Annotated in this window: 63 protein-coding genes and 1 pseudogene (1 of these 64 running past the window's edge); 18 read left to right on the top strand and 46 right to left on the bottom strand. The window is 68.1% G+C overall.

Annotated features, from left to right (window positions below; translation table 11 throughout):
* Positions 1-267, top strand: partial view of a dTDP-glucose 4,6-dehydratase gene (gene rfbB, locus ACXMYJ_RS12895; RefSeq protein ID WP_460356634.1) — the 3' end only. Its footprint begins 741 nt before the window's first position; 267 of the gene's 1,008 nt are visible here — the last part of the coding sequence; its start codon lies beyond the left edge, outside the window; it ends in the stop codon at positions 265-267.
* Positions 264-890, top strand: a complete 627-nt coding sequence (locus tag ACXMYJ_RS12890; protein ID WP_460356632.1) for a dTDP-4-dehydrorhamnose 3,5-epimerase family protein — start codon at positions 264-266, stop codon at positions 888-890. Before rfbB ends, ACXMYJ_RS12890 begins: the two co-directional genes overlap by 4 nt.
* Here the strand turns inward: ACXMYJ_RS12890 and ACXMYJ_RS12885 are convergent.
* A complete protein-coding gene (locus ACXMYJ_RS12885; protein ID WP_460356629.1) occupies positions 875-1,615 on the bottom strand; it encodes a hypothetical protein in 741 nt (246 codons plus the stop codon). The genes ACXMYJ_RS12890 and ACXMYJ_RS12885 overlap by 16 nt on opposite strands.
* Positions 1,616-1,691: 76 nt before the next feature.
* On the opposite strand from ACXMYJ_RS12885, the gene ACXMYJ_RS12880 reads away from it, so the two are divergent.
* The 3 genes from ACXMYJ_RS12880 to mmsB are packed head-to-tail and all read left to right on the top strand — an operon-like array spanning position 1,692 to position 5,290.
* Positions 1,692-3,227, top strand: a complete 1,536-nt coding sequence (locus tag ACXMYJ_RS12880; protein WP_460356627.1) for a CoA-acylating methylmalonate-semialdehyde dehydrogenase — start codon at positions 1,692-1,694, stop codon at positions 3,225-3,227.
* 8 nt (positions 3,228-3,235) lie between these two features.
* Complete coding sequence (locus ACXMYJ_RS12875) at positions 3,236-4,399, top strand: acyl-CoA dehydrogenase family protein (RefSeq protein ID WP_460356625.1); 1,164 nt, start codon at positions 3,236-3,238, stop codon at positions 4,397-4,399.
* 18 nt (positions 4,400-4,417) lie between these two features.
* A complete protein-coding gene (mmsB, locus tag ACXMYJ_RS12870; RefSeq protein ID WP_460356622.1) occupies positions 4,418-5,290 on the top strand; it encodes a 3-hydroxyisobutyrate dehydrogenase in 873 nt (290 codons plus the stop codon).
* 13 nt (positions 5,291-5,303) lie between these two features.
* Here the strand turns inward: mmsB and ACXMYJ_RS12865 are convergent, their stop codons facing one another.
* Positions 5,304-6,062 carry an HAD family hydrolase gene (locus tag ACXMYJ_RS12865; protein WP_460356619.1) on the bottom strand — a complete coding sequence of 253 codons (759 nt, stop codon included), beginning with the start codon at positions 6,060-6,062 and terminating at the stop codon, positions 5,304-5,306.
* A 105-nt stretch (positions 6,063-6,167) separates the two neighbouring features.
* Between ACXMYJ_RS12865 and ACXMYJ_RS12860 the strand changes: the two genes are divergently transcribed.
* Positions 6,168-6,827 carry a response regulator gene (locus tag ACXMYJ_RS12860; protein WP_260757340.1) on the top strand — a complete coding sequence of 220 codons (660 nt, stop codon included), beginning with the start codon at positions 6,168-6,170 and terminating at the stop codon, positions 6,825-6,827.
* Positions 6,824-8,047, top strand: a complete 1,224-nt coding sequence (locus ACXMYJ_RS12855) for a GAF domain-containing sensor histidine kinase (RefSeq protein ID WP_443188092.1) — start codon at positions 6,824-6,826, stop codon at positions 8,045-8,047. The genes ACXMYJ_RS12860 and ACXMYJ_RS12855 overlap by 4 nt, the downstream gene beginning before the upstream one ends.
* A gap of 9 nt (positions 8,048-8,056) precedes the next feature.
* Here the strand turns inward: ACXMYJ_RS12855 and ACXMYJ_RS12850 are convergent, their stop codons facing one another.
* Genes ACXMYJ_RS12850 through secY form a run of 6 tightly spaced genes read right to left on the bottom strand, consistent with a single transcriptional unit; the run spans position 8,057 to position 12,444 of the window.
* Positions 8,057-8,554 (bottom strand): MarR family winged helix-turn-helix transcriptional regulator, encoded by a 498-nt coding sequence (locus ACXMYJ_RS12850; RefSeq protein ID WP_443188093.1) that lies wholly within the window; start codon positions 8,552-8,554, stop codon positions 8,057-8,059.
* 30 nt (positions 8,555-8,584) lie between these two features.
* Positions 8,585-9,205 carry a zf-HC2 domain-containing protein gene (locus ACXMYJ_RS12845; RefSeq protein ID WP_460356615.1) on the bottom strand — a complete coding sequence of 207 codons (621 nt, stop codon included), beginning with the start codon at positions 9,203-9,205 and terminating at the stop codon, positions 8,585-8,587.
* Positions 9,205-9,714 (bottom strand): sigma-70 family RNA polymerase sigma factor, encoded by a 510-nt coding sequence (locus ACXMYJ_RS12840; RefSeq protein ID WP_460356612.1) that lies wholly within the window; start codon positions 9,712-9,714, stop codon positions 9,205-9,207. Before ACXMYJ_RS12840 ends, ACXMYJ_RS12845 begins: the two co-directional genes overlap by 1 nt.
* A gap of 52 nt (positions 9,715-9,766) precedes the next feature.
* Positions 9,767-10,564 carry a type I methionyl aminopeptidase gene (gene map / locus ACXMYJ_RS12835; protein ID WP_260757334.1) on the bottom strand — a complete coding sequence of 266 codons (798 nt, stop codon included), beginning with the start codon at positions 10,562-10,564 and terminating at the stop codon, positions 9,767-9,769.
* Positions 10,565-11,110 (bottom strand): adenylate kinase, encoded by a 546-nt coding sequence (locus tag ACXMYJ_RS12830; RefSeq protein ID WP_260757333.1) that lies wholly within the window; start codon positions 11,108-11,110, stop codon positions 10,565-10,567. It abuts the gene before it with no gap.
* Positions 11,107-12,444: a preprotein translocase subunit SecY gene (gene secY / locus ACXMYJ_RS12825; protein WP_260757332.1), complete on the bottom strand. Its 1,338-nt coding sequence runs from the start codon at positions 12,442-12,444 to the stop codon at positions 11,107-11,109. The genes ACXMYJ_RS12830 and secY overlap by 4 nt, the downstream gene beginning before the upstream one ends.
* Positions 12,445-12,687: 243 nt before the next feature.
* Here secY and ACXMYJ_RS12820 point away from each other — a divergent pair, with 243 nt between their 5' ends.
* From ACXMYJ_RS12820 to ACXMYJ_RS12810, 3 genes are read left to right on the top strand one after another with little or no spacing between them, the layout of a single operon-like run.
* Positions 12,688-13,614: an SAM-dependent methyltransferase gene (locus ACXMYJ_RS12820; RefSeq protein WP_460356609.1), complete on the top strand. Its 927-nt coding sequence runs from the start codon at positions 12,688-12,690 to the stop codon at positions 13,612-13,614.
* A gap of 12 nt (positions 13,615-13,626) precedes the next feature.
* Positions 13,627-14,550, top strand: a complete 924-nt coding sequence (locus tag ACXMYJ_RS12815; RefSeq protein ID WP_460356606.1) for an SAM-dependent methyltransferase — start codon at positions 13,627-13,629, stop codon at positions 14,548-14,550.
* Between the two features lie 4 nt (positions 14,551-14,554).
* On the top strand, positions 14,555-15,466 hold the full coding sequence (locus tag ACXMYJ_RS12810; protein WP_460356604.1) for a class I SAM-dependent methyltransferase: 912 nt from the start codon (positions 14,555-14,557) through the stop codon (positions 15,464-15,466).
* Here the strand turns inward: ACXMYJ_RS12810 and sppA are convergent.
* The 12 genes from sppA to rplN all read right to left on the bottom strand — a co-directional run bounded on the left by sppA (position 15,460) and on the right by rplN (position 21,975).
* Positions 15,460-17,235, bottom strand: a complete 1,776-nt coding sequence (gene sppA / locus ACXMYJ_RS12805; protein WP_460356602.1) for a signal peptide peptidase SppA — start codon at positions 17,233-17,235, stop codon at positions 15,460-15,462. The two genes, ACXMYJ_RS12810 and sppA, sit on opposite strands and share 7 nt — an antisense overlap.
* Before the next feature lie 30 nt (positions 17,236-17,265).
* Complete coding sequence (locus ACXMYJ_RS12800; RefSeq protein WP_260757316.1) at positions 17,266-17,613, bottom strand: DUF732 domain-containing protein; 348 nt, start codon at positions 17,611-17,613, stop codon at positions 17,266-17,268.
* Positions 17,614-17,722: 109 nt separating this feature from the next.
* Positions 17,723-18,166, bottom strand: a complete 444-nt coding sequence (gene rplO / locus ACXMYJ_RS12795) for a 50S ribosomal protein L15 (protein ID WP_260757315.1) — start codon at positions 18,164-18,166, stop codon at positions 17,723-17,725.
* Positions 18,167-18,171: 5 nt separating this feature from the next.
* Positions 18,172-18,351, bottom strand: coding sequence for a 50S ribosomal protein L30 (rpmD, locus tag ACXMYJ_RS12790; protein ID WP_003929541.1), 180 nt, complete (start codon positions 18,349-18,351; stop codon positions 18,172-18,174).
* Between the two features lie 3 nt (positions 18,352-18,354).
* Positions 18,355-19,029, bottom strand: coding sequence for a 30S ribosomal protein S5 (rpsE, locus tag ACXMYJ_RS12785; protein WP_260757314.1), 675 nt, complete (start codon positions 19,027-19,029; stop codon positions 18,355-18,357).
* 34 nt (positions 19,030-19,063) lie between these two features.
* Positions 19,064-19,477, bottom strand: coding sequence for a 50S ribosomal protein L18 (rplR, locus tag ACXMYJ_RS12780; RefSeq protein ID WP_260757312.1), 414 nt, complete (start codon positions 19,475-19,477; stop codon positions 19,064-19,066).
* A gap of 3 nt (positions 19,478-19,480) precedes the next feature.
* Positions 19,481-20,020, bottom strand: a complete 540-nt coding sequence (gene rplF, locus ACXMYJ_RS12775; protein ID WP_260757311.1) for a 50S ribosomal protein L6 — start codon at positions 20,018-20,020, stop codon at positions 19,481-19,483.
* 15 nt (positions 20,021-20,035) lie between these two features.
* A complete protein-coding gene (gene rpsH / locus ACXMYJ_RS12770; RefSeq protein WP_067961986.1) occupies positions 20,036-20,434 on the bottom strand; it encodes a 30S ribosomal protein S8 in 399 nt (132 codons plus the stop codon).
* A 74-nt stretch (positions 20,435-20,508) separates the two neighbouring features.
* Complete coding sequence (locus ACXMYJ_RS12765) at positions 20,509-20,694, bottom strand: type Z 30S ribosomal protein S14 (RefSeq protein WP_260757310.1); 186 nt, start codon at positions 20,692-20,694, stop codon at positions 20,509-20,511.
* Between the two features lie 4 nt (positions 20,695-20,698).
* Positions 20,699-21,289 (bottom strand): 50S ribosomal protein L5, encoded by a 591-nt coding sequence (rplE, locus tag ACXMYJ_RS12760; RefSeq protein WP_260757308.1) that lies wholly within the window; start codon positions 21,287-21,289, stop codon positions 20,699-20,701.
* Positions 21,289-21,606 (bottom strand): 50S ribosomal protein L24, encoded by a 318-nt coding sequence (gene rplX / locus ACXMYJ_RS12755; protein ID WP_260757307.1) that lies wholly within the window; start codon positions 21,604-21,606, stop codon positions 21,289-21,291. Before rplX ends, rplE begins: the two co-directional genes overlap by 1 nt.
* Complete coding sequence (gene rplN / locus ACXMYJ_RS12750; protein WP_014814254.1) at positions 21,607-21,975, bottom strand: 50S ribosomal protein L14; 369 nt, start codon at positions 21,973-21,975, stop codon at positions 21,607-21,609.
* Positions 21,976-22,238: 263 nt separating this feature from the next.
* Here rplN and ACXMYJ_RS12745 point away from each other — a divergent pair, with 263 nt between their 5' ends.
* Positions 22,239-22,832 carry a sigma-70 family RNA polymerase sigma factor gene (locus tag ACXMYJ_RS12745; protein ID WP_460356596.1) on the top strand — a complete coding sequence of 198 codons (594 nt, stop codon included), beginning with the start codon at positions 22,239-22,241 and terminating at the stop codon, positions 22,830-22,832.
* A gap of 143 nt (positions 22,833-22,975) precedes the next feature.
* Here the strand turns inward: ACXMYJ_RS12745 and ACXMYJ_RS12740 are convergent, their stop codons facing one another.
* The 15 genes and pseudogenes from ACXMYJ_RS12740 to ACXMYJ_RS12670 form a co-directional block, all read right to left on the bottom strand.
* A complete protein-coding gene (locus tag ACXMYJ_RS12740) occupies positions 22,976-25,327 on the bottom strand; it encodes an arylsulfatase (protein ID WP_460356593.1) in 2,352 nt (783 codons plus the stop codon).
* 102 nt (positions 25,328-25,429) lie between these two features.
* Positions 25,430-26,491, bottom strand: a complete 1,062-nt coding sequence (locus ACXMYJ_RS12735) for an IS630 family transposase (protein ID WP_260751873.1) — start codon at positions 26,489-26,491, stop codon at positions 25,430-25,432.
* A 186-nt stretch (positions 26,492-26,677) separates the two neighbouring features.
* Positions 26,678-28,390, bottom strand: coding sequence for a hypothetical protein (locus tag ACXMYJ_RS12730; RefSeq protein WP_460356590.1), 1,713 nt, complete (start codon positions 28,388-28,390; stop codon positions 26,678-26,680).
* Positions 28,391-28,748: 358 nt separating this feature from the next.
* Positions 28,749-29,057: a 30S ribosomal protein S17 gene (gene rpsQ / locus ACXMYJ_RS12725; protein WP_260757302.1), complete on the bottom strand. Its 309-nt coding sequence runs from the start codon at positions 29,055-29,057 to the stop codon at positions 28,749-28,751.
* Positions 29,057-29,290, bottom strand: a complete 234-nt coding sequence (rpmC, locus tag ACXMYJ_RS12720; protein WP_067962002.1) for a 50S ribosomal protein L29 — start codon at positions 29,288-29,290, stop codon at positions 29,057-29,059. The genes rpsQ and rpmC overlap by 1 nt, the downstream gene beginning before the upstream one ends.
* Positions 29,290-29,706, bottom strand: coding sequence for a 50S ribosomal protein L16 (gene rplP, locus ACXMYJ_RS12715; protein WP_067962004.1), 417 nt, complete (start codon positions 29,704-29,706; stop codon positions 29,290-29,292). Before rplP ends, rpmC begins: the two co-directional genes overlap by 1 nt.
* A gap of 2 nt (positions 29,707-29,708) precedes the next feature.
* Positions 29,709-30,536 carry a 30S ribosomal protein S3 gene (gene rpsC, locus ACXMYJ_RS12710; RefSeq protein WP_260757300.1) on the bottom strand — a complete coding sequence of 276 codons (828 nt, stop codon included), beginning with the start codon at positions 30,534-30,536 and terminating at the stop codon, positions 29,709-29,711.
* Positions 30,537-30,567: 31 nt separating this feature from the next.
* Positions 30,568-31,012, bottom strand: a pseudogene (rplV, locus tag ACXMYJ_RS12705) (50S ribosomal protein L22); the annotation flags it as partial.
* Positions 31,013-31,014: 2 nt separating this feature from the next.
* Positions 31,015-31,296 (bottom strand): 30S ribosomal protein S19, encoded by a 282-nt coding sequence (rpsS, locus tag ACXMYJ_RS12700; RefSeq protein ID WP_003892827.1) that lies wholly within the window; start codon positions 31,294-31,296, stop codon positions 31,015-31,017.
* Between the two features lie 11 nt (positions 31,297-31,307).
* Positions 31,308-32,144: a 50S ribosomal protein L2 gene (gene rplB, locus ACXMYJ_RS12695; RefSeq protein ID WP_460356584.1), complete on the bottom strand. Its 837-nt coding sequence runs from the start codon at positions 32,142-32,144 to the stop codon at positions 31,308-31,310.
* Between the two features lie 23 nt (positions 32,145-32,167).
* Positions 32,168-32,470: a 50S ribosomal protein L23 gene (rplW, locus tag ACXMYJ_RS12690; protein ID WP_443188102.1), complete on the bottom strand. Its 303-nt coding sequence runs from the start codon at positions 32,468-32,470 to the stop codon at positions 32,168-32,170.
* Entirely contained in the window at positions 32,470-33,135 is a 666-nt protein-coding gene (gene rplD, locus ACXMYJ_RS12685; protein WP_443188103.1) for a 50S ribosomal protein L4, read from the bottom strand. Before rplD ends, rplW begins: the two co-directional genes overlap by 1 nt.
* The gene (gene rplC, locus ACXMYJ_RS12680) at positions 33,132-33,812 is read right to left on the bottom strand and encodes a 50S ribosomal protein L3 (RefSeq protein ID WP_460356579.1); all 681 of its coding nucleotides are present in this window, start codon (positions 33,810-33,812) and stop codon (positions 33,132-33,134) included. The genes rplD and rplC overlap by 4 nt, the downstream gene beginning before the upstream one ends.
* A gap of 15 nt (positions 33,813-33,827) precedes the next feature.
* Positions 33,828-34,133, bottom strand: coding sequence for a 30S ribosomal protein S10 (rpsJ, locus tag ACXMYJ_RS12675; protein ID WP_003883485.1), 306 nt, complete (start codon positions 34,131-34,133; stop codon positions 33,828-33,830).
* A 286-nt stretch (positions 34,134-34,419) separates the two neighbouring features.
* Complete coding sequence (locus ACXMYJ_RS12670) at positions 34,420-36,006, bottom strand: carboxylesterase/lipase family protein (protein WP_460356571.1); 1,587 nt, start codon at positions 36,004-36,006, stop codon at positions 34,420-34,422.
* A 137-nt stretch (positions 36,007-36,143) separates the two neighbouring features.
* Here ACXMYJ_RS12670 and ACXMYJ_RS12665 point away from each other — a divergent pair, with 137 nt between their 5' ends.
* Positions 36,144-37,406 carry a cytochrome P450 gene (locus ACXMYJ_RS12665; protein ID WP_260757260.1) on the top strand — a complete coding sequence of 421 codons (1,263 nt, stop codon included), beginning with the start codon at positions 36,144-36,146 and terminating at the stop codon, positions 37,404-37,406.
* Here ACXMYJ_RS12665 and ACXMYJ_RS12660 read toward each other — a convergent pair.
* The gene (locus tag ACXMYJ_RS12660) at positions 37,372-38,004 is read right to left on the bottom strand and encodes a TetR/AcrR family transcriptional regulator (protein ID WP_260757259.1); all 633 of its coding nucleotides are present in this window, start codon (positions 38,002-38,004) and stop codon (positions 37,372-37,374) included. The two genes, ACXMYJ_RS12665 and ACXMYJ_RS12660, sit on opposite strands and share 35 nt — an antisense overlap.
* A gap of 113 nt (positions 38,005-38,117) precedes the next feature.
* Between ACXMYJ_RS12660 and ACXMYJ_RS12655 the strand changes: the two genes are divergently transcribed.
* Entirely contained in the window at positions 38,118-39,710 is a 1,593-nt protein-coding gene (locus ACXMYJ_RS12655) for an MFS transporter (RefSeq protein WP_260757258.1), read from the top strand.
* On the opposite strand, the gene mftG is transcribed toward ACXMYJ_RS12655, so the two are convergent.
* The 7 genes from mftG to mftA form a co-directional block, all read right to left on the bottom strand.
* Positions 39,707-41,116: a mycofactocin dehydrogenase MftG gene (gene mftG / locus ACXMYJ_RS12650; RefSeq protein ID WP_460356568.1), complete on the bottom strand. Its 1,410-nt coding sequence runs from the start codon at positions 41,114-41,116 to the stop codon at positions 39,707-39,709. The two genes, ACXMYJ_RS12655 and mftG, sit on opposite strands and share 4 nt — an antisense overlap.
* Positions 41,116-42,528, bottom strand: a complete 1,413-nt coding sequence (gene mftF / locus ACXMYJ_RS12645) for a mycofactocin biosynthesis glycosyltransferase MftF (protein ID WP_460356566.1) — start codon at positions 42,526-42,528, stop codon at positions 41,116-41,118. Before mftF ends, mftG begins: the two co-directional genes overlap by 1 nt.
* Positions 42,525-43,289 (bottom strand): mycofactocin biosynthesis peptidyl-dipeptidase MftE, encoded by a 765-nt coding sequence (mftE, locus tag ACXMYJ_RS12640; RefSeq protein ID WP_460356564.1) that lies wholly within the window; start codon positions 43,287-43,289, stop codon positions 42,525-42,527. The genes mftF and mftE overlap by 4 nt, the downstream gene beginning before the upstream one ends.
* A gap of 101 nt (positions 43,290-43,390) precedes the next feature.
* On the bottom strand, positions 43,391-44,566 hold the full coding sequence (gene mftD, locus ACXMYJ_RS12635) for a pre-mycofactocin synthase MftD (protein ID WP_460356561.1): 1,176 nt from the start codon (positions 44,564-44,566) through the stop codon (positions 43,391-43,393).
* Positions 44,567-44,572: 6 nt separating this feature from the next.
* Positions 44,573-45,760: a mycofactocin radical SAM maturase gene (gene mftC, locus ACXMYJ_RS12630; protein ID WP_260757252.1), complete on the bottom strand. Its 1,188-nt coding sequence runs from the start codon at positions 45,758-45,760 to the stop codon at positions 44,573-44,575.
* The gene (gene mftB, locus ACXMYJ_RS12625) at positions 45,757-46,047 is read right to left on the bottom strand and encodes a mycofactocin biosynthesis chaperone MftB (RefSeq protein WP_260757251.1); all 291 of its coding nucleotides are present in this window, start codon (positions 46,045-46,047) and stop codon (positions 45,757-45,759) included. Before mftB ends, mftC begins: the two co-directional genes overlap by 4 nt.
* Before the next feature lie 2 nt (positions 46,048-46,049).
* A complete protein-coding gene (mftA, locus tag ACXMYJ_RS12620) occupies positions 46,050-46,142 on the bottom strand; it encodes a mycofactocin precursor MftA (RefSeq protein ID WP_222880338.1) in 93 nt (30 codons plus the stop codon).
* Between the two features lie 104 nt (positions 46,143-46,246).
* Between mftA and mftR the strand changes: the two genes are divergently transcribed.
* The 3 genes from mftR (at position 46,247) to ACXMYJ_RS12605 (ending at position 48,679) form a co-directional block, all read left to right on the top strand.
* Positions 46,247-46,861: a mycofactocin system transcriptional regulator gene (gene mftR / locus ACXMYJ_RS12615; RefSeq protein WP_260757250.1), complete on the top strand. Its 615-nt coding sequence runs from the start codon at positions 46,247-46,249 to the stop codon at positions 46,859-46,861.
* A gap of 16 nt (positions 46,862-46,877) precedes the next feature.
* Entirely contained in the window at positions 46,878-47,402 is a 525-nt protein-coding gene (locus ACXMYJ_RS12610) for an RNA polymerase sigma factor (RefSeq protein ID WP_460356556.1), read from the top strand.
* A 143-nt stretch (positions 47,403-47,545) separates the two neighbouring features.
* The gene (locus ACXMYJ_RS12605; RefSeq protein WP_460356553.1) at positions 47,546-48,679 is read left to right on the top strand and encodes a VOC family protein; all 1,134 of its coding nucleotides are present in this window, start codon (positions 47,546-47,548) and stop codon (positions 48,677-48,679) included.
* Here the strand turns inward: ACXMYJ_RS12605 and ACXMYJ_RS12600 are convergent.
* The 3 genes from ACXMYJ_RS12600 to ACXMYJ_RS12590 all read right to left on the bottom strand — a co-directional run bounded on the left by ACXMYJ_RS12600 (position 48,676) and on the right by ACXMYJ_RS12590 (position 51,976).
* Positions 48,676-50,166, bottom strand: a complete 1,491-nt coding sequence (locus tag ACXMYJ_RS12600) for an HNH endonuclease signature motif containing protein (RefSeq protein ID WP_460356551.1) — start codon at positions 50,164-50,166, stop codon at positions 48,676-48,678. The two genes, ACXMYJ_RS12605 and ACXMYJ_RS12600, sit on opposite strands and share 4 nt — an antisense overlap.
* A 122-nt stretch (positions 50,167-50,288) precedes the next feature.
* Positions 50,289-51,488: an NAD(P)/FAD-dependent oxidoreductase gene (locus tag ACXMYJ_RS12595; RefSeq protein ID WP_460356548.1), complete on the bottom strand. Its 1,200-nt coding sequence runs from the start codon at positions 51,486-51,488 to the stop codon at positions 50,289-50,291.
* 41 nt (positions 51,489-51,529) lie between these two features.
* A complete protein-coding gene (locus ACXMYJ_RS12590) occupies positions 51,530-51,976 on the bottom strand; it encodes an Lrp/AsnC family transcriptional regulator (protein ID WP_260757245.1) in 447 nt (148 codons plus the stop codon).
* A 116-nt stretch (positions 51,977-52,092) separates the two neighbouring features.
* Between ACXMYJ_RS12590 and ddaH the strand changes: the two genes are divergently transcribed.
* On the top strand, positions 52,093-52,938 hold the full coding sequence (gene ddaH, locus ACXMYJ_RS12585; protein WP_460356546.1) for a dimethylargininase: 846 nt from the start codon (positions 52,093-52,095) through the stop codon (positions 52,936-52,938).
* Positions 52,935-54,143 carry an ornithine--oxo-acid transaminase gene (gene rocD, locus ACXMYJ_RS12580; RefSeq protein ID WP_460356543.1) on the top strand — a complete coding sequence of 403 codons (1,209 nt, stop codon included), beginning with the start codon at positions 52,935-52,937 and terminating at the stop codon, positions 54,141-54,143. The genes ddaH and rocD overlap by 4 nt, the downstream gene beginning before the upstream one ends.
* The last annotated feature ends 123 nt before the right edge of the window (positions 54,144-54,266 follow it).

Genomic DNA, 54,266 nt, shown 5'->3' with positions numbered 1-54,266 from the left:
CGCGACAACCTGACGGTGATGCGGACCATCCTGCGCCTGATGGGCCGCTCCCCCGACGACTTCGACCACGTGACCGACCGGGCCGGCCACGACCTGCGCTATGCCATCGACCCAACCCCTCTTCGGGACGAACTCGGCTGGCGACCGGAGCACACCGACTTCGAATGCGGGCTGCGCGACACCATCGAGTGGTACCGCGACAACGAATCCTGGTGGGGCCCACTCAAAGACGCTGTGGAGGCAACGTACGAGGAGCGACGGCAGTGAACGTGCGCGAGCTCGACGTCCCCGGCGCGTGGGAGATCACGCCCGTGGTGCACAGCGACGCGCGGGGGGCGTTCTTCGAGTGGTTCACCGACCCCGGGTTCAGCGCGATCACCGGGCACCGGTTCGACCTTCGGCAGGCCAACTGCTCGGTGTCGCGGGCCGGGGTGCTGCGCGGGGTGCATTTCGCGCAGTTGCCGCCGGGTCAGGCCAAGTACGTGTCGTGCATGCGGGGCGCCGTCGTCGACGTCGTGGTCGACATCCGGGTCGGCTCGCCCACCTTCGGCCGGTGGGACGCGGTCGTGCTGGACGACACCGCGCACCGGTCGGTGTATCTCTCCGAGGGACTCGGACACGCTTTCCTTGCACTGCAGGATGATTCGATGGTGAGCTACCTGTGCTCGGCCGGCTACGACCCCGTCCGCGAGCACACCGTCGACCCGCTGGACCCGACCCTGGGAATCGACTGGCGGTCCTGGCTGACGGGCCGCTGGGCCGGCGAGCTGATCCTGTCCGACCGCGACCGGGACGCCCCTTCGCTCGAGCAGGCGCGCGCGGCCGGGCTGCTCCCGACATGGGAGCAGGCGCAGGCATTCGTCGCGGAACTGCGTCAGGAGCGGAGTTGACGGCGGCGGCTCGCCAGCCGTAGCAGCCACGCCGCGTCCCACAGACCCACTTCGATCCGGCGCCACCCAGTCCGCCTGGGGATTCGCCGCCCAAGTCCCTCGTCGATGGTGTAGCGGCACGGGTTGCAGTAGCCGCACGGCGTGCCGCGCACGGGCGTGTGGCAGAACCACGTCAGCTCCATCAGGTCGGAGAATCCGCTGCGGCGCGCCGCGTCGTCCATCTGCACCTTGGTGGTGTCGAACAACGGGAACCGGAAGCGGCGGAACATCTCCAGTGCAGGATCGCCCGGATGGCGCACCAGCTGGTAGGAGCCCCCGGCCTCCGTGACGTCCGCGGCCAGGAAATCGTGGGCACGGTCGTCGCGGTGGATGCTCAACTCCAGCGTGAGCTGCTGATGCTCGGCCAGGCGTGCCAGCCATTCGTACTGTTCACCGAGGAACCGCTGCTCGCGCAACTGCCGGAACGCGGCGGTGATGGCCCGAGCCGGGGGGATCTCCTCGACCTCGACCACCCTGACCGGGAGCAGCCGTCGCGCCGCCGCGGGATCGCGCTCGGCGAGCCGGGCGCGGATGACGTCCTGCGTGGCGAGTTCGGTTCCGGTGGAGCGCCGGTAGCGGTCGACGGCATACCAGGGCTGCACCACCGCATTCCCGTTCACGAGCAGATCGGCGACTCGAAACGTGGAGTCCCAGCCCGCCGTCCACAGCACGTTCACCGCCCCCACAGTCGCACTGTAAGCCTCTTGCCAAGCGCGGTCACGATTACTAGGATATCCAAGTATCTACGCGGAAGGCTTCACCATGACCACACAGACAGCGGATACCCGTATCCCTCATTTCATCGACGGGAAGCGCAGCGAGCTCTCGTCCACTCGTACGGCCGGCGTGCTGAACCCGAGCACCGGCGAGGTTCAGGCGCAGGTCCTGCTGGCCAGCAAGGCCGACGTCGACACCGCCGTCGCCTCGGCCGTGGAGGCCCAGAAGGAATGGGCCGCCTGGAACCCGCAGCGCCGCGCCCGCGTGATGATGAAGTTCATCGAGCTGGTCCACGCCAACATCGAGGAATTGGCAGAACTGCTCTCCATCGAGCACGGCAAGACGGTCGCCGACTCCAAGGGCGACATCCAGCGCGGTATCGAGGTCATCGAGTTCGCGATCGGCATCCCGCACCTGCTCAAGGGTGAGTTCACCGAGAACGCCGGCAGCGGCATCGACGTCTACTCCATCCGACAGCCGCTCGGGGTCGTCGCCGGAATCACGCCGTTCAACTTCCCCGCCATGATCCCGCTGTGGAAGGCCGGCCCGGCGCTCGCATGCGGAAACGCGTTCATCCTCAAGCCTTCCGAGCGGGACCCCTCGGTGCCGGTGCGCCTGGCCGAGCTGTTCGGAGAGGCCGGGCTGCCCGCCGGTGTCTTCCAGGTGGTCCAGGGCGACAAGGAAGCGGTCGACGCGATCCTGACCCACCCCGACATCCAGGCCGTCGGCTTCGTCGGCAGCTCCGACATCGCGCACTACATCTACTCGACCGCCGCAGCGCACGGAAAGCGTTCCCAGTGCTTCGGCGGCGCGAAGAACCACATGATCATCATGCCCGACGCCGATCTCGACCAGGCCGTCGACGCGCTGATCGGCGCCGGCTACGGCAGCGCCGGCGAGCGCTGCATGGCGATCAGCGTCGCGGTCCCCGTCGGCGAAGAGACCGCGAACCGTCTGCGTAATCGCTTGGTGGAGCGCGTCAATCAGCTCCGGGTCGGCCACAGCCTCGATCCGAAGGCCGACTACGGACCGCTGGTCACCGGTGCTGCGCTCGAGCGCGTACGTGACTACATCCGTCAGGGTGTCGAGGCCGGCGCCGAGCTGGTGGTCGACGGGCGCGAGCGCGCCACCGACGAGCTGACCTTTGACGATCAGAGCCTGGAGAAGGGCTTCTTCATCGGCCCCACCCTGTTCGACCACGTCACCACCGACATGTCGATCTACACCGACGAGATCTTCGGGCCGGTGCTGTGCATCGTGCGCGCCAAGGACTACGAAGAAGCGCTGAGCCTGCCGACCAAGCACGAGTACGGCAACGGCGTGGCGATCTTCACCCGCGACGGTGACGCCGCCCGTGACTTCGTGTCCAAGGTCCAGGTCGGCATGGTCGGGGTGAACGTGCCGATCCCGGTCCCGGTGGCCTACCACACCTTCGGCGGCTGGAAGCGGTCCGGCTTCGGCGACCTCAACCAGCACGGGCCGGCGTCGATCCAGTTCTACACCAAGGTCAAGACCGTCACCGAGCGGTGGCCGTCGGGCATCAAGGATGGCGCCGAATTCGTCATCCCCACCATGAAATAGATTCGGAAATGGACTATTTCGGCATGGACGAGGACGAACGCGTCATCGTCGAGACGGCGGCCGCGTTCGCGGAGAAGCGGCTGGCACCGCACGCGCTGGAGTGGGACGAAACGCACCACTTCCCCACCGACGTGCTGCGCGAGGCCGCCGAACTCGGCATGGCGGCGATCTACTGCCGCGACGACGTGGGCGGCAGCGAGCTGCGGCGTATCGACGCGGTACGCATCTTCGAGAAGCTGGCGACCGCCGATCCGACCGTCGCGGCGTTCCTGTCGATCCACAACATGTGCGCGTGGATGGTCGACAGCTTCGGCACCGAGGAGCAGCGCAAGGAATGGGTGCCACGGATGGCGTCCATGGAGACGATCGCCAGTTACTGCCTGACCGAACCGGGCGCCGGATCGGATGCAAGCGCCTTGCGCACCAGGGCGGTTCGCTCTGGGTCGGATTTCGTCCTGGACGGGGTGAAGCAGTTCATCTCGGGTGCGGGCACCTCCGAGGTCTACGTGGTGATGGCCCGCACCGGCGATGACGGACCGCGTGGCATCTCGACGTTCGTGGTTCCGAAGGACACCCCGGGCCTGAGCTTCGGCACCGACGAGGTGAAGATGGGCTGGAACGCCCAGCCCACCAAGCAGGTCATCTTCGAAGGCGCCCGGGTGCCCGCCGACGCTCTGCTCGGCGGAACCGAGGGTGAGGGCACCGGGTTCGGCATCGCGATGAAGGGTCTCAACGGCGGACGCATCAACATTGCGGCCTGCTCGCTGGGCGGCGCGCAGGCGGCCTACGACAAGTCGGTGGCGTACCTGGCCGACCGGCAGGCGTTCGGCGGGTCCCTGCTCGACGAGCCGACCATCCGGTTCACGCTCGCCGACATGGCCACCGCGCTGGAGACGTCACGGGCGTTGTTGTGGCGCGCGGCAACGGCTTTGGACAACGAGCACCCGGAGCGCGTCGAGTTGTGCGCGATGGCCAAACGCTATGTCACCGACGCCTGCTTCGATGTCGCCGACCAGGCCCTGCAACTGCACGGCGGCTACGGCTACCTGCGCGAATACGGGCTGGAGAAGATCGTGCGCGATCTGCGGGTGCATCGCATCCTGGAGGGCACCAACGAAATCATGCGCGTGGTGATCGGGCGGTCCGCCGCTGCCCGTGCCCGCGCTTCCTGACAAGAGAGGTCAGACTCTATGACGACGATCGCGTTCCTGGGCCTGGGCAACATGGGCGGCCCGATGGCGGCGAACCTTGTGGCGGCCGGGCACGCCGTGCACGCCTTCGACCTGGTCGACGAGCTGAAGGCGGCGGCAAAAGCCAAGGGCGCGAGCGTTTTCGACAGCGCCGCGGCCGCGGTCGCCGACGCCGACGTGGTGATCACGTCGCTGCCCAACGGCACCATCGTCAAGACCGTGTATGACGAGGTGGTGCCGGCGGCCAAGGCGGGCGCCCTGCTGATCGACACGTCCACGATCTCGGTCGACGACGCCCGCGCCATCCATACCCAGGCGACCGGCAGTGGACTGTCCCAGATCGACGCGCCGGTCTCCGGCGGCATCAAGGGCGCCACGGCGGGCACGCTGGCGTTCATGGTCGGCGGCGAGAACGACGCGTTCGAGCGCGCCAAGCCGGTGCTGGAGCCCATGGCGGGCAAGATCATCCACTGCGGCGCCTCGGGCGCCGGGCAGGCCGCGAAGCTGTGCAACAACATGGTCCTCGCCGTGCAGCAGATCGCGATCGGCGAGGCGTTCGTGCTCGCCGAGAAGCTCGGTCTGCCCGCCCAGTCGCTGTTCGACGTGATCACCGGCGCCACCGGCAACTGCTGGGCCGTGCACACCAACTGCCCGGTGCCGGGACCGGTTCCGACTTCACCGGCGAACAACGACTTCAAGCCGGGCTTCGCGACGGCGCTGATGAACAAGGACCTCGGACTGGCGATGGCCGCGGTGAACTCGACCGGGGCGTCGGCGCCGCTGGGCACCCACGCCGCCGAGATCTACGAGCAGTTCAACACCGACCACGCCGACAAGGACTTCAGCGCGGTCATCGAGATGCTGCGCGGCTGAGCCCGCGCGAAATCTAGGCGGCCGTCGGGCTGCGGTGCGTGTCGTTCCACGAGTCGTGCAGGCGCTGACAGTCGCCGACGCACCGCGGCGCCGCGGCGTCGCTGTCGATCAGAACCGTCGCGATGCCGGTGGCCGCGGCTGCCCGTCGGCTCTCCGGCGAACCCGCGAACGCAAGGCAGTCCTGCGCCGGGGCGCCGAGTTCGGCCAGTGCGACCGCGTACAGCTCACCTCGCGGCGCGTCGTCGGTGGTGACGACCGTGGTTACCACGCCGTCGCCGACGAGTTGCCGCACCAGTGGCTCGACCCAGGTGTGACTGCCGGTGCCGATCAGCCCGACACCGATGCCGGCGCCGTAGGCCTCGGCGATGAGCTCCGCCATCCCGGGCCGCACCGCGATGTCGGCGTCGAGCACCGTCTCGTCGAGAATCATCGCCTTCGTCGCGCAGATCTCGTCGACCAGCAGCTCGGCGAGCACGTCGCTTTCGGTCATCACGCCCCGCTTGCGCAGTTCGGCGGCCACGCGGCGACGTTCGTCGGGCAGCGCCTGCAGTTGCCGGTAGCGCGCGGAGGTCCACTCGATGTCCAATCCGAGCTCGGCGAACGCCTTGTTGAAGGCGGGCCGGTGACCGGCGTCCTCGATGTCGGCGAGCGCGTCGAGATCGAAGATCACCGCGCGCAGCATCTTCATCGGCTGGGCCGGGGCGCCGCTGGGCTGGGGCCAGTCCCACCAGAATCGGCCGGCCCGCCATGCTCTCTGCTCTGTCGATTGCACGATCAGATCGTGGCGCACGTCACACCTGATCCGCCTCCCCCGCGCGGGGGATTGTCCGGGCCAAGTTGGGCAGCGACCCGCCGGCGCGCCTCTAAGGTGGGGGCCATGGCTGCCGATCCGGTGCGCATCGTGCTGGTCGACGACCACGAGATGGTCATCGAGGGCCTCAAGGCCATGCTCGCCGCGTTCAGCGACCGGGTCACCGTGGTCGGCCAGGCGGTGGGCGCAGACCACGTGCTGGGCGTGGTCGCCGGCCTGGACCCCGACATCGTGCTCTGCGATGTGCGCATGCAGGGCTCCAGCGGGCTGGACGTGTGCCAGCAGCTGCGCGAGCGCGACCCCGGCCGCAAGGTGGTGATGCTGTCGGTCTACGACGACGAGCAGTACCTGTACCAGGCGCTGCGGGTCGGCGCATCGGGCTACCTGCTCAAGAGCATCAGCAGCGAGGAGCTGGTCAAACAGCTCGAGTACGTGCACGGCGGCCAGACCGCGATCGACCCGAGCATGGCGGCCCGGGCCGCCGACACCGCGGCCCGGATGCAGCGCGACGAATTCTGGCCCGGCGCCCGGCACGGTCTGACCCAGCGGGAGAGCGAGATCCTGGCACTGGTGGTCAACGGACTGTCCAACCGCGCCATCGCCGCCAGGCTCATCATCGGCGACGAAACCGTCAAGACCCACCTGAGCTCCATCTACCGCAAGCTCGGCGTGTCCGACCGCACCGGCGCCGTGGCCACCGCGCTGCGGGAAGGCATCTACCAATGACCCGGCCACTGCTGACCGCCGACCGCGAGCTCGCGCTGCTGCGCGAACTCATCAGGGCCGCATCCAGCGGTCCCGGCGTCGAGCCGCTGGCCGCCGCGGCGGCCAGGATGATCACCGCGGCCACCGACTCCGACGTGTGTTTCGTGCACGTGCTCGACGACACCGAGCGCTCGCTGACGCTGGCCGGCGCCACCCCGCCGTTCGACTCGGAGGTCGGCAAGATCAGATTGCCACTGGGACAGGGTATTTCGGGTTGGGTAGCCGGCAACCGGCAGCCGGTGGTGATCAAGAAGGACAAGGAGTCCGACCCTCGCTACCTGCCGTTCCAGTCGCTGCGCGGCCGCGATTTCACCTCGATGGTGTCGGTGCCGATGGAGACCGACCCGGGCGGACTGGTCGGCGTGCTCAACGTGCACACCGTGGCCGAGCGCGACTTCGGCGACCGCGATGTGGAACTGCTGCTGGTCATCGGTCGCCTGATCGCGGGTGCGATGCACCAGGCCCGGCTGCACCGGCAGCTGGTGGCGCGCGAGCGTGCGCACGAGAACTTCGTCGAGCAGGTGATCGAGGCGCAGGAACTGGAGCGCCGCAGGCTCGCCGGCGACATCCACGACGGCATCTCCCAGCGCCTGGTCACGCTGTCCTACCGCCTCGACGCCGCCGCTCAGGCCGCGAGATCACCGGGCGATCGGGACGCCCTGCACGAGCAGCTGGACCGGGCCCGGGAGCTCGCCGAGCTGACGCTGCAGGAAGCCCGCGCCGCGATCAGCGGGTTGCGGCCGCCGGTGCTCGACGACCTCGGGCTCTCCGGCGGGCTGGCCAGCCTGGCCCGCTCGATCCCGCAGATCACGATCGACGTCGACCTCGACGACACCCGCCTCCCCGACCACATCGAGCTGGCCCTGTACCGCATCGCGCAGGAATGCCTGCAGAATGTCGTCAAGCACGCCGACGCCTCGCTGGCACGGCTGGTGTTCCGGGTCGACGACAACACAGCCAGGCTCGAGATCGCCGACGACGGAGTCGGTTTCGACACCTTCGAACATCCGTTGGGCAGTGACGAGATGGGTGGTTACGGGCTGTTGTCGATGGCCGAGCGCGCGGAGATCGTCGGCGGCCGGCTCAACATCCGCTCCCGGCCCGGCTCGGGCACCACCGTCACCGCGACGATCCCGCTGCCGCCGGTCACCCACCCGGCCGCGGACACCGACCGGACGTGAGCTGACGCGTCAGAAGTCGCCGGCGCTGTGGCGCAGTGTCTGGATCGCCTCGGCCAGCGTCCGGGACTGTTCAGCCGAGATACCGATGTCGGCGAACACGTCGTTGTTCAGCGTCACCGTCGCATCCTCGACCGTCGAGCGGCCCAGCTCGGTGATCCGCACCAGCGTGGTGCGGCCGTCGGTCGGGTGCGGCACGCGTTCGACCAGACCGTCGGCCTCCAGCCGGCGGATCGCGTGCGTGACGCTGGTGACGTGCACCTGCAGCCGGTCGGAGGCCTTGGTGATCGGCAGCGCGCCGGTGCGGCTGAAGGCCAGCAGGCGCAGCAGCTCGAACCGCGAGAAACTCAGGTCGTAGGGCCGCAGCGCGGTCTCCACCCGGGCCAGCAGGATCTGATGGGCCCGCATCACTGAGGTGACCGCAACCATGCCGTCGGCGACGTCCCCCCACCCGGAGCGTTCCCAGTTCGCGCGCGCGGTGGCGATCGGGTCGCGCCGTTCGGATGCCACGCCTCTTCTTACCGCACGGCCCGCACCGGTTCACAGCCGCCGTTCCAGCAGCACCTTTCCGTCCGGCGCCGACACCAGCTGCACGGCCGCGATCTGCGTCATGGGCATCGGGGTGGTGGCGCTGGGCAGCGCGGTGGCGCCCGAGACGCCCAGCCACGTGGCGATCTCGCTGCGGCTGCCGTCGTGGCCGATCACCACCATGCCGAGGTTCTGCGGGGGCGCGTCCCGGCGTCCCCAGTCCCCGTACGAACAGGCCATGTCGATGCGCGTACCCCAGCCGTAGCCTTCGAGCGCGATGCTGGCGTTGATCGGCGTCTCGGCGAGCTTGGTCATCTCCTGCATCTGCGCGACGGGCTGATCAGACGGCGGCCGGATCACGAGCACCAGGGCCACGGCCAGCGCCGCGGCGGCCACCCCGACCGCGGCCGTGGTGAGCCACCGGGCGCGGCGGCGCCGCGCACCGGCGCGCTCGATCGTGTCGACGTCGTCGGCCGCCAGCACGGCCAGCATCTGCGGCATGTCGGTGATCTCGGTGACCGCCGAGCGGCAGTGCCGGCAGCCGGCCAGGTGATGTTCGTACTCGCGGCGTTCGTCACCGTCGAGCGCGCCGAGCACATACGCGGCGTCCCACGTCAGGTAGCGGTCCTGCATCACGGCGTCACCCCCATCTCCTGCAGTCCGAGCCGCAGCGCGCGGACCGCGTAGTGCAGCCGGGACTTCACGGTGCCCTCCGGGATCCTCAGGTCCGCGGCGATCTGTCCCGTGGTCCAGCCCTGGTAGTAGGCCCGCCGCACGACGGCCCGGTGTTCGTCGGACAGACTGCCCAGAGCGGTGCGCAGCAGCATCCGGTTCAGCGTGGTGTCCGACTCGTCGGGTGAGGCCCGGTCGGCGACATACTCGACGTCGGGCATCCCGGTCTCGTGACGGGACCGGGCGCTGCGGTGTTCGTCGATGATCATGTTGCGCGCGACGGTGAACAGCCAGGCCCGCGCCGAGCGGTCGGCGTCGGCGGTGACCTCGGGGTGGCGCCACGCCCTCAGCAGCGTCTCCTGCACGATGTCCTCGGCCCTGGCCCGATCACCGGTCAGCCGCAGCGCGTAACTCCAGAGCGCGGCCGCATGCTCGTCGTAGAGCGCCCGCATCGTCGCCGGATCGTCCATCACGTCCTCCGTCTACGACACGACGGCGGAGGACGATCGGTTCAGACCGGTCTCAGGCGGTCAGAATCCTCGGTCCGTCGTCGGTGACCGCGACAGTGTGCTCCCAGTGTGCCGCGCGGGAGCCGTCGGCGGTGACGACGGTCCAGCCGTCGTCGAGCACGATCGTCTTGCTCGTCCCGAGGGTGAGCATCGGCTCGATGGCCAGCACCGAGCCCGGGGCCAGGTACGGACCGCGGCCCGGTGACCCCTCATTGGGCAAAAACGGGTCCATGTGCATCTCGCGGCCGATGCCGTGGCCGCCGTAACCGGCGACGATGCCGAACGTGCGGCCGTGCCGCTTCGCCGCGGCCCGGGTGCCCTGCTCGATCGCGTGCGAAACGTCGGTCAGCCGGTTGCCCGGCACCATGGCGGCGATGCCGGCCTCCATGGATTCCCGGGTGGCGGCCGACAGCGCATCGTCGACGGCGATGACGTCGCCGACGCCGAACGTGACCGCCGAGTCGCCGTGCCAGCCGTCGAGGATGGCGCCGCAGTCGATCGACACCAGATCCCCGGCCGCCAGCTTCTCGTCAGCGGTCGGGATGCCATGCACCACGCGGTCGTTCACCGACGCGCAGATCGACGCCGGGAAGCCGTGGTAGCCGAGAAAGGACGGAACACCTCCGCCGTCCCGGATCACCGATTCGGCGACGGCGTCGAGCTCGAGCGTGGACACGCCCGGCGCGGCCGCGGCCCGCACCGCGCGCAGGGCGGCGGCGACCAGCGCGCCGGCGGCGGCCATCGCGTCCAGCTCACCGGCGGTGCGCTGGGGAACGACCTTGCGGCTGCGGAGCCCGGGAATGGAGACCATTCAGCGGCCGAGCGCGGTGAGCGCCCGCTCGAAGACCTTGTCGAGCTCGCCGACGGCGTCGACGGTCTTGAGGTCGGCGGAGTAGTAGTCCAGCAGCGGCGCGGTCTCGTCCCGGTAGACCTTGAACCGGTTGCGGATCACGTCCTCGGTGTCGTCGGCGCGACCGCGGCCCTTCAGACGGGAGACCAGTTCCTCCTCCGGGACCCGGAACTCGACCACCGCGTCGAGCGCCTGGCCGCGCTTCTCCAGCATCTCGGCGAGGGCCTTGGCCTGCTCCACCGAGCGCGGGAAGCCGTCGAGGATGAAGCCTTGCTTGGCGTCCTCGTCGTCGAGGCGGTCGTCGACCAGCGCGTTGGTGAGCGTGGCGGGGACCAGATCGCCGGCGTCGAGATACTTCTTGGCCTCGATGCCCAGCTCGGTGTTGTTGCTGATGTTGTGACGGAACAGATCGCCGGTCGAGATGTGCGGGATGCCGAGCTTCTCCGCCAGCTTCGCGGCCTGCGTACCCTTGCCCGCGCCGGGCGGTCCCAACAACACGATTCTCACTTGAGGAACCCTTCATAGTTGCGCTGCATGAGCTGGCTTTCGATTTGCTTGACGGTGTCGAGCGCGACGCCCACGGCGATGAGGACGGCGGTACCGCCGAACGGCAGGTTCTGCACCGAACCGGTGTTGCCGATCTCAAGGAACAGGTTCGGCAGCACGGCGATGATGCCGAGGTAAATCGAGCCCGGCAGCGTGATGCGAGACAGCACGAACCGCAGGTAGTCGGCGGTCGGCTTGCCCGGGCGGATGCCGGGGATGAAGCCGCCGTACTTCTTCATCTCGTCGGCGCGTTCCTCGGGGTTGAACGTGATCGAGACGTAGAAGTAGGTGAAGAACACGATCAGGCCGAAGTAGATCGCTATGTAGACCGGGCTGCTCGGGTCGGTCAGGTATTCGGCGACGAAGGTCTGCCACCACCCGGTGCTCGGGGTGTCGCTGGCGCTGGTGATCAGCTGGGTGATCAGGTGCGGGATGTAGATCAGCGACGACGCGAAGATGACCGGGATGACGCCGGCCTGGTTGACCTTCAACGGCAGGTAGGTCGACGTGCCGCCGTACATCTTGCGGCCCACCATGCGCTTGGCGTACTGGACCGGGATACGGCGTTGACCCTGCTCGACGAAGACCACGCCGACGACGATCGCGACGGCCGCGAGACACACCAGCGTGAAGACCATGCCACCGCGGCTGTCCAAGATGTTCTTGCCCTCACCCGGGATCGACGCCGCGATGCTGGCGAAGATGATCAGCGACATGCCGTTGCCGACGCCGCGCTCGGTGACGAGCTCGCCCATCCACATGACCAGCGCCGCGCCGGCGGTCATCACGATGACGATGACGGCCAGGGTGCCGATGTTGAGGCCCTCGCTCTGCCCCTCGATGATGTCGAGCGCACAACCCTGCAGCAGCCCGCCGTTGGCGGCCAGCGCCACGATGCTGGTCGCCTGCAGGATCGCCAGCGCGATCGCGAGGTAGCGGGTGTACTGAGTGAGCTTCGTCTGGCCTGCCTGCCCCTCTTTGCGCAGCTGCTCGAAGCGCGGGATCACCACGCCGAGCAGCTGCACGATGATGCTCGCGGTGATGTAGGGCATGATGCCCACCGCGAACACCGACAGCTGCAGCAGCGCGCCGCCGGAGAACAGGTTGATCAGCGAGTAGATCTGTCCGGACTCGCCGCCGCTGACCTGGGCGATGCACTGCTGCACGTTCGGGTAGTTCACCCCCGGCGACGGCACCGAGGCGCCGACCCGGTAGAGGATCACGATGCCGAGCGTGAACAGGATCTTTCGCCTCAGATCGACTGTCCGCAGTGATGAGATGAAAGCCGAGAGCACTCTTTCCTCCTGCACGGCCGGTCGATCTCGGCGTGCTCATGTGGCTGGCGGAACCAGCGTCGTGGTTAAGGCGTGGGCGCGACGGCACGAGCAGGCAGAACAGCCTGCGCAAGTCACGCGTTCAAACAGTCTACGAGACTAACAGTTGCAGGTTGGTTGCCCCGAATCCGGCGGCCCCGGAATCGGCGTACATTCGAAGGCAGTTATTAACCTGGCTAATTAATAGGAACAGGATTTCCGCGCATGCCACGTACCGACAACGACACCTGGGACCTCGCCTCGAGCGTGGGTGCGACCGCGACGATGGTCGCCGCCGCACGCGCGGTGGCCACCCGTGCCGAGCAGCCCGTGATCGACGATCCATTCGCCGAACCGCTGGTGCGCGCGGTCGGGGTCGACTTCTTCACCCGTCTGGCCACCGGTGAGCTGACGACGGCCGAACTGGACGCCCGTGACGGCGGCGAGTCCCCCGTCGGGATGCGCCGGTTCGCCGACGGCATGGCCGCCCGCACCCGGTTCTTCGACGACTTCTTCGCCGCCGCGATCGCCGCCGGTGTCCGGCAGGGCGTCATCCTGGCCTCCGGCCTGGACGCCCGCGCCTACCGGCTGACGTGGCCGCAGGACATGACGCTGTTCGAGATCGACCAGCCCGAGGTGCTGGAGTTCAAGGCCCGGACGCTGGCCGACCTCGGCGCGCGCCCGGCGGTGAGGCTCGCCACGGTGCCCGTGGATCTGCGTGAGGACTGGCCCGCCGCGCTGACCGCGGCCGGCTTCGCCCCAGCCGCGCCGACGGCCTGGATCGCCGAGGGCCTGCTCGGATATCTGCCGCCGGAGGCACAGGACCGGCTGCTGGACACGATCACCGCGCTGAGCGCGGCGGGCAGCAGGCTGGCCGTCGAGGCGGTGCCCGCCCATCAGGACCTTGACGACGACGAGCTGCGCGAGCGGATGAAGGAATCCACCGACCGCTGGCGGGCCCACGGGTTCGACATCGACTTCTCCGAGCTCGTGTTCACCGGGGATCGCGCGGAGGTCGACGTGTACCTGCGCGACCGCGGCTGGACCGTGGACGCGACACCCACCAACGACCTGCTGACCCGGTACGGCCTGACCCCGCTGGGCCCCGACGAGCGCTTCGGCGACGTGCGGTACGTCAACGCGAGCAAGTAGGGAGGACCGCAGATGGCACGCACCGAGGGCGACACCTGGGACCTGGCCTCCAGCGTCGGCGCGACCGCGACGTCGGTGGCCGCCAACCGCGCGTTCGCCAGCCGGTCGACTGCCGGCGGCCCCGCCCCGCTGCTCGACGACCCGTACGCCGACCTCCTCGTGGAGGCCGTCGGCCTGCCGCACTTCATCCGCGTGGCCCGGGGCGAGATCGACTTCGACGGCGACCCGCTGTTCGGCGCCCGGCAGATGCTCGAACAGATCACGGTCCGCACCCGCTACTTCGACGACTTCTTCGCCGACGCTGTGGGCGGCGCGGGGCCGCCGAAGATCCGGCAGGCGGTGATCCTGGCGTCCGGGCTCGACACCCGCGCCTACCGGCTGGACTGGCCGGACGGCGCCGTGGTCTACGAGATCGACCAACCCCCGGTGATCGCGTTCAAGACCCGGGTGCTGGCCGAGGCCGGCGTCGCGCCTGCCGTCGAGCGCAGGACCGTCGGGATCGATCTGCGCGAGGACTGGCCGGCGGCGCTGCGGGCGGCCGGCTTCGACCCGGGCCGGCCGACCGCGTGGATCGCCGAGGGGCTGCTGATCTATCTGCCGCCGGACGCCCAGGACCGGCTGCTCGACAACATCACCGCGCTCAGCGCGCCGGGCAGCCGACTGGCCACCGAGCACATGGACGCCAAGGCGCTCACCGGTGAGTGGGCCAAGGCGATGACCGAGCGGGCCCGCAGGCACGGCAGCGACGTCGACCTCAGCGAGCTGTTCTACAGCGGGCCGCGCGCCTCGGCGACCGAGTACCTCGGCGCCCGGGGCTGGCAGACCGAGCTGGTGTCCAGCAACGACGCCTACCAGGCGCAGGGGTTCCCGGCACTGGCCGACCATCTGGTCGCGATGATCGGCGATTCCGGCTACCTGACCGCACGCCTGGGTTAGCGCCATGGCACGCACCTCAGACGACTCCTGGGATCCGGCCTCCAGCGTCGGAGCCACGGCGACGATGGTGGCCGCCGGCCGCGCTGCGGCCAGCGCCGCGCCCGACCCGCTGATCGACGACCCGTTCGCCGCTCCGCTGGTCCGTGCCGTCGGCCTGGACTTCTTCACCAAGATGCTCGACGGCGAACTGGACATGTCGCAGTTCCCGGACGCGTCGCCCGAGCGGGTGCAGGCGATGATCGACGGGATGGCGGTACGCACCCGGTTCTTCGACGACTGCTGCGCCGCCGCCGCCGCGGCCGGTGTCACCCAGGTGGTCATCCTGGCGTCGGGACTCGACGCGCGGGCCTACCGGCTGCGCTGGCCCGCCGGCACCGTCGTCTACGAGCTCGACCAGCCGAAGGTGATCGAGTTCAAGACCCGGACGCTGGCCGGTCTGGGTGCCGCGCCTACGGCGATCCACCGCCCGGTCGCGGTCGACCTCCGCCACGACTGGCCCGCAGCGCTGCGGGCCGCCGGATTCGACGCCGCAGAACCCACCGCGTGGCTGGCCGAGGGGCTGCTGATCTACCTGCCACCGGAGGCCCAGGACCGGCTGTTCGATCAGATCACCGCGCTGTCGGCGCCGGAAAGCCGCATCGCCACCGAGTACGCGCCGGGCATCGTCGCATTCGACGAGAGCAAGGCTCGCGCCATGTCGGAGCCGCTGCGGGAGCACGGCCTCGACCTCGACATGCCCTCGCTGGTGTACCCGGGGCCACGCAACAGCGCCCTGGACTATCTGAGCTCACACGGCTGGACCGTGACCGGGGCGCCGCAGCGGGAACTGTTCACCCGCTACGGCCGCCCGGCGCCGCCCGACGTCGCCGATCCGCTCGGCGAGATCGTCTACGTCAGCGCCCGCCTCGATCAGTAACGGGTCTCCCCCAGCCACAGCACCTTCACCCCGGACAGCGACCGCTGCGTCCGGTCGGCCAGACCGAGCACCGAGCGCAACGCCAGCGCGCCGAACGCATCCTGCAATGAGGCGGCCGCCGGTTGCGAGGACGGCTTGGGCCGCAGCACGTCCCGCAGCGACGAGCCGGGCAGGTTCTCGATCTGCACCTTGGCGTCCACGTCAAGGCCGGCCAGCGCCTTGGCGCGCCGGATCGCGGTGCGCAGCCCGCCGAGCTCGTCGACCAGACCCCGCTGTAGTGCGTCGGCTCCGGTCCACACCCGACCCCGGGCGACCCGCTCGACGTCTTCGACGCTCATGCCGCGGCCGTCGGCGACCCGCGCGACGAAGTCGGTGTAGAACAGGTCGGCCTCGGCCTCGACGTGGGCCTGCTGCTCGTCGGTGAACGGCGCGTTGATCGACCAGGCGTCGGCGTTGGCGTTGGTACGCACCGTGTCCGACCCGACACCGAGACGGTCCTTGAGTTCGCGCGCGACGAACTTGCCCGTCACCACGCCGATCGATCCGGTGATGGTGCCGGGGTTGGCCACGATGGCGTCGGCGGCCATCGACACGTAGTAGCCGCCCGACGCCGCGACGGCGCCCATCGACGCGACCACCGGCTTGCCGCGCTCGCGGGTGCGCACCACCTCGCGCCAGATCGTCTCCGAACCGGTGACCGAGCCGCCCGGGCTGTCGACACGCAGCACGATCGCGGCGACGTCGTCGTCGGCGGCGGCCTGCCGCAGCGCCGCCGCGATGGTGTCGCCGCCGGAACTGGAGCTGCCCATCGGGGACATCTGCCGTCCGCCGCGGCCGCTGACGATCGGCCCGGCGACGGTGACGACCGCGACCTTGGGATGGCTCTTGATCGCCGGCACGGCCGGCTTCTTGGCGCGCGCGTAGCGCGCCAGGTACAGCCGGGGCGGGGCGTCGTCGCCGTCGGGATCGCCGGACTCCGCGGAGACACCCTCGGCGCCGACCAACTCCGCGATGCGGCCGTAGGCCTCGTCGCGGAAGCCGATGCGGTCCACGAGGCCGGCGGCCACGGCATCGTCGCGCAGCAGCGGCGCGCGGTCGGCCAGCGTGTCCAGGGCAGCACGATCCACCTTGCGTGAAGCGCTCACCGCATCCCACACCTGTGCGCGCAGCCCGTCCACCAGCGCGGTGTCGGCCTCGCGGTGCGCGTCGGTGTAGCGGTCCTGGGTGAAAAGGTTTGCCGCCGACTTGTATTCGCCGCGGGCGACGAACTGCGCTTCCACGCCGAGCTGGTCGAGCGCGTCCCGCAGGAACAGCGCGCTGGTGGCGAATCCGACCAGGCCCACGGTGCCCGACGGCTGCATCCACACCTCGCCGAACGCCGAGGCCAGATAGTAGGACAGCGTGCCAGGGTAGGTCTCGGCCCACGCCAGCGACGGCTTCTTGGCGGTGAACGCGACGATCGCCTCGCGCAGTTCCTGCACGGGTCCCGGTGGGGCGGCGTCGATCTGGACGCGGGCTATCAGACCGGCGACGCGGGGATCGTCGGCGGCACGGTGGATCGCGGCCACCGCCTCGCGTAGCAGCAGCGGTCTCCCGGCGCCGTTGATCAAGGCCATCGGGTCGAAGCCGGCCGATTCCGGCGGTGCGGTCTGCAGGTCCAGCTCGAGGACGCATCCGTCGGGCACGCCTTGGTGGCGGGCGGTGTCGAGCTTACGGGCGAAATCACGGACGTCGTCGAACCCGGGCACCCCGGACAGCAGAGAGAACATGGTTCGAGCGTACCGACGCCGAACGGGCGGTCAGCGCCCCAAGTACCGGCTGTACTGCGGGCAGTAGACGGCCACCGAGAGCCTGGTCAGGCCGACGGCCTGCTCGCGTTCGAGGCCGTTGCCCGCCAGCGTGTTGACCACCCCTCGCACCACCGGCACCGGGTTCGGGTTGCCGGTCAGCCCGGTGGTGAGCATCTCGCAGATCCGCTTGCCGACGGTCGGCGCGTCATCGTCGGCGCCCAGCGGAATCCCCATCGTGTTCACCGCATTGGTGAACTTCTCGTCTTGGGTCTCGGCGTGCGCGGTCGCGACACCGGAGAACATGGCGAGGCCGGCGGCGACCATCGCGGCGGCGAGGGTCCGACGGTGGCGAATCATGGCGTGCTCCTTGGCTGTATCCCCGGGCGAAGTGTAGTTCGTGATCGCCAACCGTGCCGTTACAGCAAAAACCCCTGCCGAAGCAGGGGTTTTTGTCGGACAGCCGAAATTACAGCTCGGTGACGGTGCCGCCGGCGGCGGTGATCGCCTCGCGGGCGTGAGCGCTGAACTTGTGCGCGGTCACGTCGACCTTGACGGTCAGCTTGCCGTCGCCGAGCACCTTGACCAGCACGTTCTTGCGAACCAGGCCCTTGGCCACCAGCTCGTCGACACCGACGGTGCCCCCTTCGGGGAACGCTTTGTTGATGTCGCCGACGTTGACCGGGGCGTACTCGGTGCGGAAGCGGTTGCGGAAGCCCTTGAGCTTGGGCAGCCGCATGTGGATCGGCATCTGGCCGCCCTCGAACGTCACCGGGACGTTCTTGCGGGCCTTGGTGCCCTTGGTGCCGCGGCCGGCGGTCTTACCCTTGGAGCCTTCACCGCGACCGACGCGGGTCTTGGCCTTCTTCTCGCCCGGGGCCGGGCGCAGATCGTGAAGCTTGATCGGAGCCATGGGTTCTAAACCTCCTCGACCGTCACCAGGTGGTGCACGGTCTTGATGAGTCCACGCGTCTGGGCGTTGTCCTCACGGACCACGGACTGGCGGATCTTGCGCAGCCCGAGCGTCCGCAGGGACTCCCGCTGCTTCCAGCGCGCACCGATGGTGCTGCGCACCTGGGTGATCTTGAGCTCTGCCATGATTTACGCCGTTCCCTCACGCGCGGCGGTGGCAGCCAGGGCCTCGGCCTCACGGCGGGCCTTGAGCATGCCAGCGGGCGCTACATCCTCAATGGGCAGGCCACGGCGCGCCGCGACCTCTTCGGGACGCTGCAGCAGCTTGAGCGCGGCAACGGTGGCATGCACCACGTTGATCGCGTTGTCGCTGCCCAACGACTTGGCCAGCACGTCGTGCACACCGGCGCATTCCAGCACCGCGCGGCACGCGCCACCGGCGATGACACCGGTACCGGGGCTGGCCGGACGCAGCATGACCACACCGGCCGCGGCCTCACCCTGGACCGGGTGGGTCACGGTGCCGCCGATCAGCGGAACCCGGAAGAAGTTCTTGCGCGCCTCTTCGACACCCTTGGCGATCGCGGCGGGGACCTCTTTGGCCTTGCCGTAGCCGACACCGACCATGCCCTTGCCGTCGCCGACGATCACCAGCGCGGTGAAGCTGAACCGGCGACCGCCCTTGACCACCTTGGAGACGCGGTTGATCGTGACCACGCGCTCCAGGTAGTTGCTCTTCTCGCGGTCGTCACGGCCGCCGCGGCCGCCACGATCGTCACGGCGTCCACGTCCGCCGCGGTCGCCCCTGCCACCGTCGCGGCCGTCGCTCGACGGCCCGCCGGCTCCTACAGCCTGCTCGGCCATCATGCATTCCTTCCGTTAATGGTCAGTCGGGACATCAGAACTTCAACCCGCCCTCGCGCGCGGCGTCGGCCAGAGCCGCGATCCGTCCGCCGTAGGTGTACCCACCACGGTCGAACACGACCTCGTCGATGCCCGCGGCCTTGGCACGCTCGGCGATCAGCTGACCGACCCGGGTGCTGGCGGCCTTCTTGTCGCCCTCGGTTGCCCGCACGTCGGCCTCGATCGAGGACGCCGCGGCCAGCGTGACGCCCGCAAGATCGTCGACCAGCTGCACGTGGATGTGCCGCGAGGACCGGTTGACCACCAGGCGCGGACGCTCGGCGGTGCCGGAGACCTTCTTGCGTAGACGCGCATGCCGGCGCAGCCGCGACGTGCGCCGCGTCTCGGAGATGCTCTTGCCGACCGGCGTGTGGCCGGCGGCCTCTTTGGCTTTGGTGTTGGTAGCCATCTACTACTTACCCGTCTTTCCGACCTTGCGACGGATCTGCTCGCCCTCGTAGCGGATCCCCTTGCCCTTGTAGGGATCGCTCTTACGCAGGCGGCGGATGTTCGCCGCGATCTGGCCGACCTTCTGCTTGTCGATACCGGAGATCGAGAACTTCGTCGGCGTCTCCACCGTGAAGGTGACGCCCTCGGGAGCGGTGATCAGCACCGGGTGGCTGTAGCCCAGGGCGAACTCGAGGTCGCTGCCCTTGGCCACCACGCGGTAGCCGACGCCGAAGATCTCCATCCTGGTGGTGTAGCCCTGCGTCACACCGGTCACCAGGTTGGCGATCAGCGTGCGGGACAGGCCGTGCAACGAACGGTTGCGCCGCTCGTCGTTGGGGCGGGTGACCACGATCGCGCCGCCCTCGTCACGGGAGACCGCGATCGGCTCGGCGACGTCGAGGGTCAGCGTGCCCTTGGGGCCCTTGACGGACACATTCTGTCCGTCGATCGTCACATCGACCCCGGTGGGAACCGGGACCGGCTGCTTTCCAATGCGAGACATGTATCTAGCCCTCCCTCACCACACGTAGGCGAGGACTTCGCCGCCGACGCCCTCGCGGGCGGCCTGGCGGTCGGTCCTCAGACCGGACGACGTGGAAATGATCGCCACACCGAGCCCGCCGAGCACGCGCGGCAGGTTGGTGGACTTCGCGTACACCCGCAGACCCGGCTTGGACACCCGGCGCAGGCCCGCGATGCTGCGTTCGCGGCTCGGGCCGTACTTCAGTTGCACCACCAGGGACTTGCCCACCCGGGCGTCCTCGGTGCGGTAGTCACTGATGTAGCCCTCGGACTTCAGGATCTCGGCGATGTTCGCCTTGATCTTGCTGTGCGGCAGGGTCACTTCGTCGTGATACGCCGAATTGGCGTTGCGCAGACGCGTCAAGAAGTCTGCGATCGGATCCGTCATGGTCATGACAGCCGGTTCACCTTTCTCGCGGCGGTTCCCGGTCGGGGCCTACCGCAACTGTCTTGTAGTGGTTGGCTGGCTTACCAGCTGGACTTCTGCACGCCGGGCAGCTCACCCGCGTGCGCCATCTCGCGCAGGCAGATGCGGCAGAGGCCGAACTTGCGGAACACCGAGTGCGGACGACCGCAACGGTTGCAGCGGGTGTAGGCCCGCACCTTGAACTTGGGCTTCTTGTTGGCCTTGATGACCAGAGCCTTCTTTGCCATGTGCTCAGTTCTCCTTGAACGGGAAGCCGAGCGCCCGCAGCAGCGCACGCCCCTCGTCGTCGTTCGTCGCCGAGGTGACGACGGTGATGTCCATGCCACGCGGGCGGTCGATGCTGTCCACGTCGATCTCGTGGAACACCGACTGCTCGTTGAGCCCGAAGGTGTAGTTGCCGGTGCCGTCGAACTGCTTGGGCGAGAGGCCGCGGAAGTCGCGGATACGCGGCAGCGAGATCGAGATCAGGCGGTCCAGGAACTCCCACATCCGGTCGCCGCGCAGCGTGACGCGCGCACCGATCGGCATGCCCTCGCGCAGCTTGAACTGGGCGATGGACTTGCGGGCCCGGCGGATCTCCGGCTTCTGACCGGTGATCAGCGTGAGGTCGTTGACCGCGCCGTTGATCAGCTTGGCGTCGCGGGCGGCGTCACCGACGCCCATGTTGACGACGACCTTGGTGACGCCCGGGATCTGCATCACGTTGGCGTAGCCGAATTCCTTCTGCAGGGCGTCGCGGATCTCTTCGCGGTAGCGCTGCTTCAGGCGCGGCTGCGGCCGTTGATTCGACTCCGTCGAATGTGTCTTTTCAGTGGTGGTCATCAGATGTCCTTGCCGTTGGACTTGGCGATGCGGACCTTTTTGCCGGTCTCGTCGTCCTTGCGGAACCCGACGCGCGTCGGCTTGCCGTCGGAATCGAGCAGCATCACGTTGGACACCGAGATCGGCGCCTCCTGCGTGACGATGCCGCCCGAGGACGCGCCACGCTCGGTGCGCGACTCGGGGGTGTGCTTCTTGATCCGGTTCACGCCCTCGACCAGAACCTTGTTGCGGTCGGGGTAGGCCACCAGGACCTTGCCCTTGGCGCCCTTGTCCTTGCCCGAGATGACGAGCACGGTGTCGCCCTTACGGACCTTCATCTACAACACCTCCGGGGCGAGCGAGACGATCTTCATGAAGCGCTTCTCGCGCAGTTCGCGACCGACCGGCCCGAAGATGCGGGTGCCGCGGGGGTCGTTGTCGTTCTTGATGATGACGGCGGCGTTCTCGTCGAACTTGATGTAGCTGCCGTCGGCGCGGCGGCGCTCCTTGACCGTGCGCACCACGACCGCTTTGACGACGTCGCCGCGCTTGACGTTGCCACCGGGGATGGCGTCCTTGACGGTCGCCACGATGACATCACCGATGCCGGCATAGCGCCGCGACGAGCCGCCGAGCACGCGGATGCACAAGATCTCCTTGGCGCCCGTGTTGTCGGCGACCTTGAGCCGCGATTCTTGCTGAATCACTAGATCTCCTCGACCTGGTTACTGTGTGCACGCAGGATTACCGACCCTGACGTGCGCGGTCTTTGTTCCCCAAGAGCACGCGGGGCTCTCTCCGCACGGAGACAACCGAGGTCTGCCCTAGGCAACCGTTACATACTAGGTGAGCTCGGGGAATGCTCCAAATCCCCGCGGAGCGGACCGACACGGTGACCGGCACGAACTCTCCACGTATTCTCCACACAGCCTTCAAGCAACGCCCGCCGGTCCGGCGCAGCATCATTGTCGTGACGACCACACCGACCGCCAGATCCGAAGCGGCACAACGACTGCAGCACCCGTCCGGCACCGAGTTCGAGCGCGGGGTGCTGACTCTGGTCCCGAGGCTGCACCGGCGTGCGCACGGCTACGCCGGCAACACCGCCGACGCCGAGGACCTGGTGCAGGAGACCCTGCTCAAGGCCTATCGCGCGTTCCACACGCTGGGACCGGACCCCTACCTGAAGGCCTGGCTGCTGTGCATCCTGCGCAACACCTGGATCGCGAAGTACCGGGCCGCCCAGTGCCGGCCCGCCGAGGCGTTGACCGGGGAGTTCGACGACGACGCCGGGCAGAGCACCTCCGCCGAGCAGCTGGCGCTGCGTGACGTCGCCGAACCCGGCCTGGTCGCGGCCATGGCCGAGCTGTCGGAGCCGATGCGGCTGACCCTCTACTACACCGCGGTCGAGGGCATGTCGTGCCGCGAGGTCGCCGAGCTGATGGGGGTGCCCGAGGGAACGGTGATGTCGAGGATGCACCGCAGCCGGGCGCAGCTGCGCCGCCGACTCGGCCGGCGTCCCACCACGCATCGCAAGCCGATGTGCGTGGCCGCGCTGTCCTGAGATTGCGGTGCGTGCGCGGAGGGCCGGTAGCGGGGCTGCATGACGTGGCCGCGCCGTCGCTGCGGTACGGGAACCGGCCGTGCCAGGTGCCGGCCAGCGAGCAGCCGCCGTCGAGGTCGACGAGATCGGTCGGCAGGGCCCGGCTAGTCCTTGGCGAAGGCGCGGGCGAAGTCCCGTTCGAGGTCGGTGTACGGGGCGCCCGACACGTCCACGTTGACCCGCGAGATCGTCCCGCCGGTGAACGGGTTGGGCGGACGGTAGGCCGCCGATACCGGCGATCCGGTGTTGCGCCCGACGCTCAGCGAGGCCCCGGCGAGCCCGAAAGTCCCGGGGTGGACCCGCATCTCGGCCAACGCCGCGACCTGCGTGGTGTCGACGAACAGTGCCGCGTCGCCGATCGGAGTGTGGCTGCCCTCGGCGGTGCCGGTGCGGGTGAAGGTGAACCCGAGGGTGTGCGCACCAGGGGGCACCGGATCGGCCGCCGCGACGGTCTGCTCGTACTCGCCGAGGAAGTTGTAGCAGAAGTGCAACCGGCCGCCCTGCAGATACATGACGTAACCCCCGTGTGCCGCACCGTGTTTGACCACCACGCCGTCGGCACCGTCCGGACCGATGGTGACCTCGGCGAGCACCGCGAACGAGCGGCCGCGAAGTTCTACCACGGCGCCCATGCCGACGTCGGCGGTGCCGGGGTAGTACACGTAGGCGTTCCGCTCGCCGGCGAGGTAGGGACGCCACCGTGACATGGTCTCCAGGAGATTCAGGTCGCCCAACGGCAGTCCGTTGTACTTCTGAGCCTCGGCGAACCACAACGCCTTGAGTTCTTCGAGTCGTTCCGGATGTTCGGCGGCGAGGTCGCGGCACTGGCTGCGGTCGGCCTCGATGTGGAACAGCTCCCAGCGGTCGTCGTCGAAGTGCGACCAGCCGGCGGGCGAGGCCGCGTGAATGGTGTTGGCGAACCAGCCCCGGTGCCAGATGCCTCGCGTGCCGAGCATGGTGTAGAACTGCGTCTCCTTGCCGGTGGGTGCGGTCGGGTTATCCAGCGCCACTTTGAAACTGACACCGTCGAGGGGCTTCTGTGCGACTCCCCGCACCGTGGCCGGTGCGGTGATGTCGAGAAGGTCGTACACGGTCGGGGTGATGTCGCAGACGTTGACGTAGTTGTCCCGCACCTCGCCGTGCGCGGCAATACCATTGGGCCAGGAGATGATCGCCGGGTCGGCGATGCCGCCCTCATGTGAGGCGTAGCGCTTGAACAGCTTGTACGGGGTGTTGAACGCCATGGCCCACCCGGTCGGGTAGTGGTTGTACGTCGCGGTGCCGCCGAGTTCGTCATAGGCCTTCAGGCTCTCCGCCACCGAGTCGATGTAGCCGTTGAAGAACTTGACCTCGTTGACCGACCCGTTGGGCCCGCCCTCACCGCTGGCGCCGTTGTCCGAGATCACCACGATGATGGTGTTGTCCAACTGGCCGGACTCCTCCAGATAGTCCAGGATCCGCCCGATCTGGGCGTCGGTGTAGGACAAGAAGCCGGCGAACACCTCGGCCATCCGCTCGAACAATCGCTTTTCATCGGCGCTCAACGAGTCCCAGGGACGCACGGTGTCCTGGACCGGCCAGGGTTCTCCGTTGGGGCCCTTGACATCTGAGTACGGATTCATCGGCGAGAGTTCGGTGTCCGCCGGGACGATGCCGAGCCGCTTCTGGTTCTCCAGCACGATCTCGCGGTAGCGCTCGTAGCCCATGTCGAACACACCGGAATAGCGGTCGGCCCACTCCTTGAAGACATGGTGGGGAGCGTGGCCGGCACCCGGGCACACGTAGGAGAACCACGGCTTGTCCGGTGCGATGACCTTTGAGTCGCGGATGAACTCGATGGTCCGGTCGGCGAGATCAGCCGAAAGGTGGTAGCCCTGCTCGGGTGTCGCGGGCGGGGCCACGGGGTGGTTGTCGTACATCAGGTCCGGATACCACTGGTCGGTCTCACCGCCCATGAATCCGTAGAACCTCTCGAAGCCCCGCGACAGCGGCCAGTGCCGCTTGGTGGCGGCAAGGTTGGATTCCTCCAGCGGAGTCAGATGCCATTTGCCGATGCAATAAGTGTTGTAACCGTTCTCGGCGAGTACCTCCGAGAGCAGTGCGGTGTCGAACGGGATGCGGCCGTTGCAGTTCGGAAAACCGTCGGTGAACTCCTCGATGGTCGCCATCCCGACCGTGGTCGGGTTGCGTCCCGTCAGCAGCGAGGCCCGCGTCGGTGAGCACAGCGCGGCAGTGTGGAACTGCGAAAGCCGCACCCCACGTTCGGCGATGCGGCTCATGGTGGGCATCTTCACCAGCCCACCGAAGCAGTCCCAGGTGGCGATGCCGATGTCGTCCCAGACCAGGTACAGGACGTTGGGTGCGTCCGGTTGCGCCGTCGGCGCGGCGAACGGGCCCCAGTCCGGTTCAGAATCCCGGATGTCGACTTCGATCCTGCCCTTGAATTCCGACGTCACCTTCGGAGATTACACCGCTCGCCCGCTGGTCAGCCCGGGAACGGGAGACGATTGCGTCGGCGTACGTGCGAACCACAGGCCCACGGCGGCCAGCGGAACCGTCTAGTGTCTCGCGTCTGAATTTGGTTTACGGGTATGGGGCAGGATGTCGTCTGCGGATTTGGTCCACACGAATGGGTGGCAGCGCTGATTCCAGCCTTGGATGAACGCGGCGATGGCGGCCATCAGTTCTTTGACGCTGTTGAACGAGCCACGGCGGATGGCTTGGCGGGTGATGATCGAGAAGAACACCTCGACCATGTTCAGCCAGGATCCTGAGGTCGGCGTGAAATGCAGTGTCACGCGGGGGTTCTTGTCCAGCCAGGCGTTGATGTCGGCATGCTTGTGGGTGTGGTAGTTGTCGCACACCACGTGCAGTTTCCGTCGGGGGTAAGCGCGGGCGACCGCTTTGAGGAAGTCGAGGAACTCCGCTTTGCCATGCCGCTCATAGCAGCGGTCGGTCACCTTGCCGGTGGCGATCTCGAGTGCGGCAAACAAGGTGGCGGTGCCGTTGCGCTGGTAGTCATGGGTCGCTTTTTCGGGCAACCCGGGACGCAGCGGCAGGATCGGCTGGGTCCGGTTGAGGGCTTGAATCTGGGACTTTTCATCTACGCACAACACGATCGCGTTGGTCGGCGGGTTCAAGTAGAGGCCGATTACGTCGCGGACCTTGGCCTCCAGCTCCGGGTCGGTGGAGAACTTAAAGGTCTCCCGGCGCCAGGGTTTGACCCCGTAACGGCGCCAGGCCCGGGCGACCGTGGCGTCCCCCACGCCGAGGTGTTTACCGAGCAGTCGACTCGACCAGTGGGTGACCGCCAAAACCTCCGGCGGCGGCTCCAGGGTGGCTGCCAGGATCGCCGCGTCGTCGACAGTCTTGGGTCGACCGCTGCGAGGCTCGTCGGCAAGTCCATCAATCCCGTACGCGGCGAATCGATCCCGCCATTTGATCACCGTCGGTCGCGAGACTCCCACCTGCCGGGCTGCACCAGAGGTGCCGGCACCATTAGCCACCGCCAGCACGATCCGGGCCCGCTCGACATGACCGGCAGATGCCGTCGTCGACCGCGTCCACGACTCCAACGTCACGCGATCCTCAGAACTGATCACCAGCGCAGATGACGGCATACACCATCATCCCACACTGTAAACTAATTAATGACGCATGACACTAGCCCAACCACCAGCAGATGCCTGCGACGGCGTGTAACTAGCTGCCCTCACTACCTCGTAACCTGTTGCCCCACAACGGTTCAGTGCGATTATAGACACCGGGCTCAGGCATCACCGGGTGCGCAGATACCGCGCTCGTCGTCACGGACGTTCAGGACGCCGCCGCCTGCCACGCAACAGGATCGACACGACGGCCACGATGATCAGGATCGCCACACCGGCTACCGCGACCCAGACCCACGACGGCGTCCCCGGGGCAGCGACCTGCGTGACGCTCTGTTCAGCCTCGATGACGGGTTCGGGCATGGTGTCGAGCATCACGGGTGGGGTGCCGGGCGCGCCGATGAGCGCCGTACCGGACAGCGACTGCCAGCGCCTGACATCGCTGCCCAGCCAGTCGAGCAACAAATCCAGTTGCTCGGGCGCGTTGTGGGACGTGGCAACCAGGACACTGCGCCTTCCGTCGTGGACCGTCTGCAGCGAACCGAAACCGAGCGCAGGATCGAGAGTCAGGGTGGTGGTCTCACCCGGCGCGTCGGCGCGCTTGACGGTGAGCTCGCCACCGTCCCCAGCCGCGACCGGGAGGGCGATTCCCGGATCTGTCCATTCATCAGGGCTGATAAGCACCGCCGGGGCACCGTCTGAGACGGCGTCGGCGAGCGACATCACCGCGGTGTCGATCGGTACCCCGCTGAGTCGCTGCAGGCCCACCATGATCGCGACGGCCCGGCGAACGTTGTCGAACCCTTCGCCGACACCGACCGCGGTCCGCGGCATGAGCGTCTGCGGCAGTGACTGAAACCCGCCCGGCACCGGCGAGGCAGCTGCTGTGCTCACGACCGGGCTGTCACCGTCGATGGTCAACGTTGCCGGCTCGAAGTCCTGGCAGTATCCGGTACCGCCGCTGATGTCGAGGGCGACCGTCATGTTCGTGAAGCGTTGCAGGAGGTGATCGGGGACATCGACCCACCGATCGATCTCGCCGCTCGAATCAGTGGGCCAGCGGTCGATGTTCTCGTCACCGATGCTGATCACCACCTGTCCGCCGACGGATTGAGGCAGCGGAGTGTAGGACCCGCGCAGGTGCACCCGTATCCCGTGCACGGCGCGGCCGAGCCTGGTTTGATCCAGGCCGAGGCTGAGCTGAGGCTCCACAGCAGTGACAGAGCTACCAGGCTGACCGAGACCACGCAATGTCGTCTTGTCCCCCGGCAACTGAATATTCGAATCCGCCTGCCCGGCAACAGCCTTCGCTGAAAGCGCGAGCGGGGCCAGGTCGCCGGTCAGCAGTCGGGCCTGATTGGTCAACTCGTCGCCGGGGCCGCCGACACGCAGGGCGGGGACCCCGCCGGTGTCCAGCAACGAGAGACCGACGTCGTCGCCCTCCGCTACGACGACGTGGCGTGCGAGCGGACCGGATGGTTCCGTCGGGCCGGTTTGCCCGTTTGCCAGCGGAGCGACCGTCACGGTCGGATTCTGGGCGCCGTAGCGGGACGCGACGGCGGTCGCCAGCTGGACGACGGCATCGGACTCCGAGGGCGATGGTTGTTCGTCGACAAAGATCGTCAGCTGGCGCAGCACCGGGGGAAGGAAGTCGGCCACCGTCGAGGGCGTCTGCTCTGCCCCGGCGAAGGTGACGCTGGGGTCGCTGAGTTCGAGCGCGTTGGTCGGGTCCAGACAATATCCCTCCATCGGGAGCAGATATGTCCGCAGCGTGACCGTGACCGCATTATCGACGACATCGGCGCGGTCGAGCGGAATCGCGATAGGCGCCGGCGCACCTGGTGCGACATCGACTCGGCCGATCGTCCGTCCGTCCTGGACCGCGGTGACGGTCGCGGTCCGCACATTCACCGGCAGTCGCGTAAAAGCATTCAGTGCAACGGGTTCGAGTCCTTGCGATACGGGGAAAGTCACGGTCTGCGTGCCTTGGATTCCGTAAAACGCGAGGTTGGGCCGACCACCAAGCTGGACCAGCGGCAGGGTGGACTCCGACGAGACACCGGGGTCGCCGGGCGGCTGCGCACTTGCCATCGGGGATGTCAGCAAAATAATCGGGCAGATTGCGGTGAGCAACCGCGCAAGGATTGCAGCGTGGCGCTTCATTGCTGGTGAGCGTACCGGCATATGTCGCTGCGCAAACGCTGTTATCACTGACGCGACGAAACCCCCGGCCGCCGGAGCGAACGGGGGTTTCGACGACGATCTGGTGCTACTTGGCCTTCTCGAGCACCTCGACCAGACGCCAGCGCTTGGTCGCCGACGTCGGCCGGGTCTCCATCAGCGAGACGCGGTCGCCGACACCGGCGTCCTCGTTCTCGTCATGGGCCTTGACCTTCTTGGTGGTCCGGATGATCTTGCCGTACAGGGGATGCGACTTACGGTCTTCGAGCTCGACGACGATCGTCTTCTGCATCTTGTCCGACACGACGTAGCCGATGGCGGTCTTGCGGCGACCGCGCGGCTTCTCGGTGGGCGGGGTGTACTTGGCGCCCTTCTGGGCGCCGGCGGTATCTGCCATCAGGAATCCTCACCTCCGGGTCCGGCGGCCAGACCCAACTCACGTTCACGCAGCACGGTGTAGACCCGCGCGATCTCCTGCCGGACCGTACGCAGCCGGCGGTTGTTGGCAAGCTGTCCGGTGGCCATCTGGAAGCGCAGGTTGAACAGCTCTTCCTTGGACTCGCGGAGCTTGTCGGTCAATTCTTCGTCGGTGAGCTCGCGCAGTTCGCCGGGCGTCGTCCCAACTGCCATCAGAACTGCTCCTCTCTTGTGACGATGCGTGCCTTGATCGGCAGCTTGTGGATCGCACGAGTCAGCGCCTCACGGGCGATCTTCTCGTCCGGGTAGCTGAGCTCGAACAGGACACGGCCGGGCTTGACGTTGGCGACCCACCACTCCGGCGAACCCTTACCGGAACCCATGCGGGTCTCGGCGGGCTTCTTGGTCAGCGGGCGGTCCGGGAAGATGTTGATCCACACCTTGCCGCCACGCTTGATGTGCCGGTTGATGGCGATACGCGCCGACTCGATCTGCCGGTTGGTGATGTAGGCATGGCCCAGGGCCTGGATGCCGTAGTCACCGAAGCTGACCGAGGTCCCGCCGCTGGCGATACCACGCTGCTTCGGGTGGTGCTGCTTGCGGTGCTTGACCTTGCGGGGAATCAGCATGACTAGCTCTCCGTATTCTGCGCTGCTGCGGCCTCGGTGCCCTGGGTCGCCTCGGCGACGGCGGGAGCCTCGGCGGCCCGGCCGGCATCGGTGCTCGTCGCGGTCGTGCCCGACGCGCCGCTGCGGCGCGGCCGGGTGCCGGACGGACGCTCACGACGCGGACGGTCCGCGGCGGGCGCGGCGGCGGTCAGCTCACGCTTGCCACCGACGATGTCGCCCTTGTAGATCCACACCTTGACGCCGATGCGGCCGAAGGTGGTCTTGGCCTCGTAGAGGCCGTAGTCGATGTCGGCACGCAGGGTGTGCAGCGGGACGCGGCCCTCGCGGTAGAACTCCGAGCGGCTCATCTCGGCACCGCCGAGGCGGCCCGAGCACTGCACCCGGATGCCCTTCACGTTGGGCTGACGCATCGCCGACTGGATCGCCTTGCGCATCGCGCGGCGGAACGCCACACGGTTGCTCAACTGCTCGGCGACACCCTGCGCCACCAGCTGGGCCTGGCTCTCGGGGTTCTTCACCTCGAGGATGTTCAGCTGGACCTGCTTGCCGGTCAGCTTCTCCAGGTCGGCGCGGATGCGGTCGGCCTCGGTACCGCGACGGCCGATCACGATGCCCGGACGCGCGGTGTGGATGTCCACCCGGACGCGGTCGCGGGTGCGCTCGATCTCGACGTCGGCGATGCCGGCGCGCTCCAGGCCGGTCGCCAGCAGCTTGCGGATCGCGACATCTTCCTTGATGTAGTCCGCGTACTGCTTGTCGGCGTACCAGCGGGACTTCCAGCCGGTGGTGATGCCGAGCCGGAAGCCGTGCGGGTTGATTTTCTGGCCCACTACTCCGAGCCCTCCTTCGAGTTATCGGCTGCTGCGGTCTTGGAGGACGCAGCCTTGCTGGCCTGCGCACGACGCGCGCGCGCCGCCGAAGCCGAAGCTCCCTGTTTCTTCTGCGGACGGCTTTCCACGATCACCGTGATGTGGCTGGTGCGCTTGCGGATCCGGAACGCACGCCCCTGGGCGCGCGGGCGGATGCGCTTGGCGGTCGGGCCCTCATCGGCGTGGATGGTGGCGACCACCAGCGTGGTCGGGTCCAGTCCCTCGTTGTTCTGCGCGTTGGCCGCGGCGCTGGCGATCACCTTGGCGACCGGCTCGCTGGCCGACTGCGGGGCCCAGCGCAGGATGTCGAGGGCCTCCTCGACGGTCTTGCCGCGGACCAGGTCGATGACACGGCGCGCCTTGGTGGCCGAGATACGCACGAAGCGTGCCTTGGCCTGCGCAGACGGATACACGGTGCCTTGCAATGCAGTAGTCATCTCTAGCGCCTCTTGGACTTCCGGTCGTCCTTGATGTGACCCTTGAAGGTCCGGGTGGGGGCGAACTCGCCCAGCTTGTGCCCGACCATCGCCTCGGTGACGAACACCGGGACATGCTTGCGACCGTCGTGGACGGCGAAGGTGTGCCCGATGAAGTCGGGGATGATGGTGGACCGACGGGACCAGGTCTTGATGACCTGCTTGGTGTTCTTCTCGTTCTGGACGTCGACCTTCTTGAGCAGATGGTCGTCGACGAACGGGCCCTTCTTCAGGCTGCGTGGCATCGCTTTACTCCCTAGCGCTTCTTGCCGGTGCGCCGGCGACGGACGATGAGCTTGTCGCTCGCCTTCTTCGGCTTGCGGGTACGGCCCTCGGGCTTGCCCCACGGGCTCACCGGGTGGCGGCCACCGGAGGTCTTACCCTCACCACCGCCGTGCGGGTGGTCGACCGGGTTCATCACGACACCACGGACGGTCGGGCGCTTGCCCTTCCAGCGCATGCGGCCGGCCTTGCCCCAGTTGATGTTGGCCTGCTCGGCGTTGCCGACCTCGCCGACGGTGGCGCGGCAGCGCACGTCGACGCGGCGGATCTCACCGCTGGGCATACGAAGTGCGGCGTAGGTGCCTTCCTTGCCGAGCAGCTGGATCGACGCACCGGCCGAGCGGGCCAGCTTGGCGCCGCCGCCGGGACGCAGCTCCACCGCGTGGATCAGCGTGCCCGCGGGGATGTTGCGCAGCGGCAGGTTGTTGCCGGGCTTGATGTCGGCGTTGGCGCCGGACTCCACGATCGCGCCCTGCTTGAGTCCCTGCGGCGCGATGATGTAGCGCTTCTCGCCGTCCAGGTAGTGCAGCAGCGCGATGTTCGCGGTGCGGTTGGGGTCGTACTCGATGTGCGCGACCTTGGCGTTGACGCCGTCCTTGTCGTGCCGACGGAAGTCGATCACCCGGTAGGCGCGCTTGTGGCCGCCGCCCTTGTGCCGGGTGGTGATCCGGCCGTGTGCGTTACGCCCGCCCGTGCCGTGCAGCGGACGAACCAGCGACTTCTCCGGGTGATCGCGAGTGATCTCGGCGAAGTCGGAGACGCTCGAGCCGCGGCGACCGGGGGTCGTCGGCTTGTACTTGCGAATTGCCATGATTCTGTGGGTCTCCCTGCCGGCTAGGCCGGCGCTCCGAACAGGTCGATGGGCTTGCTTCCGGCCGCCAGCGTCACGATCGCGCGCTTGGTGCCCTTGCGCTGGCCGTAGCCGGTGCGGGTGCGCTTGCGCTTGCCCGGCCGGTTGGCGGTGTTCACCGAGTCGACCTTGACCTTGAAGATCTTCTCGATCGCGATCTTGATCTGGGTCTTGTTGGAGTCCGGGTGCACGATGAACGTGTAGACGTTGTCCTCGATCAGTCCGTAGGACTTCTCCGAGATCACCGGCGCCAAGATGATGTCGCGGGGATCGGTCACGGTAGCCATCAGGCCGACACCTCCTCGGTCTTGGTGTTCGCTGCGATGTACGCGTTGAGTGCCTCGACGCTGAAGATCACGTCATCGGCCTTGAGCACGTCGTAGGTGTTCAGCTGATCGGGCGAGATCACGTGCACACCAGGCAGATTCCGCACGCTCAGGACGCTGGTCTCGTCGGCGCGGCCGATCACCACGAGCACCTTGTGGTTTCCGGACGCGCGATCGGCTACAAGCGTGGCCAGGAACGACTTCGCGCTCTTGGTCGACGGGGTCTGACCCTCGACGATCTCGGTGACGGCGTGGATCCGGTCGTTGCGGGCCCGATCAGAAAGAGCCGAGCGCAAAGCCGCGCGGATCATCTTCTTCGGGGTCCGCTCGCTGTAGTCGCGCGGCTTGGGGCCGTGCACGACGCCGCCGCCGGTGAACTGCGGCGCCCGGATCGAGCCCTGGCGGGCGCGGCCGGTGCCCTTCTGGCGGTACGGCTTCTTGCCGCCGCCGGAGACCTCACCGCGGGTCTTGGTCGAATGCGTGCCCTGGCGCTTGGCGGCCAGCTGCGCGTTGACCACCTGGTGCATCAGCGCGATGTTGGGTTCCACGTCGAAAAGCTCGGCGGGCAACTCGATGTTGCCGTCCGTCTTCCCGGCGGGGGTCCTCACCTCAATGTTCAAAGTCATGCCTTCTCGCCTCGCTTGATTGCGCTGCGGACAACCACCAGACCGCCGTTGCGTCCGGGGATGGCGCCCTTGATCAACAGCACGCCGTTCTCGGCGTCAACCTTGTGCACCTTCAGGTTCTGGGTCGTCACGCGGTCGCTGCCCATCCGGCCCGACATGCGCGTGCCCTTGAACACCCGGCCCGGGGTGGCGCAGCCACCGATCGAGCCCGGCCGACGGTGCACGGCCTGGGCGCCGTGGCTGGCGCCCTGGCCACGGAAGCCGTGGCGCTTCATGGTGCCGGCGAAGCCCTTGCCCTTGCTGGTGCCGGTCACGTCCACGTAGGTGCCGTCGGCGAAGATGTCCGCCGTCAGCTCCTGGCCGACCTCGTAGGCGGCCGCTGCTTCTTCGCTGTCGAGCCGCAGCTCGGCGAGGTGGCGGCGCGGGTTCACACCGGCGGCCGCGAACTGGCCCGACACCGGCTTGTTCACCTTGCGCGGGCTGATCTCGCCGTAGGCGAGCTGCACGGCGCTGTAACCGTCACGCTCCGGGGTCCGGATGCGGGTCACGACGTTGGGCCCGGCCTTGACGACCGTCACCGGCACGACCTTGTTGTTCTCGTCGAACACCTGCGTCATGCCCAGCTTGGTGCCCAGAATGCCGCGCCGCGGTGCGGCCGAATTGCTATTGCTAGCCATTTCTCGGGAATTCCTTTACTGGATGTTGACGTCGACGCTGGCCGGCAGATCGATGCGCATCAGCGCGTCGACCGTCTTCGGCGTGGGGTCGAGGATGTCGATCAGCCGCTTGTGGGTGCGCATCTCGAAATGCTCCCGCGAGTCCTTGTACTTGTGCGGGGACCGGATGACGCAATACACGTTCTTCTCGGTCGGCAGCGGCACCGGGCCGACCACGCTGGCTCCCGTCCGGGTGACCGTCTCGACGATCTTGCGCGCAGAGGCGTCGATCGCCTCATGGTCGTAGGCCTTGAGCCTGATGCGGATCTTTTGTCCCGCCACGCTTCTCCTACCTCACTACTAACAGCCCGAAATCGGGCCTGGCTGTGCCGCCGCTGTTTACCTGTCTGTGGTTCACCGGTCCACGCGGTCGGGTGTGTCGCCCGTTCGCACACTCTTACGCGGCGGAATTCGTCGCGATCAAGGTTGATGGACCGGATACGCCCCGCGAGGGGCGCTGGTCGCATGCCCGACCAGGCGAACCTGGCCCAAGGCAACCCGAACAGTATGCCTCAGAACCGGGCCTGCTCCAAATCCCTGGTGGTCGGCTTTCCCGGGCGACCGAGCGCTATTCCAGGCTTGCCCAGAACGCGCACTGGTGCACCTCGCCGAAGTCACCCACCATACGGCTGCCGTCGGGCTGCAGCGACATGACCTGCTGCACGTCGGGACCGAGCGGCGGCCATTCCGGCTGCCCTGGGGCGCGCGGCGCTCCGGTCCTCACGAACGCCGCCCAGAAATCGATCATCTGATCACTGAGCCTGATCTGCGCCTCGTCGGGCGGTGAGGCGCCGCCGACATCGAACAGGTAGCGCAGTTCCAGCGAGTGGCTGGCCCCGACCGGGAACGGCAGCGTCCGCAGCGGCTCGGGCGCCGGCGCGTTGCGGTCGTTGAACTCGTAGAAGAAGACGTCGGCTGCCCGGCTCAGCTCCCGGGCCCAGCGCTCGTTGGGACACGCCAGGACGCCGTCGGTGACGGTCGCGGCGTAGGCCAGCGCGACGTCGGGGTAGGCGTCCAGCGGATAGCGTCCGGCGACGGCGTGCGCATCGGCACCGAAGGTGTCGGCGAGCAGACGCGGGTAGTCCTGCGGCAGGTAATCCCGGCCGTCGCGCAGGCGCTGCAGCGCGACGAACAGCGTCCACTCGTCGCGCGTCGTGCCCATCAGCACCGGCACCGGGGCCGCACGGCGTTCGCCGAACGCGTCGACCGGGTCTTCGGGTAACACGGCCGAACCGGTCACGGGCCCGCTCAACCGATCGTCGCCGATGCCGTAGTACCAGACCGGGGTGCGCAGCTTGTTACCCGCAAGCGCGCGCAGACACTCGGCGGCCGTCGCCGGATCCGCGCATCCCGCCCCGGCGGCGTACTCGATGCTGCGTTGCTCGGCGACCGGCAGCGGGAGCTGGGCCTGGCACGGTCCGCTCATGATGATCGCCGCGTCGAACAGGCCTTGCGAATCCGGTGCGACCAGGTGATCGCACACCGACATGCCGCCGGCGGACTCCCCCGCCACGGTGACCCGGCCCGGGTCACCGCCGAAGTTCGCGATGTTCTCGCGGACCCAGCGCAACGCGGCCTGCTGGTCGGCCAGTCCGTAGTTGCCGGCCCGCCCGGGCGCTGCGAGCGAGGGGTGGGCCAGGAAGCCCAGCGCTCCGAGCCGGTAGTTGACGGTGACCACGACGATGTCGCCGCGCGCGGCCAGCCGCCGCGCGTCGTAGATGCCGCCGCTGCCCGCGACGAACGAGCCGCCGTGGATCCACACCATCACCGGCCTCGGCTCATCGGTCCCGCCGGCCGGCGTCCACACGTTGAGGTTGAGGCAGTCCTCGTCGGTCTGCCTGCCGAGTTCCAGGTCGCCGGACAGGTCCTGCAGGCATCGCGGCCCGAGCGCGGTCGCGTCCCTGACGCCGTCCCACGCCACCGCAGGTCGCGGGTCCTGCCACCGCAACGGTCCGACAGGTGCTGCGGCGTAAGGGATTCCGGCGAACAGACGATGGTCCTCGGCGACGGTGCCGCGCACCGCACCCGCCGCGGTCGGCACCTGCGCGGGATCGCCGGACGGGGCCGTCACCGGGCCGGGGGCGCCCGCGTCGCCTCGGCCGCATGCGACCAGCAGCGCGAGCAGAGCCAGCACGGCGAGCCGTCGAGTGGGCACGAGTAACGAGCGTAGCCGCGATCTCCGGCGGGCTGCTCCGGCGATCCGGAATTCACTGCGCCGATTCCTCCGGTGTGGTGGCGCCGATCACATAGACTGTGCTTGACACCTGTCAAGCACAGTTTGTGAGGAGCCCCGTGAGCACACCGACGATGGACCGGGAGTCGCTGGAAGCGGCGAAGGTACTGGCGGACCCGACGGCCTACGCAGACGACGAGCGGCTGCACGCCGCACTGTCGCATCTGCGCGCCAACCACCCCGTCGCCTACGTCGAGCACGGCCCGTACCGGCCGTTCTGGGCGATCACCAAGCACGCGGACATCATGGCGATCGAGCGCGCCAACGACCTGTTCCTGTCGGAGCCGCGCCCGCTGCTGGTCACCGCCGAGGCCGACGACCTGGCCAAGGCCCAGCAGGAGATGGGGGTCGGCCTGCGCACGCTGATCCACATGGACGACCCACACCACCGCAAGGTGCGTACCATCGGCGCAGACTGGTTCCGCCCGAAAGCCATGCGGGACTTGAAGGTTCGCGTTGACGAGCTCGCCAAACGCTATGTCGACAAGATGCGCGACATCGGCCCGGAGTGCGATTTCGTCACCGAGATCGCGGTCAACTTCCCGCTGTATGTGATCCTGTCGCTGCTCGGTCTGCCCGAAGACGACTTCGGCCGGATGCACATGCTGACCCAGGAGATGTTCGGCGGCGACGACGACGAGTACAAGCGCGGCACCACCCCAGAGGAACAGATGGCCGTGCTGACCGACTTCTTCAACTACTTCGCGGCCCTGACGGCCTCGCGGCGGGAGAACCCGACCGAGGATCTGGCCTCGGCGATCGCCAACGGACTCGTCGACGGCGAACCGATGTCGGACATGGACACGCTGTCCTACTACGTCATCGTCGCCAGCGCCGGCCACGACACCACCAAGGACGCGATCTCGGGAGGCCTGCTCGCGCTGATCGAGAACCCGGGCGAATTGGCCCGTCTACAAGGCGATCTCAGCCTGATGCCGACCGCCGTCGAGGAGATGATCCGCTGGTCCACCCCGGTCAAGGAGTTCATGCGCACCGCCGCCGAGGACACCACGGTGCGCGGTGTGCCGATCGCCAAGGGCGAGTCGGTGTATCTGGCGTACGTGTCGGCGAATCGCGACGAAGAGGTTTTCACCGACCCGTTCCGGTTCGACGTGGGCCGAGATCCCAACAAACACTTGGCCTTCGGCTACGGCGTGCACTTCTGTCTCGGCGCGGCGCTGGCCAGGATGGAGATGAACAGCCTGTTCAGCGAGCTGCTGCCGCGGCTGGAGTCGATCGAGCTCGCCGGCCGGCCCGAGTTGTCGGCGACGACGTTCGTCGGCGGGCTCAAGCACCTGCCGGTCCGGTACTCGTTGCGCTGAGCGCGGCGGTCGCCAGGAAGCCGTCGACGGCGGCGATGGCGACGGTGCGGTAGTCGAAGTCGACCAAGGTGCTGATCCGGCCGAACGCCAAGGGACCGATCAGCAGCGCGAACGCCGTCGCGCGATCGACAGATCCCAGCGCCGCCGCCGCGTCCGGGCTGTCGAACACCGCGTCGAACGGCGCGGAGTACTGCTCGGCGATGCGTTCCCGCAGTGACCGCACCCCGTCTCCGCCGCCGGCGCTGGGCACCACGCTGATGTCGGGCCCCAGTGACAGCCACGCCATCGCGGTCAGCGTGGTCGGCGCCTCGGCGATCGAGTCGGCCCACCCCGCCACGATCGCGATCAGACGGTCCCGCAGGCTGCCCTCGGCCGGCGGCATCGGCGGCGGCGGGATCAGACCCGTGAACGCCGCCGCCACCAGATCGTTGCCGCTCGGGAAGTGGCGGTAGAGGGTAGCCCGCGCGACGTTGGCCTTGCGGGTGACGGCGTCGATGGTCACCGCGCTCGGTCCGCCGGCCCGCAGCAGTGCTGTCGCCGCCTCGAGCAGCCGGGCCTTCGATCGCGCCGGCCTCGGGTCACCACTTACCGCGGTCATGTTTCCTGCACCTCCACTGAGGGAACGAGACTACTGGTCTTGCTACGAGACTGATAGTCTCGATTCCACGCTTTTGAGACTGTCGGTCTCGAACCCTGCTGAAGAGAGACGACATGGTCGACACCCTTCCTCGCTCTGACCAGGATATGGATGCCGAGGTCGCCGCGCTGTCACGGCGGGCGCGAATCTGGCTGCTCATCGTCGCGAGCGTCGACGTCGTCATGGTCATCGCGTCGATGGTGGCGCTCAACGCCGCGCTTCCCGACATCGCGGTGCAGACCTCGGCGACCCAGACGCAGCTGACGTGGGTCGTCGACGGCTACACCCTCGCACTGGCATGTCTGCTGCTGCCCGCCGGCGCGATCGGTGACCGGTACGGCCGGCGCGGCGCATTACTGGTCGGACTGGCGATCTTCGCCCTCGCCTCGGCGGCGCCGGTGTTCTTCGACAGTCCGACTCAGATCATCGCCTCCCGGGCCGTCGCAGGTGTCGGTGCGGCGCTGATCATGCCGGCCACGCTCTCGCTGCTGACGGCGGCATTCCCGAAGTCTGAGCGCAACAAGGCCGTCGGCATCTGGGCCGGCGCCGCAGGGTCGGCGGCAATAGTCGGCTTCCTCGGCACAGGCGTTCTGCTGCACTACTTTTCGTGGCAGTCGATCTTCTACGCCTTCGCCGGCGGCGCACTGCTGATGTTTATGTTGACCTGCACCATCGGCTCGTCACGCGACCAGACCGCAGCCCCGATCGACTGGCTCGGCGGGGCGTTGGTCGGCATAGCGATCGCGGTGTTCGTGCTCGGCGTGGTCGAGGCACCCGTGCGCGGATGGACCGATCCCGTGGTCCTCGGGTGCATGGCCGGCGGCGTGGCACTGGCCGTGTTGTTCGCCGTCGTGCAGCTGCGCCGGACCCACCCGCTGCTCGACGTGCGACTGTTCCGACGACCGGATTTCGCGACCGGCGCGGTGGGGATCACATTCCTGTTCCTCGCAAACTTCGGGTTCTTCTTCGTCGAGATGCAGTTCATGCAGCTGGTCATGGGATACACAGCCCTGCAAACCGCATTCGCGTTGTCGCCGTTGGCTGTTCCGATTCTGATCTTCAGCGCCTGCCTGCACCTCTACCTTCCCAGGGTGGGGCTACGCTTCGCCGTCAGCGTCGGCCTGCTGCTGATCGCGGTCGGGTTGTTCATGATGCGGTACCTCGATGCGGACTCCACCTTCATCGACCTGATGTGGCCCATGCTGATCGCCGCATCGGGCATCGGATTGTGCACGGCGCCGACCACGTCGGCGATCATGAACGCGGTACCCGACGAGAAGCAGGGTGTCGCGTCGGCGGTCAACGACGCGACCCGCGAGGTCGGTGCGGCGCTCGGTATCGCCGTCGCAGGCTCGATTCTGGCTGCCGTCTACCACAGCTCCCTTGCGCCGAAGCTGACCGCGTTCCCGCAGCAGGTGCGGGACACCGCGACGGACTCGCTGGCCTACGCCCTGTCGATCTCCGATCAGCTCGGGCCGCAGGGTGACCATCTCGCCGGACTTGCCCAGAGCGCGTTCATGCACGCCGCGGACCAGGCACTTCTGGTGCTGGCTGGGGCCGTCCTTGCCGGATCTCTGTTCATAGCGGTGTGGGCGCCGGGACGCGACGGGCAACAGTGGGCGGCCCTGCGGCGGCGCCGGTCAGCGCCTGGCGAGGATGCTCCTTAATCTGCGCTGACGAACTCGGCGGCGCGGTGGCCCGCCATCACGATCGTCGCGTGCGGTCCCCGGCTGGGAATGTCCGGCAGGATCGATCCGTCGACCACCCACAAATTCGACACGCCGTACACCTGGCAGCGCTCGTCCACGACGGCGCCCATCTTGGCGGTGCCGCACAGGTGCTGCGACGTCGCCCAGGATGCGTCGGATCGGATTGTCGGGTCGGCGATTTCGTGTGCCAGCCGAGTGCCCTCGCGCAGCAGTTCGACATCGGCGGGTTCGCTGTCGTAGCGGTGCTCGATGACCGGAGCGGCCTCGGGATCGGCCGAGGTGATCCTCACCCGGCCCCGGGAGCGTGGCCGCATCAGCGTGACACCCAGATGCGGCTGATCGGTCGGGTCGTGGCGGCGGCCGGTCATCATGGCGCCGAATCCCGCGGTGTAGGGCCGGATCTCGATGCCCTCCCCGGTCGTCAGCACCGCCTCCAGCGGCGGCACACCGTGGGTGGGCGGCCAGGTCACCGGCAGCACCCACTCTGGGTGGTCGATGGTGTCGACGCCGACGGGAAGGTCGATCTCGACGTCGACGCCTGCCGCCCTCAGGTCCCGCTGCGGGCCGACGCCGGACACCATCAGCAGCTGGGCCGAGGCGATGGCGCCGGCGCACAGCACGATCCGGTCCGCGGTCAGAGTCACCGCCCCATCGGGCCCTGAACAGTCCACCCCGACCACCCGCCCCGCCGAGAACCGCAGCCGTCGCACCCGGGTGTCGGTCAGCAGCTCGAGGTTGGCACGCTGCAGCGCCGGCTGCAGGAACGCTCCTCCGGGGCCGACCCGGGTGCCGCCGTTGATGTTCAGCGGCACCGCCCCGACTCCCGGCGGCACCGGCTCGCCGGGGGCCGATGCGTTCAGGTCCTCGATCCACGCGAATCCCGCCGAACGGCACGATTCCACGAATTTCGCTGTGCAACCATCGAATTCGGCGACCCTGCGCACGGCGATCGGCCCGGACGAACCGTGCAGCGGGCCGTCGAAATCCAGGTCGGTCTCGATCGCGACGAAGTGCGGGAGCACGTCGCGCCAGGACCAGCCGTCGAGTCCCCACCCGTCCACGTCATCCGGCAGGGCCCGGCAGAAGTACCCTCCGTTGACCGCGCCGGAGCCGCCGACCACCGCTCCGCGCATGATGTGCGCGTGCCGTTCGGGGTGGTCGGTGAGCACGGTCCGGTAGCGCCGGACCACCGAGCTGGCCACCCCGATCGGCAGCCGGAGACCGTCGGTGATCTGGCTGCCCACCCTGGGGTCGAACGGTCCGGGGCCGGCCTCCACCACCGTGACCTGGCAGCTGTCGTCGGCGGAAAGACGTTCGGCGAGCACCGATCCGGCACTCCCGGCGCCGATGATCAGGAATCGCACTAGGTTCGGATCTGCGGTTTCAGGGCGCCGGCGTGACGCTCGCGGATGACACCGGTCCACAGGCCCAGCCCGTAGGCGATGTCGTCGAGCCGCTTGAGCAGCAGGTAGGTCACCGGCCCCACCCGCTTGGTGTCGTCGTCGGCGTGGCCGTGGCGGGAGGCCCAGTCGAACACGCCGTCGAGCACCGCGGCGACGACCACCACCCGGCGGCAGCGCCGCGACAGCACCGCGGCGACCAGTGCGATCGGCCAGTAGTGCCGGCAGATCGCCGACGCGAGCTGCAGCGCCGCCGACCACAGCCCCTGCGCGGCCACCACCGCCACCTCCATCGGCTCGGTCTGCACGCTCGCCAGCGACTTCGCGATCCGGCGGCCGGTGACCGCGGCGACCACGATCGAGGCCAGGTAGCCGATCCCGGACCCGAGCGCGACGAGCATCCACACCACCAGCGTCCAGCCTGAGATCACCAGCGGTGCGGTCTTGCCGGGATGACGGATAGTCAGCGGAGCGGCAGAAGAACCGTAGAAAGACTTGCGGGCGAACCACTTTCGTAGCTCAGTCCGGTGATCGTGGGCCACCATCGCGATCGGCTCGTAGCGCAGGCGGGCACCGGCCTCGTTGAGGCGCCAACACAGGTCGACGTCCTCTCCGGAAACCAGTGATTCGTCGAATCCTCCGACCTCCAGCAGCGCGCTGCGCCGGCAGATGATCGCGGCGCTGGGCACATAGGACACCGTGCCGAAGGGGACGACCGGGGCCTCGCGCAACCCGAGATCCAGTGACGAGCGCACCGCCTCGTAGCGGGCCACCACGCTGTCGGACTGGTTGAGCGCCACGATCCGCGGCGCCACCAGGGCCACGGCCGGGTCGCAGAAATGCCCGAGCAGCGCCTCCAGCCAGCCCTTGCGCGGGACCACGTCGGAGTCGAGGAATGCGACGAGATCGGTGGTGCACATCGCCAGCCCGGCATTGCGGGCCGCCGCGGGACCCTTGCTCCTGTCGTGGCGCAGCACCCGGACTTCGCAGCGCATGTCCGCGAAGTCGGATTCGGCCACGGGCACCGCCGAACCGTCGTCGACGATCACCACGCGCACCCCGCGCAGCGCCGCGACCAGCCTGATGAGCCCAGAAGCATTGTCACGCACCGGGATCACGACGGTGACGTCGCGGTGCGAAGGTCCGCTGAGCGGCCGCGGATGCGCGACGGTGGCGTCGAGCAGCGTGCGGGCGAGCTGGGCGCTGACCGCGTCGTGCACTTCCAGCCTGCCCCCGGTGAGCATGGTCTGGGCGGCCGGCGCGAGCCGCAGCAGGCGAGTCGGCGAACCACCGAGCAGGGCGGCGCCCTCACCGAGCACCCGCACCCGCCGGTCCACCTGGACGGCGAAACCGTCCGGAAGCCGAGGCCCCGTCATGTCAGCATCCCCTCGCGGTCAGGCGCCCATCGACGGACCCGAACCGCACACGCATCGACCATTTCGGCAAAGATCCTCCTCCCCTCCTCCGCGGTCGCCGTGGTGGGGTCCCCCAAGATCCCCAGCGAACTCACAGCGGCCACTCCCCCACGGAGCATCTCAGGCATCAGCTCCGACAGCGGCGCCCGATTACCGGGCACCAGTTCATCCTGCCTGACGGCTTCCGGTGAGATATGTAGCAATACGGATGTTTCGGTGTGCCCGGCATGCGCGTCGGCGTTCCTCGACGTGCAGGACGACCAGACCACGTCCCGTCCCTCGTACCGCAGCAGGCTCACCGCACGGCGCAGCGCCTCGACGTTCCCGCCGTGCCCGTTGACGAACACCACCCGCGGCGCCCAACGGCACGCGGAGCGGGCGAATTCGGTGAGCAGTTCCGCCAGTACCGGTGTGCCAATCGAGACGGTTCCGGCGAATCCTTCGTGCTCACCGCTGGCGCCGTAACCGACGGCCGGCGCGACGATCCACTGCGCCCGCTGCCCCCGGTTCTCGTCCCGCAGCCTGGTCACCAGCGCGTCGGCGACCGCTGTCGCGATCCGGGTGTCGGTGTCGAGCGGCAGATGGGGTCCGTGCTGCTCGGTCGAGCCGACCGGAACGATCAATGCGGGCGTCTGCTCGGTCAGTGTGTGGTGCAGCTGCCTCGACGTTGAGTTCCCGAGCTCACGGGGGAAGACCACGCGACGATGGTAGGCCGAATTCACCTGGCGTGCGCCGAATGTTGGTGCATGCGAAGCAACTTATTTCCCGAACTGCGCGAGGGGCCGGACGGGCAGCCCCGTCAGCCCCCTGCGCCCCGTCCGTATCAGGCGCCGAGCGTCCTGGTGAACCCGTCCGGAACCAGGATGTCCTCCCGGGTCAGCTCGTGGATCGAGGACTTGCCCAACCCCATCAGCGCCGAGTCGATGCCGCCGCGCAGAATGTCGAGCACGTTCTCCACACCCGCCTGCCCGTTGGCCGCCAGACCCCACAGGTAGGCGCGGCCGATCATGACCGCCCGGGCTCCCAGAGCAACGGCCTTGACGACGTCGCTGCCACGCCGGATCCCGCCGTCCAGCAAAACTTCGACCTGATCGCCGACGGCGTCGGCGATGGCCGGCAGGCAGCGGATCGCAGCCGGTGTGCCGTCGATGTTGTTGCCGCCGTGGTTGGACACCGTGATCGCCGAAACCCCAGCGTCCACAGCGCGTTTGGCGTCGTCGACGCGGACGGTGCCCTTGAGCAGGAACGGGCCGCCCCACTGCTCGCGCAGCCAGGCCACATCCTCCCAGGTCGGCGGCGGCGTGCCCATCCACTGTCCGTAGGCCTCGAAGAACGTCGGACCGGGTTCGCCGCGGCGGCCCTGGTTGGGCACCCGCAGGTCGGGCGGCCGCAGATGCTTGGCGAAGCTGAGGAACCAGCGCGGCTTGGTGATGACCTCGGGCGACATCCGGATCATGGTCTTGAGATCCATCTGCTCCGGGATCGTCGGGCTGCCCCAGTCCCGGCCGTGCGCGAAGCTCCAATCGGTGGTCAGGATCAGGCCTTTGGCGCCCGCCGCCCTGGCCCGCTCCATGCGCGCCAGGATGTCGTCGCGGCTGCCCAGCCAGTAGATCTGGAAGAAGATCTTGTCGTTGACCGCGGTGACCTCCTCCATGGGCTTGCTCGCGAACGAGGACAGGCCCATCGCGGTGCCCCGCGCCGCGGCCGCGCGCGCCACCGCCACCTCGCCGTCTGGGTCGATGGCCTGGACGCCGGTCGGCGAGATGATGACCGGCAGCGAGATGTCCTGTCCCATGACGGTTGTCGCCATCTCACGCTTCTCGGTCGCACCGATGACGTGCGGCGCGAAGCCGAGTTCGGAGAAGGATTCGACGTTGTCGGAGACGGTCACGCCCTTTTCGCTGGCCGAGATCAGCGACGAGTACGCGGACTTCGGCAGCCGCTTCTTCGCGCGCTGCTGGGCGATGGCGACGGTTTCGAACCAGGTGTCACGTGCCATGGGGGTCTATACCGGGCTTTCGTTGCAGAATTTCTTGGGAGGAGCGCTCAGCAGGGTGAGCGGGATGGGGCCCTTCGGCGTGCGGCCGCCCGAGCGGGAATGGTCCACGCTGGACTTGGGCTTGTCGCGTTCGAGCGCCAGGGCGGGCTCGCCGTAGCCCTGCACGCACTCCGGGTCCGGCCCGTCCATCGGCAGGCCGGTGAAGAACTTCGCGGCCATGCAGCCACCGCGGCACGCGTCGTAGTGCCCGCACCCGCTGCAGGCGCCGGCCGACTGCGGCTCACGCAGCTCCCGGAACAGCTCGGAGTTCTGCCACACGTCTTGGAAACCGTTGCTGGTCAGGATGTTTCCGGCGAGGAACTTGTCGTGGATGGCGAACGGGCAGGCGTAGACGTCACCGACCGGATCGATGAGGCACACGACGCGGCCGGCACCGCACAGGTTCAGGCCGGCCAGCGCGCCGGGCTCGCCGAGGCCGGACAGGTGGAAGAAAGAGTCGCCGGTGAGCACCCGCTCGCCGTGGGCGACCAGCCAGTCGTAGAGCTGGACCTGCTGAGCCGCGGTCGGGTGCAGTTCGTCCCAGACGTCGGCGCCGCGGCCCGACGGGCGCAGCCGCGTGATGCGCAGGGTGGCGCCGTAGGTGTCGGCGAGAGCCTTGAAGTCGTCGAGCTGGTCGATGTTGTGGCGGGTCACCACAACGGAGATCTTGGCGTCTTTGAAGCCGGCCTCTTTGAGGTTCTCCAGCGCGCGTACGGCCATCGCGAACGAGCCGGGACCGCGCACCGCGTCGTTGACCTCGGCGGTCGCGCCGTCGAGTGAGATCTGAACATCGACGTAGTCGCTGGCGGCCAGTTTCGCGGCTACCTCCGGGGTGATCCGGACGCCGTTGGTGGAGAACTTCACGCCCACGTGGTGTTCGGTCGCGTAGTCGACGAGCTCCCAGAAGTCGCTGCGCACAGTGGGTTCACCGCCGCCGATGTTGACGTAGAACACCTGCATGCGCTCGAGCTCGTCGATGATGTCCTTGCACTGCTGGGTGGACAGCTCGCGTGGGTCGCGTTTGCCCGACGAGGACAGGCAGTGCACACACGACAGGTTGCACGCGTAGGTGAGCTCCCACGTCAGGCAGATGGGCGCGTCCAAGCCGCGCTCGAACTGGTCAACCAGCCGGGGCACCGGGGCGGCGAGTGTCATGGGGTCTCTCCTGGGTCGGCGATGAGCATCTGCGACTGGACGAGCACACCCAGCGCATGGAAGTAGGGCGCCTGGGCGTCGTCGTCGATTCCGGCGGCGCGGCAGGCAGAACGAGCGTCGGGGTGATCAGAAAGCGAATTGATCACCTCGACGATCGTCCGGTTCTTCAGAAACGACAGCTTGCGGGTTCCGAAGTGGTAGAGCAGTGCGCCGAACGGCTCCGGCCGCACCGCCACCTGCGGATGCAACCGCCAGTGCCGGTCGGCATCAAAGGTCGGCGCAGTCATGCTCAGTAGACCCCGCACATCCCGTCGATCGAGACCTCTTCCACCAGGCTCTCGGTCACCAGCTCCTCGGCCTGAGCGTGCTGATTCTGATCCATTGATCTGGCCTTTCTACTGACTGGACCCCGGGTAGGGTCTCGACTTTGTGATGTAGGTCGCTAACAATATGGCATCGGGTGCCGGAACGGAAGAGGAATTCGCGATGACCGCCGCCAAGCCGCGCGTGGGCCGCCGCCGGTCCACGAGTTTCGAGCACATCAGCGACGTCGCGATCGACTTGTTCATGACCCGCGGCTTCGACGACGTCAGCGTCGATGACGTCGCGGCGGCCGCCGGGATCGCCCGGCGCACCCTGTTCCGCTATTACCCGTCCAAGAGCGCGCTGCCGTGGGGCGATTTCGACGCCCACCTCGAACGCATGCGGGAGCTGCTCGACGAACTCGACCCGAGCGTGCCGATCCGCGACGCACTACGCACCGCGCTGCTGGCCTTCAACGACTTCGACGACACCGACCGACACCGGCAGCGGATGCGACTGATTTTGGAAACCGAAGCGCTACAGGCATATTCGATGACGATGTATGCGGGTTGGCGCGCCGTGGTCGCGGCGTTCGTGGCAGGACGGCGGGGAGTGGACCCGGCCGAGCTGATGCCGCAGACGGTGGCGTGGACGATGCTGGCCGTGTCGCTGTCAGCCTACGAATACTGGCTGGCCGACGAATCGGTGTCACTGGCCGCCGCGTTGGGCGACGCGTTCGACATGCTCGCCTCGGGTCTTGCCGGTCTGGAAACTGGGGTGTCGGAGTTCGGCGCCTGACGGCGACGGTAGGGATGTGAGCGCCCAACCGGATGGCGAGCACGCTCCGCGGGCAATGCTCGCGCTGTACGACGAGGCCCTACCCGCCGTATACGGGTACTTCGTCAGGCGCTGCGGTGACCGCGGGACGGCCGAGGACCTGACGTCGGAGACCTTTCTGGCGGCGATGGATGCTGCCAGGAAACCGTCCCCGCCGAACCTGACCGTGCCCTGGCTGATCGGAGTGGCCCGCCACAAGCTGGCGGACCACTACCGGCGGCGCCACGATCGGTTCTCGGTGCCGGTGGCCGAGCTGCCCGAACCCGCCGATCCCCACGACACATGGGATGGGCACGTGGACCGCATCGTCGCCGAGCAGGTACTGGCCCGGCTGCCCGAACAGCACCGCACCGTGCTCGCGCTGCGCTACATGGACGACTGCTCGGTGCCCGAGTGCGCCGAGCTGATCGGGCGCACGGTCCATGCCACTGAGGCGTTGCTGGTGCGGGCGCGGCGGGCGTTCCGGGCCGAGTACCCACGACTGGAAGGAGGACTGCCGTGACCGGACACGATCCGCTCGACGTACTTCGCGGCGGCGACCTCCCCGTGACGCCGGATCCCGAGTTCGCGCAGCGACTGCGTGCCAGGCTGGAGTCGGCGGCGAATCTCTTTGCACAGCAGCCTGATCGAACCCAAGGAGTGACCATGAGCGGAACAGACGCTGCACTTGCCGAGCTTTCGCGGCCCGCGCCGGTCTTGACGAGCGCCGCGGTCCCCTACCTGACCGTCGCCGACGCCCGCGCCGCGATCCGCTGGTACGGCGACGTCTTCGGCGCCGTGCTGGTCGGCGACCCGGTGGAGATGGACGACGGCCGGGTCGGCCATGCCGAGCTGGCTCTGTCCGGCGGCGTGCTGTACCTGGCCGACGAGTATCCCGAGATCGGACTGAAAGCGCCCTCGTCTGAGTCTGTCTCGGTGAGTCTGATGCTTCCCGTCAGCGACACCGACGAGACGCTGGACCGCGCCAGGATCAGCGGCGCGCGCATTCAGCGTGAACCCTACGAGGCCCACGGGGGACGCAACGCCGCCCTCTTCGACCCGTTCGGACACCGCTGGATGCTTACGGGGCCGGCGACAGGCGCCGCGCTGCCGATCCAGCACGGCGACGTCGGTTATGTGTCGGTGTGGACGCCGGATGCGCGCCGGGCAGCGGAGTTCTACGGCCATGTGCTGGGGTGGGTCGTCGAATCCGCGACGCAGACCGTCACCAACGTCGGGCAGCGGATCGGGCTCGCGTCCGCCCCAGAGCAGCACACACTGTTCTGCTGCTATGCCGTGACCGATCTCCACGGTGCCCGCGACAGCATCGTGGCCGCCGGTGGGACCGTCGGCGAGGTTGAGGGATTCCCGTTCGGTGATCTGTTGCGCGCGAGGGACTCCCAGGGAGTCGAGTTCGGCGTATATGTGCCGGAGCGGACGGAACCGAGGCCGTTGCTGAACGGCGGGGGCCAGGGCGAGCTGTCGTACATCACCTATCAGGTGCCGGATTCGACTGTCTTCAAGGCGTTCTACGGCAGGCTGCTGTTCTGGACGTACGAGCCGGGCCGAATCGACGACGGCTGGGCCGTCGTGGGCGCCCATCCGATGTCGGGCGCCGCGGGCGGCAACGCGCCGGCAGTCACCGTGCCGATGTGGACGGTGGACGACATCGACGCAGCGGTGTCTCGCGTGCGGGAAGCCGGCGGCACCGTGATCGAGGAGCCCTCGGAGCAGTCATACGGCAAGTCCGCGCTGTGCGCCGACGACCAGGGCACGCGCTTCTATCTCGGGGAGCTCTAGAACGGTGGTGGATCGTCGCCGTAATCGGGTGGATGCTGCGCCTTTCGGGGTTGCTGCTCGATGACTCGTTGCGCGGCGTTGTATTCACGCTCGGCTTTGATGTGGGCAGCCCTGTCCGCGGCTCGGGTGCGTTGCCGTTTGGGCATCTGGACATCGCGACCCGACCCCGGTGGTGGCTGGGTCATCGGCGGCAGTTCCGCGGTCGTCGTGTTCCACGTCGGGAAGAACAACCGACTGCCGGGTGTCGTCGTGTAGGTCTGCCCGGCCGGAGTGGTCCAGATGACGGTGCCATCGGGTAGTTGTTTGTCCCGCCAGCCGTCGGGACCGCCCCAGAATGTCTTCATCAAGTGGTGAGTTCGGCACTTGCAGTGCATGTTCGACGCGTGAGTGGGCCCGTACGGGTATGGCACGACGTGGTCGATGTCGCAGCGTTCGGCGGGAACATCGCATCCTGGGAAGCGGCAGAACAGGTCGCGGGCACGTATGAATGCGGCCAGCTTCGCCGAGGGCTGGTAGTGCGGTTCGGGATCAGGGCCGGGCAGCCACAACGGCTTGATCAAGGCTCCCGAGCGGATGGCTTCAGCCAACGCCGCGGTCGGCAGAACCTGAGCCCCCGGAAGCAGCGCGACCCCGGAATTCTTTGCGCAGGAATCGGTCTCGGCCTCGGGGGCAATCACCTGCTGAGCGGCGTCGACCGCAGCCTCGTCGGCGATCACGTGAATCACGACGTTCGATTTAGCCGGACCACTCGCGGTGCACGCCGAAGACCCGCACCGGCACGGCAGATGATCTTCGCCTCGACCGATCGCGCCCATTGCATCCGATCGCCGCTCGCCCATCGGCCGCGGATCCGCGTCACACAGACCCTTGACGAGCCTGGCGATCCGCGCCTTGTACGCCGCGGCGTCGGGAGGCAGGATCAACCCCCAGATCGAGGTGACCTCGTTGGGATCGTCATGACCCCCGATATGCACATCCCGCTTCTTGAGAACGTCCTTCGCACGGCGTACCGCGTCGCGGTCGTGGCGCTCGATCTCGGCGTTGATCGCCTTGACCAGTTTATCGTCGGACAGCGGCCCCCATTTCTCGGCCTTGCCTGCCAGCGCCGCATCGACGACAGCGATGAATTCGTCGGTGACCAGGTGCGTGCGCCAGGTGATCTCGGAGATCAACCGGGCACTCAGACGGCCCTGCTCGTACAAGGCCGCAACCCTGGGCAGTCGGTGGCGCAGCGCCGTCGCAATGCACATCTGGGCCGAGGCGCGCTGCTGGCTGACCGACAGTGCGGCGCCGACGTGGCACGCGGCGTTCTTCCACGGATCGAAGGCCCACATGCCTCGTTCGTCGTCATCCTCGACCGTCAGATCCACCAGTTCGGCGATCGCGGCCAACTTGCGCGCAGCAGCCTGGGCTTCCTCGCGCGCAGCCTGCTCGATCGCAGCGATCAAGGCCGGCTCATCCAGCCCCGCATGCATTCTTCCGAACATGTGTTCGATACTACCGGGCCGCGGGGACATATCCGCCGCCTCTTCACAACCCTCGCCGAGATTGCATCCACGGCGGCAATATCACGGAAATCACCGCACCAGAAGCAATCTCGGCGTGAAACCTAGCCGAGCAGTTCCGAAATCGGCGCGCCCGCGGCGATCTTGGCCCGCACCTTCATCACCTTGCCCGGGAACCCACCTCCGACCACGCCGACCACGATGCCATCGCGCTCGTAGTAGGCCAGGAACTTGCGTCCGTCGTCCTCGACGATGTGCACGGTGTCGGTGGCCTCGGGCTCACCGAGGGCCTGGATCTTCACGTCGTACTGGTCGCTCCAGAAGTACGGCACCGAGACCGCGGCCGGTGGTTCCTGACCGAGCATCGTCGGCACCAGCACCCGCGCCTGGTCGGCGACGTTGCTCCAATGCTCAACGCGCACTTGACCGCCGACGGTATCCCGCCACGAGGCGACGTCGCCGATGGCCCACACGTGCGGCGCGCTCGCGCGTCCGGCCTCGTCGCAGACCACACCGTTGTCGACCTCGATTCCGCTGCCGGCGAGCCAGTCCGTCGAAGGATGTGAACCGATCCCGACGATGACGATGTCGGCGTCGAGCTCCGAGCCGTCGCTCAGCGTGACCTTGCGGACGCGGTCGTCCCCGCTCACGCCCGAGACGCCGACACCGCAACGGACGTCGACCCCCTCGGCCCGGTGCAACCTCGTGACCAGCTCGCCGATCTGCTGTCCCAGCACCGATGCCAGCGGCGCGGGCTGCGGCTCCACGAGCACCACGTCGACGCCCATCTTGCGCAGACTGGCAGCGACCTCGCAGCCGATGAACCCGGCGCCCACCACGACCGCATGCCGCGCCGTCCCGGCCGCCTGCCGGAGTGCGAGGCTCTCGTCGAAGTTGCGCAGCACGTGGATGCCCGGCAGGTCCGGAAAGGACGGAATACGCTTTGGCACAAGCCCGGTCGCGATGACGAGCTCGTCGTAGCCGAGCTGCGTGCCGTCGCCCAGGGTGACGGTCTGCGCGGCGGTGTCGACCGACTTCGCGCCGTTGCCAAGCAGCACGGTGATGTTGTTCTCGGCGTAGAACTCTGCCGGCTTCAACGTCACGTCGTCGGTCTCGGCGCGCAGAACCTCTTTGGACAGCGGCGGCCGGTCATACGGCAGATGGTCCTCGTCGCTGACGATCGTGACGGCTCCCGCGTACTCCGACCGGCGCAGCTGCTCGGCGGTGCGCGCGGCGGCCAACCCACCGCCGACGATGACAACGCCCCCGGCGACCTCAGATGTGCTCACGAGGGCTTTGTACACGATGCCGCAAGGGCGATGTGCGCCACCCCACAGCCACCCGCTCAGCGCGGGGCGCGCTCGATCAGGTTGGAGAGCACCACGATGCTCTCACTGCGCTCGATGTCGGCGCTGGCCCGGATGCGTTCCAGCGCCTCCTCCAGGTGGCGCATGTCGCGCGCGAGCACATGCAGGATCGCGTCGGAGGTGCCCGTCACCGTCGCGGCGCTGACCACCTCCGGGATGTCCTTCCAGGCCGCACGCAGCTGCGTGGGCGCGATCGTGCCGTGACAGAACACCTGGACGTAGGCCTCCGTGGTCCAGCCGAGCGCGCTGCGGTCGATCACCGTCGTGAATCCCTTGATGACACCGGCGTCCACCATGCGGTCCACCCGGCGCTTGACCGCCGGCGCAGACAGGTTCACCTGCTGTCCGATGTCGGCGAACGTCGCTCGCGCGTTGTCGGCCAGCTCGGCCAGGATGCGCTCGTCTGTCTCATCGAGACGGTCCATCACCACTCCCACGCAACAAAGCCCCACAGAACAGCACCCAGCACAACAGATCTGCGGTAGACACGCAAGATTCGTCGATTGATTGCGTCAACTACCCTCCATATCGTTGATTCGTGATGACTGACCTCGCCGGCGCCCCGGATACCGCGCAGACCGTTGAACGCACCGCGCGGCCGCGCCGCTATGTCATGACCGCGCCCCTGTACTTCGCCGTGGAGTACGAAATCAACCCGTGGATGGACGCGTCGGCACCCGTTGATCCGGAGCGCGCGCTGTCTCAGTGGGAGGCGCTGCGCAACACGTATCTCGACCTCGGCCACACCGTCGATCTCGTGGAACCGCTGCCGGGGTTGCCGGACATGGTCTACGCGGCCAACGGTGGCACGGTCATCAACGGCGCAGCCGTGGTCGCCCGGTTCGCGCACCCCGAACGCGCCGGCGAGGCGGTCGCCTACGCGGAATGGATGTCACGCAACGGCTACGTTCCCGCGCGAACCCGGCACGTCAACGAGGGGCAGGGCGACTTCCTGACCGTCGGCTCCAACCTCCTTGCCGGTCACGGGTTCCGCACCGACCGGCGGGCGCACGCGGAGGTCGGCGCACACGTCGGCATGCCGGTCATCAGCCTGGAGCTCGTCGACCCGCGTTTCTACCACCTCGACACCGCGCTGGCCGTGCTCGACGACGCCACTGTCGCCTACTACCCGCCGGCGTTCGCGCCGGCCGCCCGCGCGGCACTGGCCGACCTGTTCCCCGACGCCATCGAGGTCGCCAGCGCCGATGCCTACGTACTGGGCCTCAACGTCGTCTCCGACGGTCTCAACGTGGTGTTGCCCTCGGCTGCAACGGGTTTCGCCCAGCAGCTGCATCAGGCCGGCTTCCGGCCGGTGCCCGTCGACCTGTCCGAGCTGCTGAAGGGAGGCGGCTCGGTGAAATGTTGCACGCTGGAGGTACACCCATGACGGCCATGATTTCGCGCACCGCTTCCACCGTCGACCTCGACAGCCGTCACGTCGCGCACAACTACTCGCCATTGCGCGTTGTGGCCGCGAGCGCGGAGGGCGCCTGGATCACCGACGTGGAGGGTAGGCGCTATCTCGATTGCCTGGCCGCGTACTCCGCGGTGAACTTCGGGCACCGCCACCCCGAGATCATCGCCGCGGCGCACGCCCAACTCGACGCGGTGACGCTGGTGAGCCGCGCCTTCCACTCCGACCAACTGGCCCCGTTCTGCGCGGCACTGGCGGGGCTGTGCGGCAAGGACATGGTGCTGCCGATGAACAGCGGCGCAGAGGCGGTCGAGAGCGGCATCAAGGTGGCACGGAAGTGGGGGGCCGACGTCAAAGGGGTCAGCGACTCCAACATCGTGGTGGCACACAACAACTTCCACGGCCGCACCACGACGATCATCAGCTTCTCCGACGACGAGACCGCCCGTCGCGGCTTCGGTCCGTATACGCCCGGCTTCCGTGCGGTGCCGTTCGGCGACGCCGACGCCCTCTCCCGCGCCATCGACGACGACACCGTGGCCGTGCTGCTGGAACCGATCCAGGGTGAGGCCGGCATCATCGTCCCACCCGACGACTACCTGCCGCGGGTACGCGCGCTGTGCACCCAGCGCGACGTGCTGATGATCGCCGACGAGATCCAGTCCGGCCTGGCTCGCACCGGGCGGACGTTCGCGTGCGACCACTGGGACGTGGTGCCGGACGTCTACCTGCTGGGCAAAGCCCTCGGCGGGGGCGTCGTGCCACTGTCGGCGGTCGTCGCCGACCGCGACGTCCTCGGCGTGCTGCATCCCGGTGAGCACGGCTCGACCTTCGGCGGCAATCCGCTGGCCGCGGCGATCGGCCGCACCGTCGTCGGCATCCTGGAGCGAGGCGAATTCCAGCAACGCGCAACTGAACTCGGAGCCCACCTGCACGCACGGCTGCGTGGGCTGATCGGCCGCGGCGTGGTCGCGGTGCGCGGCAAGGGATTGTGGGCCGGTGTCGACATCGACCCGGTCCACGGCACCGGCAAACAGATCAGCCTGCGGCTGACCGAGCTCGGCGTGCTCGTCAAGGACACGCACGGGCCGACGCTGCGCTTCGCGCCGCCACTGGTGATCACCGCCGACGAGATCGACTGGGCAATCGACCGATTCGCCGAAGTGCTGGGCGCCTAGGAGTCTGCTGAATTAGTGGGTTGATGGGGCGGGGCGTCTCAAGCGCTCGTCGGCGCGTGTGTGAAGTCACAGGCAGGCCGACAGATTCGGGATTGCCCCGCCGTTTGGGGCGTGGCAATCCGA

This window comes from Mycobacterium sp. ZZG (assembly GCF_054786995.1).
Note: the sequence above shows the minus strand (reverse complement) of the source record. Positions and strands in the feature narration are given on the sequence as shown.

What these genes read in the sequence shown, in the direction of transcription:
- mftR (WP_260757250.1), top strand. Translation starts at nt 46,247, where the DNA reads ATGACCGCCGCCAAGCCGCGCGTGGGCCGCCGCCGGTCCACGAGTTTC.
- rpmD (WP_003929541.1), bottom strand. Translation starts at nt 18,351, where the DNA reads ATGGCAGAGCTCAAGATCACCCAGGTGCGCAGCACCATCGGTGCGCGC.
- ACXMYJ_RS12880 (WP_460356627.1), top strand. Translation starts at nt 1,692, where the DNA reads ATGACCACACAGACAGCGGATACCCGTATCCCTCATTTCATCGACGGG.
- rpsQ (WP_260757302.1), bottom strand. Translation starts at nt 29,057, where the DNA reads ATGGCAGATACCGCCGGCGCCCAGAAGGGCGCCAAGTACACCCCGCCC.
- ACXMYJ_RS12605 (WP_460356553.1), top strand. Translation starts at nt 47,546, where the DNA reads ATGAGCGGAACAGACGCTGCACTTGCCGAGCTTTCGCGGCCCGCGCCG.
- ACXMYJ_RS12875 (WP_460356625.1), top strand. Translation starts at nt 3,236, where the DNA reads ATGGACTATTTCGGCATGGACGAGGACGAACGCGTCATCGTCGAGACG.
- mftB (WP_260757251.1), bottom strand. Translation starts at nt 46,047, where the DNA reads ATGACTGCGCCGACCTTTGATGCCGACCGGCACTGGCGGTTGCATCCG.
- rplF (WP_260757311.1), bottom strand. Translation starts at nt 20,020, where the DNA reads ATGTCTCGCATTGGAAAGCAGCCGGTCCCGGTTCCCACCGGGGTCGAT.
- rplC (WP_460356579.1), bottom strand. Translation starts at nt 33,812, where the DNA reads ATGGCTAGCAATAGCAATTCGGCCGCACCGCGGCGCGGCATTCTGGGC.
- ACXMYJ_RS12820 (WP_460356609.1), top strand. Translation starts at nt 12,688, where the DNA reads ATGCCACGTACCGACAACGACACCTGGGACCTCGCCTCGAGCGTGGGT.
- rplP (WP_067962004.1), bottom strand. Translation starts at nt 29,706, where the DNA reads ATGCTGATTCCCCGCAAGGTCAAGCACCGCAAGCAGCACCACCCGAAG.
- rpsH (WP_067961986.1), bottom strand. Translation starts at nt 20,434, where the DNA reads ATGACCATGACGGATCCGATCGCAGACTTCTTGACGCGTCTGCGCAAC.
- rplX (WP_260757307.1), bottom strand. Translation starts at nt 21,606, where the DNA reads ATGAAGGTCCGTAAGGGCGACACCGTGCTCGTCATCTCGGGCAAGGAC.
- ACXMYJ_RS12815 (WP_460356606.1), top strand. Translation starts at nt 13,627, where the DNA reads ATGGCACGCACCGAGGGCGACACCTGGGACCTGGCCTCCAGCGTCGGC.
- ACXMYJ_RS12855 (WP_443188092.1), top strand. Translation starts at nt 6,824, where the DNA reads ATGACCCGGCCACTGCTGACCGCCGACCGCGAGCTCGCGCTGCTGCGC.
- mftD (WP_460356561.1), bottom strand. Translation starts at nt 44,566, where the DNA reads ATGGCACGTGACACCTGGTTCGAAACCGTCGCCATCGCCCAGCAGCGC.
- sppA (WP_460356602.1), bottom strand. Translation starts at nt 17,235, where the DNA reads ATGTTCTCTCTGCTGTCCGGGGTGCCCGGGTTCGACGACGTCCGTGAT.
- rplW (WP_443188102.1), bottom strand. Translation starts at nt 32,470, where the DNA reads ATGGCTACCGTGACCGATCCCCGCGACATCATCTTGGCGCCGGTGATC.
- ACXMYJ_RS12845 (WP_460356615.1), bottom strand. Translation starts at nt 9,205, where the DNA reads ATGCAGGACCGCTACCTGACGTGGGACGCCGCGTATGTGCTCGGCGCG.
- ACXMYJ_RS12660 (WP_260757259.1), bottom strand. Translation starts at nt 38,004, where the DNA reads ATGACCGCGGTAAGTGGTGACCCGAGGCCGGCGCGATCGAAGGCCCGG.
- ACXMYJ_RS12590 (WP_260757245.1), bottom strand. Translation starts at nt 51,976, where the DNA reads ATGGACCGTCTCGATGAGACAGACGAGCGCATCCTGGCCGAGCTGGCC.
- ACXMYJ_RS12810 (WP_460356604.1), top strand. Translation starts at nt 14,555, where the DNA reads ATGGCACGCACCTCAGACGACTCCTGGGATCCGGCCTCCAGCGTCGGA.
- mftC (WP_260757252.1), bottom strand. Translation starts at nt 45,760, where the DNA reads ATGACACTCGCCGCCCCGGTGCCCCGGCTGGTTGACCAGTTCGAGCGC.
- rpsE (WP_260757314.1), bottom strand. Translation starts at nt 19,029, where the DNA reads ATGGCCGAGCAGGCTGTAGGAGCCGGCGGGCCGTCGAGCGACGGCCGC.
- ACXMYJ_RS12800 (WP_260757316.1), bottom strand. Translation starts at nt 17,613, where the DNA reads ATGATTCGCCACCGTCGGACCCTCGCCGCCGCGATGGTCGCCGCCGGC.
- mftA (WP_222880338.1), bottom strand. Translation starts at nt 46,142, where the DNA reads ATGGATCAGAATCAGCACGCTCAGGCCGAGGAGCTGGTGACCGAGAGC.
- ACXMYJ_RS12655 (WP_260757258.1), top strand. Translation starts at nt 38,118, where the DNA reads ATGGTCGACACCCTTCCTCGCTCTGACCAGGATATGGATGCCGAGGTC.
- map (WP_260757334.1), bottom strand. Translation starts at nt 10,564, where the DNA reads ATGGTCTCCATTCCCGGGCTCCGCAGCCGCAAGGTCGTTCCCCAGCGC.
- rocD (WP_460356543.1), top strand. Translation starts at nt 52,935, where the DNA reads ATGACGGCCATGATTTCGCGCACCGCTTCCACCGTCGACCTCGACAGC.
- mmsB (WP_460356622.1), top strand. Translation starts at nt 4,418, where the DNA reads ATGACGACGATCGCGTTCCTGGGCCTGGGCAACATGGGCGGCCCGATG.
- rpmC (WP_067962002.1), bottom strand. Translation starts at nt 29,290, where the DNA reads ATGGCAGTTGGGACGACGCCCGGCGAACTGCGCGAGCTCACCGACGAA.
- rpsS (WP_003892827.1), bottom strand. Translation starts at nt 31,296, where the DNA reads ATGCCACGCAGCCTGAAGAAGGGCCCGTTCGTCGACGACCATCTGCTC.
- ACXMYJ_RS12600 (WP_460356551.1), bottom strand. Translation starts at nt 50,166, where the DNA reads ATGTTCGGAAGAATGCATGCGGGGCTGGATGAGCCGGCCTTGATCGCT.
- ddaH (WP_460356546.1), top strand. Translation starts at nt 52,093, where the DNA reads ATGACTGACCTCGCCGGCGCCCCGGATACCGCGCAGACCGTTGAACGC.
- rplB (WP_460356584.1), bottom strand. Translation starts at nt 32,144, where the DNA reads ATGGCAATTCGCAAGTACAAGCCGACGACCCCCGGTCGCCGCGGCTCG.
- mftF (WP_460356566.1), bottom strand. Translation starts at nt 42,528, where the DNA reads ATGACGGGGCCTCGGCTTCCGGACGGTTTCGCCGTCCAGGTGGACCGG.
- ACXMYJ_RS12765 (WP_260757310.1), bottom strand. Translation starts at nt 20,694, where the DNA reads ATGGCAAAGAAGGCTCTGGTCATCAAGGCCAACAAGAAGCCCAAGTTC.
- rplE (WP_260757308.1), bottom strand. Translation starts at nt 21,289, where the DNA reads ATGACCACCACTGAAAAGACACATTCGACGGAGTCGAATCAACGGCCG.
- rplD (WP_443188103.1), bottom strand. Translation starts at nt 33,135, where the DNA reads ATGACTTTGAACATTGAGGTGAGGACCCCCGCCGGGAAGACGGACGGC.
- ACXMYJ_RS12735 (WP_260751873.1), bottom strand. Translation starts at nt 26,491, where the DNA reads ATGCCGTCATCTGCGCTGGTGATCAGTTCTGAGGATCGCGTGACGTTG.
- rplO (WP_260757315.1), bottom strand. Translation starts at nt 18,166, where the DNA reads ATGGCTCCGATCAAGCTTCACGATCTGCGCCCGGCCCCGGGCGAGAAG.
- rplR (WP_260757312.1), bottom strand. Translation starts at nt 19,477, where the DNA reads ATGGCTACCAACACCAAAGCCAAAGAGGCCGCCGGCCACACGCCGGTC.
- ACXMYJ_RS12860 (WP_260757340.1), top strand. Translation starts at nt 6,168, where the DNA reads ATGGCTGCCGATCCGGTGCGCATCGTGCTGGTCGACGACCACGAGATG.
- ACXMYJ_RS12840 (WP_460356612.1), bottom strand. Translation starts at nt 9,714, where the DNA reads ATGGACGATCCGGCGACGATGCGGGCGCTCTACGACGAGCATGCGGCC.